Source organism: Clostridium budayi, from assembly GCF_055396605.1.
Map to the genome: position 1 here is coordinate 412,672 of NZ_AP042456.1, position 57,671 is coordinate 470,342.

Annotated in this window: 55 protein-coding genes and 1 tRNA gene (2 of these 56 only partly in view); 52 read left to right on the forward strand and 4 right to left on the reverse strand. The window is 29.2% G+C overall.

The window, feature by feature from the left end:
- The 12 genes from cutD to eutM form a co-directional block, all read left to right on the forward strand.
- Positions 1-79, forward strand: partial view of a choline TMA-lyase-activating enzyme gene (gene cutD / locus ACZ5TJ_RS01945; protein ID WP_464200933.1) — the final stretch only. It extends 875 nt beyond the left edge of the window; only the last 79 of its 954 coding nucleotides appear in the window; its start codon lies off the left edge, out of view; the stop codon is at positions 77-79.
- A gap of 16 nt (positions 80-95) precedes the next feature.
- Positions 96-449, forward strand: coding sequence for an ethanolamine utilization microcompartment protein EutS (gene eutS / locus ACZ5TJ_RS01950; protein ID WP_464202255.1), 354 nt, complete (start codon positions 96-98; stop codon positions 447-449).
- A complete protein-coding gene (locus ACZ5TJ_RS01955; RefSeq protein WP_464200934.1) occupies positions 446-880 on the forward strand; it encodes a EutP/PduV family microcompartment system protein in 435 nt (144 codons plus the stop codon). Before eutS ends, ACZ5TJ_RS01955 begins: the two co-directional genes overlap by 4 nt.
- A gap of 14 nt (positions 881-894) precedes the next feature.
- Complete coding sequence (locus ACZ5TJ_RS01960; protein WP_464200936.1) at positions 895-1,509, forward strand: cobalamin adenosyltransferase; 615 nt, start codon at positions 895-897, stop codon at positions 1,507-1,509.
- 4 nt (positions 1,510-1,513) lie between these two features.
- Positions 1,514-2,359 carry an ethanolamine utilization protein EutJ gene (gene eutJ, locus ACZ5TJ_RS01965; protein ID WP_464200938.1) on the forward strand — a complete coding sequence of 282 codons (846 nt, stop codon included), beginning with the start codon at positions 1,514-1,516 and terminating at the stop codon, positions 2,357-2,359.
- 15 nt (positions 2,360-2,374) lie between these two features.
- On the forward strand, positions 2,375-2,677 hold the full coding sequence (locus tag ACZ5TJ_RS01970; RefSeq protein WP_464200940.1) for a BMC domain-containing protein: 303 nt from the start codon (positions 2,375-2,377) through the stop codon (positions 2,675-2,677).
- Positions 2,674-2,940 carry a EutN/CcmL family microcompartment protein gene (locus tag ACZ5TJ_RS01975; RefSeq protein WP_464200941.1) on the forward strand — a complete coding sequence of 89 codons (267 nt, stop codon included), beginning with the start codon at positions 2,674-2,676 and terminating at the stop codon, positions 2,938-2,940. The genes ACZ5TJ_RS01970 and ACZ5TJ_RS01975 overlap by 4 nt, the downstream gene beginning before the upstream one ends.
- Before the next feature lie 125 nt (positions 2,941-3,065).
- Positions 3,066-3,740, forward strand: a complete 675-nt coding sequence (locus tag ACZ5TJ_RS01980) for a cupin domain-containing protein (RefSeq protein ID WP_464200943.1) — start codon at positions 3,066-3,068, stop codon at positions 3,738-3,740.
- A gap of 23 nt (positions 3,741-3,763) precedes the next feature.
- The gene (locus ACZ5TJ_RS01985; RefSeq protein WP_464200945.1) at positions 3,764-4,414 is read left to right on the forward strand and encodes a BMC domain-containing protein; all 651 of its coding nucleotides are present in this window, start codon (positions 3,764-3,766) and stop codon (positions 4,412-4,414) included.
- Positions 4,415-4,440: 26 nt separating this feature from the next.
- Positions 4,441-6,036, forward strand: a complete 1,596-nt coding sequence (locus ACZ5TJ_RS01990) for an acetaldehyde dehydrogenase (acetylating) (RefSeq protein WP_464200947.1) — start codon at positions 4,441-4,443, stop codon at positions 6,034-6,036.
- Between the two features lie 25 nt (positions 6,037-6,061).
- The gene (locus ACZ5TJ_RS01995; RefSeq protein ID WP_464200949.1) at positions 6,062-6,721 is read left to right on the forward strand and encodes a phosphate propanoyltransferase; all 660 of its coding nucleotides are present in this window, start codon (positions 6,062-6,064) and stop codon (positions 6,719-6,721) included.
- A 66-nt stretch (positions 6,722-6,787) separates the two neighbouring features.
- Entirely contained in the window at positions 6,788-7,075 is a 288-nt protein-coding gene (gene eutM, locus ACZ5TJ_RS02000; protein WP_039311881.1) for an ethanolamine utilization microcompartment protein EutM, read from the forward strand.
- Positions 7,076-7,263: 188 nt separating this feature from the next.
- Here the strand turns inward: eutM and ACZ5TJ_RS02005 are convergent.
- Positions 7,264-7,339 (reverse strand) — tRNA-Pro (locus tag ACZ5TJ_RS02005).
- A gap of 460 nt (positions 7,340-7,799) precedes the next feature.
- Here ACZ5TJ_RS02005 and ACZ5TJ_RS02010 point away from each other — a divergent pair.
- The 3 genes from ACZ5TJ_RS02010 (at position 7,800) to rsmI (ending at position 10,827) form a co-directional block, all read left to right on the forward strand.
- On the forward strand, positions 7,800-9,083 hold the full coding sequence (locus ACZ5TJ_RS02010; RefSeq protein ID WP_464200951.1) for a C40 family peptidase: 1,284 nt from the start codon (positions 7,800-7,802) through the stop codon (positions 9,081-9,083).
- A gap of 135 nt (positions 9,084-9,218) precedes the next feature.
- A complete protein-coding gene (locus ACZ5TJ_RS02015) occupies positions 9,219-9,989 on the forward strand; it encodes a tRNA1(Val) (adenine(37)-N6)-methyltransferase (RefSeq protein ID WP_464200952.1) in 771 nt (256 codons plus the stop codon).
- Entirely contained in the window at positions 9,982-10,827 is an 846-nt protein-coding gene (gene rsmI, locus ACZ5TJ_RS02020) for a 16S rRNA (cytidine(1402)-2'-O)-methyltransferase (protein ID WP_464200954.1), read from the forward strand. Before ACZ5TJ_RS02015 ends, rsmI begins: the two co-directional genes overlap by 8 nt.
- 110 nt (positions 10,828-10,937) lie before the next feature.
- On the opposite strand, the gene ACZ5TJ_RS02025 is transcribed toward rsmI, so the two are convergent.
- Positions 10,938-11,177 (reverse strand): AbrB/MazE/SpoVT family DNA-binding domain-containing protein, encoded by a 240-nt coding sequence (locus tag ACZ5TJ_RS02025; RefSeq protein WP_039311870.1) that lies wholly within the window; start codon positions 11,175-11,177, stop codon positions 10,938-10,940.
- Positions 11,178-11,754: 577 nt separating this feature from the next.
- Between ACZ5TJ_RS02025 and ACZ5TJ_RS02030 the strand changes: the two genes are divergently transcribed.
- The 3 genes from ACZ5TJ_RS02030 (at position 11,755) to ACZ5TJ_RS02040 (ending at position 14,869) form a co-directional block, all read left to right on the forward strand.
- Positions 11,755-12,345 carry a DUF1836 domain-containing protein gene (locus tag ACZ5TJ_RS02030; RefSeq protein WP_464200957.1) on the forward strand — a complete coding sequence of 197 codons (591 nt, stop codon included), beginning with the start codon at positions 11,755-11,757 and terminating at the stop codon, positions 12,343-12,345.
- A gap of 73 nt (positions 12,346-12,418) precedes the next feature.
- Entirely contained in the window at positions 12,419-12,565 is a 147-nt protein-coding gene (locus ACZ5TJ_RS02035) for a YvrJ family protein (protein ID WP_464200959.1), read from the forward strand.
- A 39-nt stretch (positions 12,566-12,604) separates the two neighbouring features.
- Positions 12,605-14,869 (forward strand): ATP-dependent DNA helicase, encoded by a 2,265-nt coding sequence (locus ACZ5TJ_RS02040; protein ID WP_464200961.1) that lies wholly within the window; start codon positions 12,605-12,607, stop codon positions 14,867-14,869.
- Positions 14,870-14,904: 35 nt separating this feature from the next.
- Here ACZ5TJ_RS02040 and ACZ5TJ_RS02045 read toward each other — a convergent pair whose 3' ends face one another.
- Positions 14,905-15,783 (reverse strand): aldose 1-epimerase family protein, encoded by an 879-nt coding sequence (locus ACZ5TJ_RS02045; RefSeq protein ID WP_464200962.1) that lies wholly within the window; start codon positions 15,781-15,783, stop codon positions 14,905-14,907.
- Between the two features lie 248 nt (positions 15,784-16,031).
- Here ACZ5TJ_RS02045 and ACZ5TJ_RS02050 point away from each other — a divergent pair, with 248 nt between their 5' ends.
- Positions 16,032-16,874: a YihY/virulence factor BrkB family protein gene (locus ACZ5TJ_RS02050; protein WP_464200963.1), complete on the forward strand. Its 843-nt coding sequence runs from the start codon at positions 16,032-16,034 to the stop codon at positions 16,872-16,874.
- Positions 16,875-16,904: 30 nt separating this feature from the next.
- Here ACZ5TJ_RS02050 and galE read toward each other — a convergent pair whose 3' ends face one another.
- Positions 16,905-17,891 (reverse strand): UDP-glucose 4-epimerase GalE, encoded by a 987-nt coding sequence (gene galE / locus ACZ5TJ_RS02055; RefSeq protein WP_464200964.1) that lies wholly within the window; start codon positions 17,889-17,891, stop codon positions 16,905-16,907.
- A 114-nt stretch (positions 17,892-18,005) separates the two neighbouring features.
- On the opposite strand from galE, the gene ACZ5TJ_RS02060 reads away from it, so the two are divergent.
- From ACZ5TJ_RS02060 to glpT, 33 genes are all read left to right on the forward strand, one after another.
- Complete coding sequence (locus ACZ5TJ_RS02060) at positions 18,006-18,353, forward strand: single-stranded DNA-binding protein (protein ID WP_045724965.1); 348 nt, start codon at positions 18,006-18,008, stop codon at positions 18,351-18,353.
- A gap of 461 nt (positions 18,354-18,814) precedes the next feature.
- Positions 18,815-19,144, forward strand: coding sequence for a DUF6514 family protein (locus ACZ5TJ_RS02065; RefSeq protein WP_464200966.1), 330 nt, complete (start codon positions 18,815-18,817; stop codon positions 19,142-19,144).
- 62 nt (positions 19,145-19,206) lie between these two features.
- On the forward strand, positions 19,207-19,575 hold the full coding sequence (acpS, locus tag ACZ5TJ_RS02070; RefSeq protein WP_464200968.1) for a holo-ACP synthase: 369 nt from the start codon (positions 19,207-19,209) through the stop codon (positions 19,573-19,575).
- Between the two features lie 3 nt (positions 19,576-19,578).
- Positions 19,579-21,075, forward strand: coding sequence for an NAD(P)H-hydrate dehydratase (locus ACZ5TJ_RS02075; protein WP_464200970.1), 1,497 nt, complete (start codon positions 19,579-19,581; stop codon positions 21,073-21,075).
- A 64-nt stretch (positions 21,076-21,139) separates the two neighbouring features.
- A complete protein-coding gene (locus tag ACZ5TJ_RS02080) occupies positions 21,140-21,835 on the forward strand; it encodes a germination lipoprotein GerS-related protein (protein WP_464200971.1) in 696 nt (231 codons plus the stop codon).
- 566 nt (positions 21,836-22,401) lie between these two features.
- A complete protein-coding gene (locus tag ACZ5TJ_RS02085) occupies positions 22,402-22,629 on the forward strand; it encodes a hypothetical protein (protein WP_039311849.1) in 228 nt (75 codons plus the stop codon).
- 8 nt (positions 22,630-22,637) lie between these two features.
- Positions 22,638-22,991, forward strand: coding sequence for a type II toxin-antitoxin system PemK/MazF family toxin (locus tag ACZ5TJ_RS02090; RefSeq protein WP_039311848.1), 354 nt, complete (start codon positions 22,638-22,640; stop codon positions 22,989-22,991).
- 270 nt (positions 22,992-23,261) lie between these two features.
- On the forward strand, positions 23,262-24,086 hold the full coding sequence (locus ACZ5TJ_RS02095; RefSeq protein ID WP_045724961.1) for a transketolase: 825 nt from the start codon (positions 23,262-23,264) through the stop codon (positions 24,084-24,086).
- Between the two features lies 1 nt (position 24,087).
- Positions 24,088-25,032: a transketolase family protein gene (locus ACZ5TJ_RS02100; RefSeq protein ID WP_464200974.1), complete on the forward strand. Its 945-nt coding sequence runs from the start codon at positions 24,088-24,090 to the stop codon at positions 25,030-25,032.
- 117 nt (positions 25,033-25,149) lie between these two features.
- A complete protein-coding gene (locus ACZ5TJ_RS02105; protein ID WP_464200976.1) occupies positions 25,150-25,995 on the forward strand; it encodes a YitT family protein in 846 nt (281 codons plus the stop codon).
- A 59-nt stretch (positions 25,996-26,054) separates the two neighbouring features.
- The gene (locus ACZ5TJ_RS02110; RefSeq protein WP_464200978.1) at positions 26,055-26,909 is read left to right on the forward strand and encodes a YitT family protein; all 855 of its coding nucleotides are present in this window, start codon (positions 26,055-26,057) and stop codon (positions 26,907-26,909) included.
- A 158-nt stretch (positions 26,910-27,067) separates the two neighbouring features.
- Positions 27,068-27,754 carry a cell division ATP-binding protein FtsE gene (ftsE, locus tag ACZ5TJ_RS02115; RefSeq protein ID WP_054198917.1) on the forward strand — a complete coding sequence of 229 codons (687 nt, stop codon included), beginning with the start codon at positions 27,068-27,070 and terminating at the stop codon, positions 27,752-27,754.
- Positions 27,744-28,634, forward strand: a complete 891-nt coding sequence (ftsX, locus tag ACZ5TJ_RS02120; protein ID WP_039316655.1) for a permease-like cell division protein FtsX — start codon at positions 27,744-27,746, stop codon at positions 28,632-28,634. Before ftsE ends, ftsX begins: the two co-directional genes overlap by 11 nt.
- Positions 28,635-28,797: 163 nt before the next feature.
- Positions 28,798-30,030: a S41 family peptidase gene (locus ACZ5TJ_RS02125; protein ID WP_464202257.1), complete on the forward strand. Its 1,233-nt coding sequence runs from the start codon at positions 28,798-28,800 to the stop codon at positions 30,028-30,030.
- A 108-nt stretch (positions 30,031-30,138) separates the two neighbouring features.
- Positions 30,139-32,118 (forward strand): excinuclease ABC subunit UvrB, encoded by a 1,980-nt coding sequence (uvrB, locus tag ACZ5TJ_RS02130; RefSeq protein ID WP_464200980.1) that lies wholly within the window; start codon positions 30,139-30,141, stop codon positions 32,116-32,118.
- Positions 32,119-32,302: 184 nt separating this feature from the next.
- Positions 32,303-32,998 carry an MgtC/SapB family protein gene (locus ACZ5TJ_RS02135; protein WP_464200982.1) on the forward strand — a complete coding sequence of 232 codons (696 nt, stop codon included), beginning with the start codon at positions 32,303-32,305 and terminating at the stop codon, positions 32,996-32,998.
- A 237-nt stretch (positions 32,999-33,235) separates the two neighbouring features.
- Entirely contained in the window at positions 33,236-34,615 is a 1,380-nt protein-coding gene (locus ACZ5TJ_RS02140; protein WP_464200983.1) for a WG repeat-containing protein, read from the forward strand.
- 252 nt (positions 34,616-34,867) lie between these two features.
- On the forward strand, positions 34,868-37,693 hold the full coding sequence (gene uvrA / locus ACZ5TJ_RS02145; protein ID WP_464200984.1) for an excinuclease ABC subunit UvrA: 2,826 nt from the start codon (positions 34,868-34,870) through the stop codon (positions 37,691-37,693).
- A gap of 164 nt (positions 37,694-37,857) precedes the next feature.
- Positions 37,858-38,316 (forward strand): FHA domain-containing protein, encoded by a 459-nt coding sequence (locus tag ACZ5TJ_RS02150; RefSeq protein WP_039311819.1) that lies wholly within the window; start codon positions 37,858-37,860, stop codon positions 38,314-38,316.
- A 19-nt stretch (positions 38,317-38,335) separates the two neighbouring features.
- Positions 38,336-39,556: an FtsW/RodA/SpoVE family cell cycle protein gene (locus tag ACZ5TJ_RS02155; RefSeq protein WP_464200986.1), complete on the forward strand. Its 1,221-nt coding sequence runs from the start codon at positions 38,336-38,338 to the stop codon at positions 39,554-39,556.
- Position 39,557: 1 nt separating this feature from the next.
- Positions 39,558-41,039 carry a peptidoglycan D,D-transpeptidase FtsI family protein gene (locus tag ACZ5TJ_RS02160; protein ID WP_464200988.1) on the forward strand — a complete coding sequence of 494 codons (1,482 nt, stop codon included), beginning with the start codon at positions 39,558-39,560 and terminating at the stop codon, positions 41,037-41,039.
- A gap of 216 nt (positions 41,040-41,255) precedes the next feature.
- Complete coding sequence (gene uvrC, locus ACZ5TJ_RS02165) at positions 41,256-43,127, forward strand: excinuclease ABC subunit UvrC (protein ID WP_464200989.1); 1,872 nt, start codon at positions 41,256-41,258, stop codon at positions 43,125-43,127.
- Positions 43,128-43,225: 98 nt separating this feature from the next.
- Positions 43,226-44,137 carry a UDP-N-acetylmuramate dehydrogenase gene (murB, locus tag ACZ5TJ_RS02170; protein WP_464200990.1) on the forward strand — a complete coding sequence of 304 codons (912 nt, stop codon included), beginning with the start codon at positions 43,226-43,228 and terminating at the stop codon, positions 44,135-44,137.
- A 135-nt stretch (positions 44,138-44,272) separates the two neighbouring features.
- Positions 44,273-44,593 (forward strand): hypothetical protein, encoded by a 321-nt coding sequence (locus ACZ5TJ_RS02175; protein WP_464200991.1) that lies wholly within the window; start codon positions 44,273-44,275, stop codon positions 44,591-44,593.
- Between the two features lie 39 nt (positions 44,594-44,632).
- Entirely contained in the window at positions 44,633-45,736 is a 1,104-nt protein-coding gene (gene hisC / locus ACZ5TJ_RS02180; protein ID WP_464200993.1) for a histidinol-phosphate transaminase, read from the forward strand.
- 163 nt (positions 45,737-45,899) lie between these two features.
- Positions 45,900-46,778 (forward strand): RNase adapter RapZ, encoded by an 879-nt coding sequence (gene rapZ, locus ACZ5TJ_RS02185; RefSeq protein ID WP_464200995.1) that lies wholly within the window; start codon positions 45,900-45,902, stop codon positions 46,776-46,778.
- Positions 46,775-48,145 carry a gluconeogenesis factor YvcK family protein gene (locus tag ACZ5TJ_RS02190; RefSeq protein WP_464200997.1) on the forward strand — a complete coding sequence of 457 codons (1,371 nt, stop codon included), beginning with the start codon at positions 46,775-46,777 and terminating at the stop codon, positions 48,143-48,145. The genes rapZ and ACZ5TJ_RS02190 overlap by 4 nt, the downstream gene beginning before the upstream one ends.
- Positions 48,146-48,275: 130 nt before the next feature.
- Positions 48,276-49,325 (forward strand): hypothetical protein, encoded by a 1,050-nt coding sequence (locus tag ACZ5TJ_RS02195; RefSeq protein WP_464200999.1) that lies wholly within the window; start codon positions 48,276-48,278, stop codon positions 49,323-49,325.
- Between the two features lie 232 nt (positions 49,326-49,557).
- Entirely contained in the window at positions 49,558-50,508 is a 951-nt protein-coding gene (gene whiA, locus ACZ5TJ_RS02200) for a DNA-binding protein WhiA (RefSeq protein ID WP_039311785.1), read from the forward strand.
- Positions 50,509-50,543: 35 nt separating this feature from the next.
- Positions 50,544-54,119, forward strand: a complete 3,576-nt coding sequence (locus ACZ5TJ_RS02205) for a DNA polymerase III subunit alpha (protein ID WP_464201000.1) — start codon at positions 50,544-50,546, stop codon at positions 54,117-54,119.
- A gap of 554 nt (positions 54,120-54,673) precedes the next feature.
- Positions 54,674-55,633 (forward strand): 6-phosphofructokinase, encoded by a 960-nt coding sequence (pfkA, locus tag ACZ5TJ_RS02210; protein WP_464201002.1) that lies wholly within the window; start codon positions 54,674-54,676, stop codon positions 55,631-55,633.
- 67 nt (positions 55,634-55,700) lie between these two features.
- Positions 55,701-57,128, forward strand: coding sequence for a pyruvate kinase (pyk, locus tag ACZ5TJ_RS02215; RefSeq protein ID WP_464201004.1), 1,428 nt, complete (start codon positions 55,701-55,703; stop codon positions 57,126-57,128).
- A gap of 459 nt (positions 57,129-57,587) precedes the next feature.
- A protein-coding gene (gene glpT / locus ACZ5TJ_RS02220; protein ID WP_464201005.1) for a glycerol-3-phosphate transporter crosses the window boundary here: on the forward strand, positions 57,588-57,671 show its 5' end (the start). The gene runs 1,230 nt beyond the window's last position; the window shows 84 of its 1,314 coding nt (coding positions 1-84); the start codon lies at positions 57,588-57,590; its stop codon lies off the right edge, out of view.

The following is a 57,671-nucleotide window of genomic DNA, read 5'->3' on the forward strand; positions in this document are numbered from 1 at the left end:
TTTAAGTGATGAAGATTTAAATAGAATTGAATCTTATATAAAAAGATATGATATGAATGCGAAGGTAGTTAGACATTAAAATGAATGTTGGAGAAATGGCTAATTTAAAAGAAAAGAGTATACAAAGGGTAATTCAAGAATCAGTACCAGGAAAGCAAATAACTTTATCACATATTATTGCATCTCCTATGAAAGATATATATGAAAGATTAGGAATAGATGAAAAAGGAGCTATAGGGATATTAACATTAACACCATATGAAACTGCAATTATAGCCGCTGATATAGCAACTAAAGTTGCGGATGTAGAAATTGGTTTCTTAGATAGGTTTACAGGATCAGTTCTAATAAGTGGTAATGTAGATAGTGTTTATGAAGCACTAAATTCAGTAAATGAAACTTTAAAAGATATGTTAGATTTTACAATATGCCCTATAACTAGAACATGAGAAAGAAGAGAATAATGGTTGTTGGACGAAGAAATTCAGGAAAAACAACTATTGTAAATTATTTAAATAATTATGATGGTCCTCTAAAACGGACAGCCGATGTTATTTATGGTGAAAATACTATGGATATTCCTAGTTCTTATTTAGAAAGTGCTTGGATGTATAAACATATTATAGCATTAGCACAAGATGCTAAAAAAATAGTATATGTTTTAGATTCTAAAAAGCCTAATGAAATAATTAGTGATGGTTTTGCAAATCTTTTCAATATAGAAGTTGTTGGAGTTATAAATAAGGTTAGTAGCAACTATGAAAATATAGAGAAATGCAAAGACAATCTAAAGAGAATAGGAATTATAGAGCCATATTTTTTAATTAGAGAAAATAGTGATGTAGATATGAAAAAGCTTAAAGAATATCTACTTAAATAGGTAGGTGAATAGATATGTTTAGATTTATTACTGAGGATTATTTAAAAGACTTATATAGAAAAGAATCCTTTAAGGAATTTAAGCTTAATGAAAATGAAAAGCTTACTCCAGGAGGTAGACAATACTTACTAGATAAAGGGATAAAGATTAATAGTAATTTACCTACAGATAGCAAAAAAGAAGAAAAAAGAAATCAGGCTTTAATAGAAGAACCTAAAAAAGACAGTTATAAAATTATTACATATAAATGTAAGGCTATTGAAGCAGCATTTTTAGAGTCAGCAAGCAAGATAATTAATGAGGACTTAAGTTTAGCTCAGAAGCTTATTGATTTAGGAAGAGAAATAAAGAATATAAGACAGTTTACAGAAGGAAAAATTAAATTAGAATCAAATCCTAAAAATTGTGATTTTTGTAATGAAGAAATAGAAATTACAGACGTTTATATATACCTAAAAAATAGCAAACAAATATTAAATCTTTATATCCTCCTTTGTAAACTAAATGAATTCAAATATGATCTTCTAGAAAAATATGAAAGTGATGAGTTAGTAAAAGATATTTTAATTAATTTAGAAAATATTATAAATATATTATCTATTACTATATCTAAGGAAATTGGAGGATAAAAAATTGAGTGATAAAAGTAAAACTTTTGAGTACTGTGATGATTTAGTAAGTCAATTTGAGAAAGTTATAGAAAAGCCTATCTTAGAAAAATCATCTGTTTATTATACAGGAGTTGATCTTGGAACTGCATGTGTAGTTTTAGCAGTATTAGATGAAAATTATAGACCAGTTGCAGGAGCATATAGATATGCTGATGTAGTAAGAGATGGTATGGTAGTTGACTATATAGGAGCAGTAAAGATAGTTAGAGAGTTAAAAGAGCAGATAGAAGAAAAGCTAAATACTGAACTAATTTATGCTGCAGCAGCTATTCCACCAGGAACAGATTCTTTAGACGGTGGTGCTATAAAAAATGTTGTACAAGCTGCTGGATTTGAATTAACAAATCTATTAGATGAGCCTACAGCCGCAAATGAAGTTTTGAAAATTCAAAATGGTGCAGTTGTAGATATAGGAGGAGGAACTACAGGTACTTCTATTATTAAGGATGGAAAAGTAGTCTATGTAGCAGATGAGCCTACAGGGGGAACACACTTCTCTTTAGTTATATCAGGTGCATACGGAATGGATTTTGATGAAGCAGATAAATTTAAAAGAGATAATATTAATCATTCAGAGTTATTACCAGTTTTAAAACCTGTAATTGAAAAAGTTGGTTCAATAATCAATGATCATATAAAAAATCATGATGTTAGGGAGATATCATTAGTTGGTGGTACTGCTTGCCTTACAGGAATAGAAGAAGTAATAGAAAATAAAATAAAAGTATATACACATAAACCAAAAAATCCAATGTTTGTTACGCCACTTGGAATAGCACTTAGTTGCACAAGTGAGATTATAGATTAGATGGAGTTTGAGATTATGGATTTTAGACTTATAAAATCACCAACAGAAGGAACAAAACGTGCTCTTATAAAGAGAATGGGGATAGAAGGTAAAGAAGCAATAAAAAATGTGGATGCTATTGGACTTGCTCAAGGCAAACTAATTGAAATGATTTATGCGATAGATATTGCAGAAAAAGCAGCAGGAGTAATAGTTGAAGATATAAAAGGAATTTGTCCTCAGCACATGACTTCCATCGCTATACTTGGAGATACTTCATCAGTAGAGTCTGCAATAGAAGAAATTAAATTAAAGTTGAAAGAAGGAAGAGACTTATGATAACAGCAAAATTAATAGACAATATCTGGGCAACTAGAAAAGCTGATAATCTTTACGGATTAAAGTTTATGTTAGCTGAAGAAATTGGTGGAACCTTTAACGGTAGAAGATTTATAGTAGTAGATAATATTGGAGCCGGAATTGGGGACAGAGTTATTGTAAGTACAGGATCATCTGCAAGAAGAATGCTTAAAGATGATGAAATTCCAGTTGATGCAGCAGTAATAGGAATTATAGATGAAGATTGTAAATTTGGTGAGTAAACAAAATATATATTTTTTTATGTATTTCAATTAATTAAATATGAATTATAAGAATTTATCAATATGCTAGATAAAAGGTAAAAGATATAAATAGAATTATAAATCTTTTGAAAGGATGTGAGAAAGTGAAGAAGTTAATTTGTGCAAAAGATATGGAAGAATTTTTAGATACTGGAGAAAATGTTTTCTATATAGACAAAGACGTAATCTTAACTCCATCAGCTAAAGATATAGCTAAAAATAATGGAATTTCAATTACTACAGAAAAAATTAGTGAGAAAGAAATATGTAGTAAAAGTGCTAAATGTTTAGAAAATATAGAAACTAAAAGCCTAGATTCTATGAAATTATTAGAAATGTTTAAGCAAATAGTTAATGAAGGTTTACTTCAGGAAATGTTAAAAATATTAGCTACTGGTGAATCTTCAAAGTTTGTATCATCAATAGATGAAAGTGGGCTTAAGGTTGTAAGAGGAAGTTCAGTTAAAATGGATGTATTTGATACTGGAAATCCAAGCAATAAAGTATTTTTTCAAGAGTTAATAAGCAAAGATGAATCTAAAATGAGTGCTGGATTCTTAATTATTGAAGATTCAAAATTCGAATGGGAATTAACTTATGAAGAGATAGATTATGTTATTGAAGGAACTGTAACTGTAGAAATAAACGGTAAAACTTATGAAGCAAATGCTGGAGATGTGTTATTTGTTCCTAAGGGATCTAAGGTAGTTTGGGGATCACCTAATAAAGCTAAGCTATTTTATGCAACATATCCAGCTAATTGGGCAGATTTACTTTAATTACTTAAGGAGGATAGATAATCATGCAAGCAATAGGAATGATAGAAACTAAAGGATTATTAGCCACTATTGAAGCAGCTGATGCAATGGTAAAGTCAGCAAACGTTAATATCCTTGAAAAAGTATATATTGGTGGAGGATATGTTTCAGTTACTGTAACAGGAGATGTTGGAGCTGTTAAGTCAGCAGTTGATGCTGGAGTTTCAGCAGTAAACAGGCTAGGGGATAATATTTTAGTTTCACACCATGTGATTGCAAGACCACACTATGAATTAGAAAGCATAATAGAAACTAAACCTGCTATAGAAAGGTTAGAAGAAGCTATAGAAGAAGAAGCTATAGAAGAAGTTTCAAATGAAATGGTAGATGAAGTTGTTGAAGAAGCAATTAATGAAAATATAGAAGAAGAAGTAATAAATGAAGCCTTAGAGGAAGTTGAAACTTTAGAAGTTATAGATAATGTTATGAATTTAGAAATAACTAAAGAAGAATTAGACAAGCTTGTAGAGGAAAAGGGATTAGATAAGGCTTTTGAGGTTTTAGATAATTTAAAAGTATCTAAAATAAGAAAATTAGCAAAAGAATTTAAAAATATTGATATAACAAGTAAGGCTATTTCAAAAGAAGATAAAGATTCTCTTCTAATTAGACTTAGAAATTATTATATAAAATAGTCTTTTAAAGAAGGAGGAAAATTAATTTGGAAAATTTCGATAAAGATTTGAGATCAATACAACAAGCTAGAAACTTAGCAAGAAAAGGTAAAGTAGCAGCAAATAAAATTGCTGATTTTAATGAAGAGCAAATAGATAAAATAATTAGAAATATGGTTAAAGTTGCAAAGGAACATGAAGTTTGCTTAGCACAGATGGCTGTTGAAGAAACTGGATTTGGTAAAGTTTTAGATAAGGCTACTAAAAATAACTTAGCATCAACAGTTTTATATGATTCAATAAAGGATATGAAAACTATAGGTGTTATTAAAGAAGATACTGAAAAGAAATTAATTGATATAGCTGAACCAGTTGGATTAGTTATGGGGATAGTTCCTTCAACTAACCCAACATCAACAGCAATTTTTAAATCAATTATAGCTATAAAATCAAGAAATGCTATAGTGTTTTCACCACATCCATCAGCAGTAAAATGTACAAGCACAGCAGCAAAACTTATGCATGATGCAGCAGTAGCTGCTGGAGCACCAGAAGATATTATAACTTGTGTAGAATTAACTTCACTTGGAGCTACTAATGAACTTATGAAGTCAAAGGAAGTAAGTTTAATTATAGCAACTGGTGGACCTGGTATGGTTAAGGCAGCTTATTCTTCAGGTAAACCAGCACTTGGAGTTGGTGCTGGAAACTCACCAGCATATATCGAAAAAACTGCAAATGTTGAAAAAGCTATAAGAAACATTATAGCTAGTAAAACATTTGATAATGGAACAATATGTGCATCAGAGCAATCAATAATTTGTGAATATTGTAATGAAGCTAAAGTAGTAGAAGAACTTAAAAAACAAGGTGGATACTTCATGACAGAAGAGGAAACTAATAAGGTTTGCAATATTTTATTTAAGCAAGGAAATGCTATGAATGCTGCCTTTGTTGGAAGATCTGCTGATGTAATAGCAAAAGCTGCAGGATTTTATGTTCCAGAAGGAACTAAGGTCCTTATAGGAAGACAAGGCGGAGTTGGACCTAAATATCCACTTTCATATGAAAAGCTTACTACAGTACTTGGATTTTATGTAGTAAATGACTGGATGGAAGCTTGTGAATTAAGTATAGAACTTCTTCAAAATGGAATAGGTCATACAATGAGTATTCATACAGAAGATGTTGAAATAGTTAAGAAGTTTGCTAAAAAGCCAGCATCAAGAATATTAGTCAATACAGGTGGATCTTTTGGAGGAACAGGAGCTTCAACAGGACTTATGCCATCATTCACTTTAGGATGTGGAACATGGGGAGGAAGTTCAGTATCTGAAAATGTAACTCCAATGCATCTTGTAAATATAAAGAGAGTAGCTTATGGATTAATAGACTGTGAAAAGATAGTTAGGGATAGAGAATTACAAGAAAAAACTTTCAAAACTGAAGACTATAAGCCAAGTTGTTGTGTAGAATCAAGCAGAAGAAGTTATTCAGAAATGAATTTAAGCCCTGCTGAAATTCAAAGAAAAGCAGAAGTGCCAGAAGCTACTACTAATACAATAATAGAAAAAGTTAGTAATTTAGATAATGAGGAAGTAATGGACTTAGTAAATAAGATCATAGCGACTATGAAAAAATAGAGACTATGAAGAGGTAGATTTGAACATGGAAAATTTAGAAGAAGTATTAAAGCTTTTACTTACAGCAGTTAAGGAAAGTGAAGAAAAGAAAAAAGAAATTAAGGAATCATTTGAGATACCAGTAGGGATTTCTAATAAACATATACATCTTTCAAAAAAGCATGTAGAAGCACTTTTTGGGCAGGGCTATGAATTAACAAAGTTAAAAGATTTATCTCAAAAAGGACAATATGCTTGTAAAGAAACTATAACAATATGTGGCCCTAGAGGTTCTATAGAAAAAGTAAGAGTACTTGGACCTGTTAGAAGTAAAACACAAGTTGAACTATCTATAGGAGATTGTAGAAAAACTGGAGTTTCACCAAGCGTTAGACTTTCAGGAGATTTAAAAAATACTTCAGGTATTACGTTAATAGGACCTAAAGGAAGTGTCCAATTAGAAGAAGGAGTTATAGTAGCTCAAAGGCATATTCATATGAATAATAAACATGCAGAACATTTTGGAGTCACTGATGGGGAAATCGTAAAGATTGAAGTAGATGGACTTAGAGGTGGAATATTAAATAATGTAAGTATTAGAACAAATGATTCATTTAGCCTTGAATGTCACTTAGATGTTGAAGAGGCAAATTCATTTGGGATAACACCAAAATCAAAAATTAAAATTGTTAGGGAGAGTGCCTAGCATAAAAAATAGTTTATAAAAAATAATTTAAATAAAAAATAATGGGATTTTTAGGAGGATTTTAATATGAAATATGATGCTTTAGGAATGATTGAAACAAAAGGATTAGTAGGATCAATAGAGGCTGCTGATGCAATGGTTAAGGCTGCTAATGTTTACTTAATAGGAAAAGAATATGTTGGAGGCGGACTTGTAACTGTAATGGTTAGAGGAGATGTTGGAGCTGTTAAAGCTGCTACAGATGCTGGAGCTGCTGCTGCACAAAGAGTTGGAGAATTAGTTTCAGTGCATGTTATTCCAAGACCACATTCAGAAGTTGAAGTTATATTACCAGCTTCAAAAGAAGAAAAATAATTGAAAAATAGCTAAAAAGCTACCTTATTATAAGGTAGCTTTTTTATTTGTATTTAGAAAACTATGTATTAGCTGTAGTATGGATTATGCTCTTAAGGGACTAGAACATAATATTTTGTTTACTATTGGTTATAATTATACAAAAAAACTGTCGCACTAATAATTTAATGCGACAGCCTCTTTTATTATGGTCGGGGTGACAGGTCTCGAACCTGCGACCTCATGGTCCCAAACCATGCGCGCTACCATCTGCGCCACACCCCGTAAGTACTGTTTAATTATAGGACAATTTTTATAATAAGTCAAGAAGTTTAAAAAATATTAAAAAAACTATTACAATTTTGTAATAGTTGTGATATTATATTAATATAATATGTATATCAATGGGATTAAAAGGTAGTATTTTAATGTAAGACAAGCATTTCGTTTAAATATCTTTTATTGATATGCATAATTTTATTGTTAATAAATAAAAGGTATAAAATAGTATTGATGACTTATTATTAGAAAAAATCTTAAGTTCCAAATTTTAACTACACCTACTGTAAACAATTTCAAAAAATAAGCTCAATTTTAAAAAAATTTTTAAAAAATACTTGACTGTAAGGAATTTGTAATATTTACGGTTGTACCATAAAAGAGGAAATGATATAATAGATGATGTATTTCTGATAGAGGTCACACAAATTGAAAGGGGGGAGGTTCCAAAGGAACCGATAAACTCATGAGAAAAAAAATAGTTGCTGCACTTATTGCAGGTATATTAGTTGTAACTTCAGCTGTTCCAGCATATGCAACACCAAGTAACCAAGAGGTAAATAAGGTAAGAAGTCAATATGCTGAATTAGGAAAGAAAATCGCAGAAACTCAAAATAAAGTAGACGAATTAAATCTTAAAATAGAACCATTAGCACAAAAAGTAGAAAGTAATAAAACTGAAATTTCAAATACTAAAAAAGAAATGGACAACACTCAAAAAGAAATAGAACAAACTAAGGAAAAGATGAGTAAGCAAGAAGAGGTTCTAGGCGGAAGACTTAGAGAACTTTACAAAACTGGTGGACAAACTAGCTACTTATCATTAATCTTTAGTGCTGATAGTTTATCAGATTTTATTGGTAAATTAGATTCAGCTAATAGATTAGTAGATTTAGATAAAGGTGTTGTTGATGAGCTTATAAATAATCAAAATAGCTTAAATGAAAAAATGACATCACTTCAAGATAAAACTAAGAAACTTGAAGAATTAAATGCGGAAACACAAAAAGAATTAGGTAAGTTTGAAGAATTAAAGAAAGAACAAGAAAAGTATGTAGAAGATGCAAAGAAAGCTCAAAAAGAGTTTGATGAAAAATATCTTTCACAAGTAGAAAAAGAAATAATATCAGGACAAATAGCTACTATAAATAATAGTAATAGTTCTTTAGATTCATTAAAGAGCGCAGTTTCACAATTAGTAAGCTTAAAGAATAATCAACTTAAGAGTCCAACAGTTATATCTGAAGCAGAAGCTGCTATATCAAAAGGAAAAGATGCTATATCTAGAAAAGAAGCAGAAGCAAGAGCTGCTGCAAACAACACTCCAAACAGAGGTGGATCAGTTAATAATTCTGGATCATCAAATAATGGTGGTGGATCATCAAATAATGGTGGCGGACAAGCTTCTTCAGCATCAGCACAAGCAATACTAAATGAAGCATATAATCATTTAGGAAAGCCATACGTATGGGGAGCAACAGGTCCAAATTCATTTGACTGTTCAGGATTTACTAGTTATGTATACAGCAAAGTTACAGGCAGATACATTGGTAGAACAACTTATGATCAAATTGGAGCAGGAAGAGCTGTATCAAGATCAGAACTTCAACCAGGAGATTTAGTATTCCCTCATGCAGGTCACGTAGGAATATATGTTGGAAATGGACAAATTATTCATGCACCTAGAACAGGAGACGTAGTTAAAGTTTCACCAATATGGAGCTTCTACGCAGCAAGAAGAATATTATAATTTAGTTTAAATACATGAAAAAAGACTTTAGAGTAATCTAAAGTCTTTTTATTTTATGTTTAATGAAGAAAGTTGTTAAGGATTTTTTTATAATGTATAATTAAGAAAGAAATTTTAATGTAGAGGAAAGAACGTATGACTATAAATAAAAATATTGAAATAAAATCTAATGAAAATGTAGATGACTTACAATTAAACGGTTTAATGTTAATACAAAAAAAGGACGGCTTTAAATTTGGAGTAGATGCTGTATTACTTTCAGATTTTGCAAATGTAAAAAATAAGCATACAGTAATAGACTTATGTACAGGTACTGGTATAATTCCTTTTTTAGTTCTTGGTAAATATAATCCAAAGAAAATCTTTGGAATAGAAATTCAAGAAGATATGGTTGAGATGGCAAATAGAAGTGTACTACTTAATGAAGTTTCTAATATAGAATTTATAAATAGAGATCTAAAAGATTCAAAGTTTTTAAAGACTTTAGAAAAGGCAGATGTAGTAACAGTTAATCCACCATATAAGTTAAATAATTCAGGAATATTAAATCCATCAGATAAACTTTCAATAGCTAGACATGAAATAATGTGTAACTTAGAAGATGTTATTTCAGCAGCAAGAATATTACTTAAAGATAACGGAAGACTATTTATGGTACATAGACCAGAGAGATTGGCTGACATAATTACTCTTATGAGAAAATATAAAATTGAACCAAAAAGAATAAGAATGGTTCATCCAAACAAGAATAAAGCTCCTAATATAGTATTAGTTGAAGGTCAAAGAGATGGTGGCGCTTTCTTAAAATGGGATGCACCAATTTATGTATATAATGAAGACGGAAGCTATTCAGATCAAATAGAAGAAATTTATGGAAGAGATAGGAGTGCTAAAAATAATGAGTAACGGTAAACTATACTTAGTTCCAACACCAATAGGAAATTTAAAAGATATAACATTAAGAGCTTTAGAAGTTTTAGAAAAAGCAGATGTTGTAGCAGCAGAAGATACAAGACAAACAATAAAATTATTAAATCATTTTAATTTAAAGAAAACATTAATAAGTTATCATATGCACAATGAGCAAGGAAAGAGCGGAGAAATATTAGAAAGATTAAGAAATGGCGAAAATATTGCATTAGTTAGTGATGCAGGAATGCCCGGTATATCAGATCCTGGTAGTGTAATAGTTAAAAAATGCATAGAAGAAGGGTTAAGTTTTGAAGTTTTACCTGGTGCAACTGCTTTTGCAACTGCACTTATATATTCAGGACTAGATAGCGGTGCATTTACTTTTAGAGGATTCCTTCCAAAAGATAATAAATCAAGAAAAGCTGTAATAGACGAAATAAAAAATCATAAAGAGACAATAATACTTTATGAAGCTCCACATAGATTATTAAATACATTAGATTTTCTACTAAATAATCTAGGGGATAGAGATATGTCAGCTTGTAGAGAGCTTACAAAACTTCATGAAGATATAGTTAGAGGAAAAATTTCAGAAGTAATAGAGTATTTTAAAAATAAAGCTCCAAGAGGAGAGTTTGTATTAGTAATAGAAGGATTAAGCGAAGAAGAAATTGAAAAAGAAATGAAATCAGAATGGGAAGACCTTTCTATTGAAGAACATATAATTAAATATATAGAAGAAGGAATGACAAAAAAAGATGCTATAAAAAAAGTAGCTAAAGATAGAAAAGTTCCTAAAAATGAAATATATAAATATTCAACTGAAATATAAAATTAATTAAAGCAAAAAGCACTGAGATTATAAATAATATCTCAGTGCTTTTTCTATAGCAAACATATAAGCATATTTTAGGGGAATATACTTATAAAACTTTCATTTAACTATCTTTTTAATTCAGCTAAACAGTTTTTGCAGATGTTCTTTCCTTTGTAGTTAACAACATCTCTAGCATCTCCACAGAAGATACAAGCTGGCTCGTATTTCTTAAGGATGATTTGCTCACCGTCTACATATATTTCTAAAGCATCTTTTTCTGCTATGTCTAGAGTTCTTCTTAACTCTATTGGAATAACAATTCTTCCTAATTCGTCTACTCTTCTAACTACACCTGTTGATTTCATAAAAGTTTCCTCCTTAATTATACATTAATTGCATTTCATCAATATTTTGCAATATTCGACATAATACTATGTTATCTTACCAAAATTGTAATTTAAAGTCAACAATAAAAATATTAAGTTTTATTAAATTACAAATTATACTATTAAGTACCACATTTATAAATATACTACCAAAAATTTGAAATGTCAATACTTTACAAATTAAAATTTAATACTTATCTATTATAAAACTATTAATGGCTTGTTTACAAGGATTAATACAACTTTTTTTGAAAAAATATTTATTTAAGACAAAAATAATATAAAATTTTTCAAAATAAATAATAAAAATATAGCGAAGAAAAGTCGAAAAATAGTATAGAAAAAAATGGAATATGCATTAAAAAAAATATTACTTTATTAAATAAAAACTAAAAAATAATGAAATAAGTAAGATATATATTTTTTTTAGATATATTGATTAAAATATAGTAAATAGGGAAAGAATAAAAGATAATAATGGTAAAAGTAACTTGTAATAAGTTTATCTATACTATATAATATTATTAAGATTGAGATGGAGGTAAGGCGAATAACGATGAGTAATAAGATTAATTCAGATTATATTAATGAGCTTGCCGAAGAAATGTCTAAAAATAGTATGATTTCATATGATGATTTACCAAAATACGATTTATTTTTATCACAAGTTATCGACTATTTAAATGACAAATTTGAAGACGACAAATATACAAATAATATAGTCCAAAACTATATAAAAAGTGAAGTTATAACTAAACCAGAAGATGGAAAGAAAAGAGGTTATACAAAACTTCATTTGGCTCAATTAGTTCTTTTAAGTTACATGAGACCAATTCTTACAACTGATGAGATTAAAAAGGTTTTTAGTTTAGCATTTAATGAGATAAATGATAGAACAGATGATATTATATCTTGGGAAGATGCATATAAATTATTTGCAGAAATGCAAAAAGATAGTTTGGACGCATTTTTAGCAACTTCTGCTGAAAATGAAGAAAAATTAGATGCTATAGTTGATGAATTAGACTTAGAGGATAATGAAGAGAAGAGAATTAGAACATTCTTATTAGTAGTATCCTTAATAGCTCAAGCTAGCGTAATAAAAAAATTAGTACAAAAAATAGTAAAAGAATATCACCAAGAATAGATTATAAAAATGATACTAAAATTTAGTGTCATTTTTTTTTACTGCATATATTTAAAGAAAAGGAGGGATTATAATGGATAACTTTATTCAAATTGTAGGCAATGTTGGATTTCCTATTGCAATTTCATTATATCTTTTAATGAGAATTGAGGGGAAGCTTGAAGTTTTATCAAACAGTATAAATAATTTATCTAATGTAATGAGTAAGATTGAAAAATAGTATATAATTAAAACTAAAGATAAACATGTGAGGGTTATTATGAGTAAATATATTGTAAAAGAATCTGTAAGAGGTCTTGTAGAATTTGTACTAAAAAGTGGAAGTATAGATAACAGATTTTCTACTTCAAAAAGAGCAATTGAAGGAATAAGAGCCCATCAAAAGCTTCAAAAAAGCAATGAAGAGATATTTCATAAATATGAAAAGGAAGTCTATTTAAGTGAAGAGATCGAGCTTGAAGACTTCCTTTTAAAAATAGAAGGAAGAGCAGATGGAATAATATATGAAGATGATATAGTCTTAATTGAAGAGATAAAATCTACATATAGACCCCTTTTAGAAATTGATGATAAAAATGAATTACATTGGGCTCAAGCAAAGGTTTATGCCTACATATATGCATTTCAAAATAATAAAGATAAAATGAGTATTCAACTTAGTTATTATCAATTAGAAAGTGATGAAGTAAAAAGTTTTAGGAGGGAGTATACCTTTATAGAATTAAAAGAGTTTTTATTTGATGTAATTAATAAGTACGAAAAGTATGTAACTATGCTAGCTAAACATAAAGATGCTAGAAATAGATCAATAAAAAAATTAGAGTTCCCATTTCCTAAATATAGGGAGGGTCAATTAAAATTTGCAAGGGCTGTTTATGGTACTTTAAGAGATGAAAAAATACTTTTTGCTGAAGCTCCAACTGGCATTGGAAAAACAGTTTCTACATTATTTCCTTCAATAAAAGCTGTGGGTGAAGGAATTAAAGAAAAAATATTTTATTTAACTGCAAAAACAGTTAATAGTACAGTTGCAGAAAATACATTTGATATCCTTAGGGAGAAGGGGTTAGTCTTTAGGACACTAACATTAACGGCTAAGCAGAAGGTATGCTTAAATGATAAAGTGAGTTGTAATCCTGATGAATGTATATATGCTAAAGATTATTATGATAAAAGTAAAAATGCTATTTTTGACTTATTAAAGCTAGAAGGAAATATTAATAGAGAAATAATAATAGAGAAAGCTAAGTTAGAAAAGATATGTCCTTTTGAATTATCATTAGATATGATAAATTGGTGCGATGGAATTGTATGTGATTATAATTATATATTCGACAAAAGAGTTGGACTAAAAGGAATAGTTGAAGATATGGGTGACGAATTAGCATTATTAATTGATGAAGGACATAACTTAGTTGACCGTGGAAGAAATATGTATTCAGCAAGTTTAAATAAATCAGTATTTTTAGAACTTAGAAGAGAACTTAAAGGAAAGGTACCTAATTTATATAAAATAGTAAATAGTATAAATTCTTACTTTGTTAAGCTTAGAAGAGAATGTGAAAGTAGGGAAGCAGATAATTATTATGAAAAGGAGCCTCCTAGAGAGTTATATAAGTATCTTAGAAGGTTTATTGCAGAGAGTGAGGAACTTTTAGTTAAATTTAAAAATGAAAGTTTCTATGAATTACTGTTAGAAACATATTTTGATATAAATAAGTTTATAGGTGTTAGCGAATATTATGGAGATGAATATGTAACATATGTTTATACAAATAAAAATGAAGTTAATATAACTTTATTTTGCATTGATCCATCAGATAAAATAAAAAGCGTAACAGATAGAGTTAAAGGAACTATTATTTTTTCTGCTACTATATCACCATTAGATTATTATATGGAGCTTTTGGGTGGAAATGAAAATTCCTATAGATTAAGATTAGATACACCATTTGATAAAGAAAAGCTTAAAAAAGAAATTTATCCTGCAAATACTAGATTTAAAGCAAGAAAAAGAACAATACATGATATAGAAGAAAAAATAAGGGCATTTATAAAAGAAAAAGTAGGCAATTATTTAATATTCTTTCCGTCTTATGAGTATTTAGAATTATTTAAAGATAATTTAAAAGATGATTTAAAGGAATATGAGTTAATTATTCAAAATAAAGAGATGACGGAAGAGGATAGAGAAGAATTTATAAATAATTTTAGAAAAAAGAGAAATGTAATTGGTATATGCGTACTTGGAGGAGTATTTTCAGAAGGGATTGACCTTCCTGGAGATATGTTAATAGGGGCTGTTATAGTTGGAGTTGGATACCCTAAAATTTCAATTGAAAGAGAAATTATAAAAGATTATTTCAATGAAAAAGGATATGATTATTCATATATATATCCAGGGATAAATAAAGTACTTCAAGCAGCGGGAAGAGTTATAAGGACGGAATTAGACGAAGGAAGAGTATTATTTATAGATGATAGATATTTATTAGGTAAATATAAAATAGTAGTAGATAATTAAAAAGTAGAAGCTATTAGTTTAGCTTCTACTTTTTATTATTCACCTATTGTTAATGTATAACTACAAGTGAAAGTATAATTAACATCTAATGATTGAATTCCTTCTTTTTCTTTAAATTCTCCAGAGAAATCACAGTAATCAGCATGTCCAAACCAAGGCTCGATACAAACAAATGGTGCGCCAGTAGCCTTTGACCATAATCCCATATAAGGGAATCCTGTAAAGTCCATAGTTAATGATTTATTATGATTTTTAGATTTTAGGGATATTTTATTTGATTTTAAATTCTCAAAAACTAAAGCATCATTTTTAAATACTTCTTTACTTAAAGGTATTATATTTGAATTATTTAAATAAGGTTCTTTTTCATGCTTAAAGTATCCATCAGAATTAAGAGGCATAATAGGAGCATTTTCTACTTCATTAAATTCAAAATAGTAATCATTCATAGTTTCATTTTTTTCAATTGGGCACATAAATGCAGGATGAGCTCCAATTGAGAAGTAGATTGTTTTATCATCTAAGTTTTCAACTGAATAAGTTACTTTAACTCCATTACTAACTAAAGTATAGTTGATTTTTAGTGAAAATTTATATGGATAAACCTTTAATGTATCTTCAGAATATTTTAATTCAAAAGTTATTGAGTCATCAGTTTTATCAATCATATTAAATTCAGAGACTCTTGCAAGTCCGTGTTGAGGTAATTTATAAGTTTGTCCACAAACTCTATATTCACCATCTTTAACTTTACCTACTATTGGGAATAGTATTGGAGCATGATACTTCCAATATGTGCTGTCTCCATTCCATAAATATTCAGTATTTGTTTTTTCGGAAGTTAAATTATGAAGTTCCCCACCGTAAGTACTTGCTGTTATTTTAATTGTTGAATTTTTTAGTGTATATAACAAGGTAAAACACTTCCTTTCATATTGCTATAAATAATTTAATAAAAAATATTAAAGATGTAAAAATTAAAAATAACAAAGTAAAATTTATATTATAAATTATACTATAGATAAAAAAGTTATTAAATACATAATTTGGGGATTCATAAAGTAAATATAATAGACTGTATTAAGTATATTTTGCTACAATATAGAATAAATGGTATTATAAAATGAAATCTTTAAAAATAATTATAATAGGTGGAAATAATATGAGTAAAAGAATGAAAGGAAATAATAAGTCAGTATTAGATACGTTCTTGTACTTATTTATTAAGGTAAAAAGAGATGATATATTTGCGCTGGCATCTCAGCTTGCGTACTACTTAATATTATCATTTTTCCCATTTTTAATATTTCTTATAACGCTGATAGGTTTTAGTAATCTAAATAATGCAGAAGTGTTAGAAGGATTACAAAGTATACTACCAACAGCAGTATTTGAATTGACAGCAAGTACAATATCGGAAGTAATTAATTCGCAGAATACAGGGATTCTTGGAATTTCGGGGATTTTAGCCATATGGGCAGCTTCATCAGCTTTTAGAGCAATTATAAAGGGCGTCAATAAAGCTTATGATGTAGATGAGGATAGATCTTTTATAAAGAGGTCAATAATTGGAATAATAAGTGTAATTGCACTAGCTCTTACTATAATATGTACACTTGCAATGCTTGTATTTGGAGATTTAATAGGAGAATTTTTAAATAGATTTCTTCCTTTTGAGCATCTTATAAACTTTATTTGGAATATTTTAAGATATGTAATAATTATAGCAATGATGATAGTTGTATTTGCTATGATATATAAAGTTGCACCAGCTAAAAGAATAAAATTTAGAAGTGTTTTACCTGGAGCAATAGTAACAACGGTAGGATGGTTAATAGCATCGTTAGCCTTTTCTTACTATGTAAATAATTTTAGTAATTATTCACGGTTATATGGAAGTCTTTGGGCTGTATTTGTACTTATGACATGGCTTTTTATGACATCTATCGTATTTATATTAGGAGTAGAAATTAATTCGGTTTTAGAAAAAAGAAAACTAATGTGATAGCAAAATAATTGCTACCACATTAGTTTTTTATTTTTCGTATCCGTTTGGATGGTTTTTATGCCAGTTCCAAGCAGTTTCTATTATAGTTTCAACTGAATTGAATTTAGGTTTCCAATTAAGTTCCCTCATTGCTTTTTCACTTGATGCAATTAAAATTGCAGGATCACCAGCTCTACGAGGAGCTACTTTTGCAGGAATTTCATGACCTGTAACTTTTCTTGCAATATCAATCATTTCTTTTACTGAGAATCCAGTTCCATTACCTAGATTATAAATTCTACTTTCTCCACCATTCATTAATCTCTTAAGTGCAAGTGAGTGAGCAGAAGCTAAGTCAGACACATGGATGTAATCTCTAATACAACTTCCGTCTTTAGTATCATAATCATCACCAAAGATAAGTATTTCATCACGTTTTCCTAAAGCAACGTTAAGGATAAGTGGTATTAAATGTGTTTCAGGAGAATGATCTTCACCTATTTTACCGTTTATATGAGCACCGGCTGCATTAAAGTATCTTAAAGTAGTATATTTTATACCATAAGCTTTATCACACCAGTTAAGTATTTTTTCAACTAATAATTTGGATTCTCCATATGCATTAGTTGGAATAGTTTTACTATCTTCTAATATAGGAACACATTCAGGTTCTCCATAAGTTGCAGCTGTTGAAGAGAATACTATGTATTTTACATTATGTTCTTTCATAGCTTCTAAAAGGCTTATAGTACCATAAACGTTATTATTGAAATATTTTAATGGTTCAGTCATACTTTCACCAACTAATGAGTAAGCAGCAAAGTCTATTACGGCTTCAATATCATTTTCAGTGAAGATTTTATTTAAAATTTCTTTATCTCTTAAATCACCTATATATAACTTTCCACCAAGTAAAGCATCTCTATGACCTTTTTCTAAGTTATCTAATATTACTACATCTTGTCCATTTTCTAAGAGCTCAGCTACCATATGGCTACCTATATAACCTGCTCCTCCGCAAACTAATATTGACATATATATACCCCCTAAATGGTTATAAAATATTTTACAAAATTATTATACCATAAAATGAATAATTTAATTTATTAGGGAGATAATTGAAATATAAATATTCAGGAGGGATAAAAAATGAATAAAATAGTATTAGTAGGAAAATTAATTAGGGACCCTGAACTTAAATATCTAGAGTGTAATGATAAAGTGAATACTAAATTCATTATTGCAGTAGAGAGAAGCTTTAAGTCAGCAGATGGAACAAGACAATCAGATCTTATTCCTGTAACTGTATGGGGTAAGAAAGCAGAAGTTATATGTAAGTATCTTACAAAGGGTGATTACATAAGCTTAAGTGGAAGACTTAGAACAGGAAGCTATGAAGATAAGGATGGTAATAAGAGATATATAGCAGAGGTTGTTGCAGAAGATTTCAAATTCATAAATAACAGAAGACATGATGAAAATAAAGCTATTGAATAGATACAAGAAAATAAGAGTATTGTAATTATAAGGTTAAATGTGATATAATTTACACATGGGAGTGATAACGTATTCACGTTTTCAATTATGGTTGTTTAGGGAAATGAGAAAAAGAGAGCCGCTGGGCTCTTTTTTTTATATTCAATAAAATTTTATAGTAAACAACACAGATATTTTGAAATAAAATTCAATGTAGTAAATCAAAAATTGTATTGTATTAAAAATAAGACAAAAAATAATTTTTTATTGAAAAAACTATTATACGACAAAAATTTTCACTTAAAAATTCTAAATGATGGAATAAAGGTAGTAAGATTAGGAAATATATTCGGATTTATACGAAAGATGTCAATAAAAAAAAATTTGCTAGAACACCCTTTGACATATTTCACATTATAGTTGTGATATATTTTTAGAAGTAGGGAGGATATAATACTAAAACTAAAGGGGAGAGGATTTAAATGTTAAAGGAAAAGTTTGTCTTTTCAAGAATTACAAATGGCATTGAAAGAAAATATCAGTACAAGCTTATTAAAACATTAATAGGTAAAGATGAGGTTTTTGGAATTGAGATAGAAAGAACTGATTATAAAGGAGATTTAGAAATTGATTCATATAAAGATTCAGTAGAGCTTATTTCACCAATAGAGTCTAAAGTTAAAGGTTTACTTAAAATGCTTTATGAAAATCAAGTTTCACCAGTTCATTTAATTGACATAATAGGAGAATATGTTGATGAATATGTTAATGATTTTAAAAATATTGATTTAAACGCTATAAAGACTGTTTAGATTTATTTAAAAATAAACATCCTTAAGTTATAGTAAAATATAAGTAAGAAAGGATGATGAAAATGATATTTGGAATAGGTACAGATATAATTGAGATCGGAAGAATAGAAACAGCAATTAAAAGAAATACTAAATTTTTAGAAAAAATGTTTACAAAAAGAGAGATGGAACTTTTTAAAGAGAGGAACTTTAAAAGCGAAACTATTGCTGGATCTTTTTGCGTAAAAGAAGCTGTAAGTAAAGCGTTAGGGACAGGTATAAGAGGATTTGCTTTTAAAGATATTGAAGTTTTAAGAGATTCACTTGGTAAGCCAGAGGTTATTTTAGGAGATAAAATAACTAACATTATAAATAAGAATTTAAAAGTCCATGCAAGTATATCTCATAATAATGATACTGCTATAGCCTTTGTTGTAATTGAGGAGGAATAATTTATGGAGATTTTAAGTGTAGAAGGTTGCAGAAATATAGATAATTTTACAATTAAAAATATAGGAATTCCTTCAATAGTTTTAATGGAGAATGCAGCAAGTAAAATTTCAAATGAAATAAAAAGTATGGGAGATACTGTAACTATATTTTGTGGAATAGGCAATAATGGGGGCGATGGCTTAGCAGTTGCTAGAAAGTTATATTTATCTGGGAAAAATGTGGAAATAATATTAATTGGCAATGAAGATAAAGCAAGTGAAGAAGTAAAAGTAAACTTAAATATAGTTAGAAATTTAAATATTAAGCTTACTAAAATAGTAGACAGTAATAAAAAAGATTATTTAAAACAAAGAATACTAAATTCTGATTATGTAGTGGATGCATTATTTGGAGTAGGATTAAATAGAAACATAGAAGGCTTATTTAAAGAAGTAATAGAAATAATAAATAAGTATGCTAAATATATAGTTTCTATTGATATACCATCTGGATTACATGGAAATAGTGGTAAAATTTTAAATGTAGCAATAAATTCAGACATAGTATATACAATTGAAGTATTAAAAAAAGGATTTTTCATAAATGATGGGATTAATATAGTTAAAGATATAAAAATAGTAAATATAGATATTCCAGATTTCTTAAAGAAGGAAAACAGTGAAAAAACTTACATATTATCAGAAAGTGATTATAAAAACTTTATACCAAAAAGAAAAAGGAGTGGTCATAAAGGCAATTATGGAAAAGTATTAGTTATAGCTGGGAGCGAAAAGTATTCAGGTGCAGCTTATATTGTAACTGAAAGTTCTGTTAGGACAGGCAGTGGACTAGTAACTTTATTAACTCATAATAGCATATCAAGTTCAATTAGAAGTAAACTTATAGAAAGTATGGTAATGGATTACTCAAGCTATAAAGATATAAAGAGTTTTGATGGCTTTGATATTATAGTATGTGGACCTGGACTTGATGTAACAGAAAATAGCAGAGAACTATTAAAGAGAGTTATTAAAGAGACTAAGTGCAATTTAGTTTTAGATGCAGATGCACTAAATATAATAAGTGAAAATAAGGATCTTTTAAAAGAAGTAAGTGGTAGAGCCATACTTACTCCACATCCAGGTGAAATGGCTAGACTTTTAGATAAAACAATAAAAGAGATAGAAGAAGATAGAATAAATATAGCAAAGGCGTTTGCTAAAGAAAATAATGTAATACTTCTTTTAAAGGGGTACAACACAATAATAACAGATGGAGAAGAAGTATTTATAAATCCAACTGGCAACAGTAAAATGGCTTCAGGTGGGATGGGAGACTGCTTAGCAGGAATAATAACATCTTTTTGTGGTCAAAAGTTGACTCTTTTAGAAGGAGCATTACTTGGAGCATACATTCATGGATTGATAGGTGATAAGTTATCAGATAAAAACTTCATAGTAAATGCCAGAGATATAATAGAAAATTTACCTAAAACAATACAAGAATTATGTGAAAAATAGAATAATTTCCTAATGGTTTTAATATTACTATTATGAGTAATAAAACTATGGGGGGATTAGGAAATTGTTTAGTAAAGCTAAAAAAGATAATAAAGTTAAAAGCAGTAATAATAAAAATGGTATAAAACATAAATTGATTATGGTTCTTATTATGACAATGCCATTCATATTATTAATAATAGTTATATTATTAAGACATAATGTATCACCAACTAATGAAGATGTTCTAGAAAACTTAAAAAATAAAGGGAAATATGAGTCTATTGTAGAATATACAATTACAAATGATAGAGGAGAATATACTGATAAAACTAAAGTTTATTATTGTGATGGACATGGGATAAGGATAGATTTTGGAGAGGATCTTACTAAAATCTACAAAGAAGATAGCATAATTATGAATTATAACAAAAAAAATAAAGTGTACGAAGTCAAAAGAGACTTAGATACTTTATATCCGCTAGCTGCAATGAGTGAACTCTTAAAAAATCCTATTCTAAGCGTAGAAGAGGGCAATAGTGAATGGGGAGATTTAACATATTTAAAAGTTGATATTGATTTAATTTCAAATAATAGTCACCTAGATAAGGCAACTTTATATGTAAATAAGACAAAAAAGGAACCAATGTTAATAAAAATTTACGATAATAAAGGTGTGGAAAGAGTTAAAATGGATTATAGGGAGTTTACTGAGTTAAAAAAGTGTGATGAAGATAAATTTACAAATCAAAATGTAGATAAGGGGGGAGAAAATAAATAAATATTTGTAAGTTGATTATTATAAAAGATAAATAATAAGTACTAAAGATGAATACATTAAAAACTTAAAAATATAGTTTAATAGTAACTAAAAAATACATATTGCTTTAATAAGATAAATTATGAAATTAAAATTTCATTACACAAAATACTAAAAGCTTAGAAAATAATGAACTATAAAGATGCAGCATGTTAGTTAATGCACAAAAATTATAAAAATAAAATAAAGCCAACATAAATTAACATTATAAAGTAATGTGAGTTCATCTTAAAAGAAGTAAAAGGGTAACGTACATAAAGTTATGGAATAGGTTATGTAGATGTGGCTAACATTCATAATAATAAAATTAATTAAGGAATTAATGCGATAATATTTAGGACAAGATAATATTTTAATTAATAAGTTATAAAAAAGTAATACTATTAGTTATAAAACGCAAGATATGATAATAATAGAGTAATATTTATAATTTGGAAACAAATTTGACAAATCCTTTGACATAATGACACAAATATAGATATAATTTAAATATATATAAACTCTTTGTTAAGCTAGGAGGGATTATTTTGTTATATCTAGAGGATTTAGAAAAAATGTATTTAGATAAAAATAATTGTAAATATAATGAGGATAATTTAATAGTATATATAGATAGACAAATTAGTAGTGAGACAGAAAAGCAGATGAAAGAAGGTTATAAGGAAATGGCACTTCTTAATTTGCAACTAGCTTCTATGACAGAACATGAACTAATTGATGTTAATGATTATGAGATATGGCTTCGCGGAGAGTGATAAATCTTATGACTACTATGGTTGTAAAAAGAGGAGATATATTTTATGCTGATTTAAGTCCTGTTATAGGGTCAGAACAAGGCGGAATCAGACCAGTAATAATAATACAAAATGATATAGGTAACAGATATAGCCCAACAGTTATAGTTGCAGCTATAACATCTCAAATAAATAAAGCAAAGTTACCTACTCATGTGGAGATTTCTTCAGAGGAATATGGGTTAAATAGAGACTCTGTTGTACTTCTAGAACAAGTTAGAACTTTAGATAAGAAAAGATTAAAAGAAAAAATAGGACATATGACAGAGGAAGATATGAGAAAAGTAAACAAGGCCCTACTAATAAGTTTAAATTTAATTTAAAAATAAGCTACGCAAATGATTACATTTGCGTAGCTTTTATCGTTTTATAATATTTATTATTCCGCATGTAAACAAGTCAATATGTCGAAAAATAGATGTAAAGGATATCTTGTGTTATATAGTATATACTATAAGATTAAATATACACTACTATTAGTAATAGTGTATACAATAGTGTATACAAACGCTAAGAAATATGATAAAATAAAACATGTGAAAAGCGGAAAACTAAATCTATAAAGGTTAAATTAAATACTGGGAGGATATAAAATGAAAAAGAATAAACAAGAGCTAATGGATATGGCTAAAATTATAAGAAAAGATATAGTATCAATGCTTACTGAATCAGCTTCAGGACATCCAGGTGGATCATTATCAGCGGCAGATGTAGTAACAACACTATTCTTTAACGAAATGAATATAGATCCAAAGAACCCTAAAATGGCAGACAGAGATAGATTTGTTTTATCAAAAGGTCATGCAGCACCAGTTTTATATAGTGCTTTAGCAAGAAGAGGATTTTTCGATCCTAAAGAATTATTAACTTTAAGAAAGTTTGGATCAAACTTACAAGGACATCCTAATATGAATGATTTACCAGGAATTGATATGTCAACTGGTTCATTAGGTCAAGGTATTTCAGCAGCAGTTGGAATGGCACTTGCAGGAAAAACTGATAAAAAAGATTACAGAGTTTATGCACTATTAGGAGATGGAGAATTAGAAGAAGGTCAAGTATGGGAAGCAGCAATGTGTGCAGCTCACTACAAATTAGATAATTTAACTATATTTATAGATTTCAATGGATTACAAATTGATGGAGATATAACAAAAGTTATGAATCCTTCACCAATAGACAAAAAATTTGAAGCATTCGGATGGAATGTATTAGTTATAGACGGACATAATTACGATGAAATATTAGAAGCTATTGAAAAAGCTAAGAATCATAAAGGACAGCCAACAGCAATAGTTTGTAAGACTGTAAAAGGAAAGGGCGTTTCATTCATGGAAAATGAAGCAAGCTGGCATGGAACTGCTCCAAGCAAAGAACAATGTGAAAAAGCAATAGCTGAAATTGGAGGGGAAAATTAATATGAGTAATAAAATGGCTACAAGAGAAGCATACGGAAAAGCGTTAAAAGATTTAGCATCAACTAACGAAAAGATAGTTGTTTTAGATGCTGACCTTTCAAAATCAACAAAAACTGCTGATTTTAAATCAGTTGCACCAGAAAGATTTTTCAATATGGGTATAGCAGAAGGAAACATGATGGGAGTTGCAGCGGGACTTTCAACTTGTGGAAAAATTCCTTTTGTAAGTACATTTGCAATGTTTGCAGCAGGTAGAGCTTTTGAACAAATAAGAAACTCAATTTGTTATCCAAAACTAAATGTTAAAGTATGTGCTACACATGCTGGATTAACAGTTGGAGAAGATGGAGCATCTCACCAAGCAATTGAAGATATATCATTAATGAGAAGTATTCCAAATATGACAGTAATAAACCCAGCTGATGCTATTGAAACTGATGCAGTCATTAAAGCAATTGCAGAAATAGATGGTCCTTGCTATGTAAGACTTGGAAGACTTGCAGTTAATAATGTAAATGATGCAGCTACATATAAGTTCGAACTTGGAAAAGGTATTACATTAAAAGAAGGAAATGATGTTACATTAGTAGCTACAGGAATAATGGTAGAAATAGCTTTAGAAGCAGCTGAAATGTTAGCTAAAGAAGGTATAAATGCTAGAGTAATAAACATTCATACTATTAAGCCAATAGATAGAGAAATATTAGTAAAGGCTGCAAAGGAAACTGGAGCTATAGTTACAGCAGAAGAACATAACGTTATTGGTGGACTTGGTTCAGCAGTTGCAGAAGTTTTAACTGAAGAATGTCCAGTACCAGTATTAAAAGTTGGAGTACAAGATACTTTTGGCGAAAGTGGAAAACCAAATGAATTATTAGAGGCATATGGTTTAACTGCTAAGAATATTGTTGAAAAAGCTAAAAAGGCTATAAATTGTAAAAAATAATAGCAAAAATTGTTATTAATATGTTATAACAGTATAGTAGGGGTACTATACTGTTATTTTTTTATAAGATTTAAAAAATTAATAATAATATCTAATGAAAAATAAATAGGAGGGGTTATGAAAGGGAAAATTAAAGAGTATGGGATAATTACAATAGGGATATTGTTAGTTGCAGTAGCTATACAATATTTTTATGTGCCTAATAATATAACTGGTGGAGGCGTTACAGGAATAGCATTAGTAGTTAATCATTACATACCTTATGCCAATCTTGGAGTGTTAATGGCAATAATGAATGTATTTCTTTTTATAATAGCATTTATTGTAATTGGTAGAAATTTTGGAGGGAAAACTATATATGCAGCAATGGGACTTTCATTAATGAATTGGTTCTCAGAAGAATTTATTAAGCCTGTTGGGATACCAAATAATCCAATGCTTGCTACAATAGCAGGAAGCATACTTTTAGGATTAGGACTTGGAATTGTATTTACTCAAAATGCATCAACAGGAGGAACTGATATAATTGCTAAAATATTAAATAAGTTTTTCCATATAGATATGGGTAAGGGTATGCAGATGGTTGATATCTTAGTTGTTATATTTAGTGGACTTACATTTGGTATCGAAAAAGGTATATATGCATGTATATGTGTACTTTTAAATGGAATTGTAATAGATAAAGTTATATCTGGATTCAATACATGTCATCAAGTAATTATATTTACTGAAAAAATCGAAGAACTAAAAAAATACATAATAGAAGATATTGATAGAGGATGTACTATTTTTAAAGGTGAAGGTGGATATACAGGTGAGAAAAAGAGTGCAATTTATTGTGTACTTGGAAGATCACAACTTATGCAAGTTAGAAAGTTTATAAAAGATAATGAACCTCAAGCCTTTGTTATTGTTAATAATGCACATGATGTACTTGGAAAAGGATTCGGAGATATAGAATAGTATAATAATAAATAGGAAAGCTATTATTATAATAACTAATAATAAGAAGAGGTGGTTATATGAGTAAGAAAATTTTAAGAGAGTATTCCATTATAACATTTGGGATTATTTTAGTTGCTATATCGGTAGAATACTTCTTTGCCCCAAATGAATTAGCAGCTGGAGGGGTTACTGGACTTGCAATTGTTGTTAATGATTTTTTCCCAAGTCTAGGTGTTGGTATTATAACATTAATAATAAATATAATTTTATTTATAGCAGCATTTATATTTGTTGATGGGAACTTTGGAGGAAGAACTATATATGCAAGCTTAATGCTTTCAGTAATTATGTGGTTTATTGAAAAATTCTTAAATCCTTTTGCTATAACTACAGACTTAATGATAGCTACTATTTTTGGTACGTTAATTTCAGCCTTTGGAATGGCGTTAGTTTTTAATTATAATTCATCAACAGGAGGCACAGATATTTTAGCTAAAATATTAAATAAGTTCGTACACGTTGATATTGGTAAAGCACTTTTAATAGTAGACTTTATAATAACTCTTGCAGGTGCATATGTATTTGGAATTGATTTAGGATTTTATGCAATGCTTAGTGTAATTATTTTAGGAGTTACAGTAGATAAGTTTATTGAAGGGTTCAATATTAGAATGCAAATTATAATAATAAGCAAAAATACAAAGCCAATTATAGATTATATATTAAATGATTTAGAAAGAGGATGCACTTGCCTTGAAGGTATTGGTGGATTTTCTAATTCTAAAAACTTTGTTGTATACACTGTACTAAATAGAAATGAATTTATAAAATTAAAAAATCGTATAAAAGATCTTGATAGTAATGCATTTATTACAGTAGGTGAAGTTCATGAAGTATTAGGAGAAGGTTTTGAGGAGATTAAAACTTCATAATACTACAGCAAATTTAGATATCTATGAATAATTGGTAATAAATTTAAAAACTTAATAAAATCTTATATTATATGGTCGAATACATATGATATAATGATAGTGTACGATGGACAAGGGGTTTATGGAGTTAGTCCAAATCTATAAGGAGTGTTTAAATTATGATAGAATTTAAGAATGTATCTAAGATTTATGATAATAATGTAAAAGCTCTGTCAGATGTAAGTGTAAATATAGAGGCAGGAGAATTCGTGTTTCTAGTTGGTGCATCAGGAGCTGGTAAATCAACATTTATAAAAATGTTATTAAAAGAAGTAGAACCTACTTCAGGAGAAATTATTGTTGCTGATAAGAATTTAGCAGATATAAAAAGAAAGCAAGTACCTTACTATAGAAGAAAGATAGGAATGGTATATCAAGACTTTAGATTAATACCAAATTTAAATGTATATGAAAATGTAGCTTTTGCTATGAAAGTAGTTGAGGCGTCACCAAAAGATATAAGAAGAAGAGTTCCAATGGTATTATCATTAGTTGGACTATCACATAAGTATAAAATGTTCCCACATGAATTATCAGGTGGAGAACAACAAAGAGTATCACTTGCAAGAGCTATTGTTAATAATCCATCAGTTTTAATTGCCGATGAGCCTACAGGAAACTTAGACCCAGATACAGCAAGTGAAATAATGGAATTATTAGATGATATAAATAAGTCAGGAACAACAATACTTATGGCAACTCACGCTCAAGATATAGTTAATGACATGAAGAAGAGAGTTATAGCTATGGAAAGAGGAGAAATTGTAAGAGACGAAAAGAAAGGTAGGTACAATGATGAAGATTAATACAGTAAATCATTTTATATCTGATGCCTTTAAAAGTTTAAGAAGAAATAAAACTATTTGTTTTGCTTCAATAATTACAGTTATAATTACATTTTTTGTATTAGGTATATTTGTACTTATAACTAAGAATGTAGGATTAGCATTAAATGATGTTCAATCAAAAGTAGAACTTAAAGTTTTCTTAAAAGACGACATCAAATTAATAGAGCAAAGAGAAGTTGAGATAAAACTACATGAGCTTCCAGGTGTTAAGGATGTTCAGTATGAATCAAAAGAACAAGCATTTACAAGCTTCCAAGAAAGCACAAAAGACAATAAAGGATTATTAGAAGGATATAGCTTAGAAAAGAATCCATTCCCAGCATCATTTATTGTAAAATTAGCAGATCCAAGTGATGCAGAAGCAGTTACAAATGCAGTTAAAGATTTACCTGGAGTTGAAAGTATAGGAAATCAACAAGATTTAATAAATACAATTACAAAGGTTGTAAATGGTATTAAAGTAGTTGGAGCAGTGCTATTTATAATACTAGTTGGAGTAGCAATATTCTTAATAATGAATACAACAAAGTTAACAGTTTACTCAAGAAGAAGAGAAGTTGGAATCATGAAGTTCGTTGGAGCAACAGACTGGTTCATCAGATGGCCTTTCATAATTGAAGGTATGATAATAGGTCTTATAGGATCTGTTATATCAACATTCTTTGTATTCTTAGTATATAAAGGATTTGTTAGCTGGATATCAAGTAAAGTATTATACGTATCATTAATAAACGTAAGTTATATAGGTACTGCACTATTATGGGAATTCGCTTTAGGTGGATTAATTGTTGGTGGAGTTGCAAGTTACGCTGCACTAAGAAAGTTCTTAATAGTATAAAATTATGAAAAAGTGTATATAATATAAGTATAAAATCAGTAGGAATTTAATTCCTACTGATTTTGGTTTAATATGGATATTTATAAATCTATAATATATACTATGTATATACACTTTACATATGAGATTAGAGAGGATGGTGTGGTAATTGAGCAAAAATAGAATGAATAACTCAAGTAGCAAGAGATTTATATATATAATTGCTGGTGTATTAATTGTTATTTGTTTATGTATGGGAAGTTTTGTTGTAGGAAATGTCTTAGCAACAAAAGGATTAATTTTTACTAAAGCTAATTCAAAAGTTGAGAACACTTTTAAAGAGATAAATGATATAGGTAAGTATAAAGAACTATTTGAAGTAAGAGATGCTTTAATAAAAAATTATGATGGAGAAGTAGATGATAATGTGCTGTTAGAAGGTGCTATTAAAGGAATGACTGATTCTTTAAAAGATCCATATACAGTATATATGAATAAGAAAGAATATGAGAAATTTAATGAACAAAATTCAGGGGAGTATATGGGAATTGGTGTATATGTAGGTGTTAAAAATGATAAGGTTACAGTAATTTCACCAGTTGATGGATCTCCAGCTCAAAAGGCAGGATTAAAGAGTGATGATGTAATTATTGCAGTTAATGGTCAAAAGGTTGGTTCAGATGTAGAAAAGACAACAACACTTATAGGTGGTAAGAAAAAAGAAGAAGTAACATTAACTATTGAAAGAAATGGCGGAAAGCCTTTTGATGTTAAAGTAATGAGAGATGTCATTAAAACACAGTCAGTAAAAGGTAAAATGCTTGATGGTAATACAGGATATATTCAAATAACATCTTTTAATGCAGGTGTTACAGATGATCTTAAGAAAGAAATTGAAACATTAAAATCAAAAGGAATGAAAGGTTTAATAATTGATTTAAGAGGAAACCCAGGCGGATATCTTAAAGAAGCTGTCGGTGTTGCTTCACAATTTATTCCTAAAGGAAAGCTTATAACATATACTGTTGATAAGTATGATAATAAAGCTGAAGAAGTATCAGTTGGAGGTATAGCAGAAGGAATGCCTTTAGTTGTACTTGTGGATAATGGAAGTGCAAGTGCATCAGAAGTTGTAACAGGGGCTTTAAGAGATTATAAAGCTGCAACAATAGTTGGAACTAATACATTTGGAAAAGGTATAGTTCAAGCACCAGTTGAATTTAAAGATGGTGGTGCTTTAAAAGTTACAATTTCAAAATACTATACTCCAAATGGTGAAAATATTCATCATAAAGGAATCAAACCAGATTATGAAGTTGAACCATCAAAAGAAGCAATGTCTAAGCCTTACAATGAAAAGAATGATAATCAATTAAAAAAGGCAATAGAAGTACTAAATAGTAAGATAAATAAATAGATAAAAGGGATTACTAAAGTAATCCCTTTTCTTAATAGTTGCAAATTTAAATAAATTAGACTAATGTATAAATAATAAGCATTAGAACAACTGAATTGAGGTGAATTTATGAGAGAATTTAAAATAAAGTCAAATTTTAAGCCGATGGGAGATCAGCCAGAGGCTATAGATAAATTAGTTAAATCAATAAATGATGGTAATGAATTTCAAACACTTCTTGGAGTAACAGGGTCTGGTAAAACTTTTACTATGGCAAACATAATAGAAAGAACTCAAAAACCTACAATAGTATTAGCTCATAATAAAACTTTAGCAGCGCAGCTTTGTGCAGAGTTTAAAGAGTTTTTCCCAGATAGTATAGTAGAATATTTTGTTTCATATTATGATTATTATCAACCAGAAGCATATGTACCACAAACTGATACGTTTATTGAAAAGGATGCATCAATAAATGATGAAATTGATAAATTACGTCACTCTGCTACATCAGCATTATTTGAAAGAAGAGATGTAATAATAGTTGCATCAGTATCATGTATATATGGGCTTGGTAATCCAGATGAATATAAGAAACTTACAATAAGTCTTAGAACTGGAATGCAAAAAGATAGAGATGAGATAATTAGAAAACTTATAGAAATACAATACGAAAGAAATGATATTGATTTTACTAGAGGAACATTTAGGGTAAGAGGAGATTCATTAGATATAATTCCAGCATCGTCATCAAGTCAAGGAATAAGAGTAGAATTCTTCGGAGATGAAATTGATAGAATAAGAGAATTTGATGTGTTAACAGGAAAAATATTAGGTGAAAGAAATCATGCTCAAATTTATCCTGCATCTCACTTTGCTGCGTCAAAAGAAGTATTAGAAAAATCTATAACAGTAATAGAAGAAGAGTTAGAAGAAAGACTTAGAGAACTTAATGCTCAAGATAAATTATTAGAGGCTCAAAGATTAAGACAAAGAACTAACTTTGATATAGAAATGATTAGAGAAATGGGATACTGTAGTGGAATTGAAAATTATTCAAGAATACTAGATGGTAGAGCACCAGGAACTCCACCAAAGACACTTCTTGACTACTTCCCAAAAGATGATTACTTAATGTTTATTGATGAAAGTCATGTAACACTTCCTCAAGTTAGAGCAATGTATGCAGGTGATAGATCAAGAAAAGATTCATTAGTTGAATATGGTTTTAGACTTCCTTGTGCTTATGATAATAGACCATTAAAATTCGAAGAGTTTGAAAAGAAAATAAATCAAGTCGTATTTGTAAGTGCAACTCCAGCAAAATATGAAGTTGAACATTCTAAAGTTACAGCAGAACAAATAATTAGACCAACAGGACTTTTAGATCCACAAATAATTATAAAGCCAGTTAATGGTCAAATTGATGATTTATATGGAGAAATTATAGAAACTACAAAGAGAGGATTTAGAACTCTTATTACAACATTAACTAAGAAAATGGCAGAGGATTTAACTAAGTATTTAACTGACCTTGGAGTAAAGGCAACATATATGCACTCTGATATAGATACTATTGAAAGAATGAAGATAATAAGAGATTTAAGACTTGGTAAATTTGATGTTTTAGTAGGAATTAACCTTTTAAGAGAAGGTCTTGATATTCCAGAAGTTGCTCTTGTTGCAATTTTAGATGCAGATAAGGAAGGTTTTTTAAGATCTGAAACTTCATTAGTTCAAACAATAGGTAGAGCTGCGAGAAACTCGGAAAGTAAAGTTATAATGTATGCAGATACTATAACAGGTTCAATGGATAGAGCTATAAGTGAAACTGAGAGAAGAAGAAGTATTCAAGAAAAGTATAATGAAGAACATAATATAGTTCCTAAGACAATTATTAAAGATGTAAGAGAAGTAATTGAAGCAACTAAGGTTGCCGAAGAAGAAACTAAGTATGAAATAGAGTCACAACCTAAGAAGATGACTAAGAAAGAGAGAGAAAAATTAATTAAAGAATACACAGATGAAATGTTAGATGCAGCTAAAAATCTTCAATTTGAAAGAGCAGCAGAACTTAGAGATATAATAGAAAATTTAAAAGGCAAAAAATAAATTTATAAAAGAAGTTTACTCACAGAAGAAGTAGGGTGAGCTTCTTTTTATTGTGGATAATTAATTTAAATAGCACTTATATATGTTAAATAAGTTATATATTTATTAAAAAATCATCTATTATATAATAGGTGATTTTTTAATATAATCATATTAGAAGTAATGGAGAGGACAGGAGAGTAATATGAATATATATGAAGTTGCTTTAAGGATAGTATTAGCAATAATAATAGGTGGAGTAGTTGGTTTTAATAGAGAGTATGAAAATAGACCGGCAGGATTTAGAACTCATGTATTAGTATGTTTAGGTGCAACTGTTGCAGCACTTATACAGGTACAACTTGGATATTATGTTATTGATGAGATCACAAAAACCCCCAATTTATCAGGAGTTTTAAGTGTTGATACAGGAAGGGTTATCTGTCAAGTTATATCAGGAGTAGGGTTTCTAGGGGCTGGTACAATAATTAGAACTAAGGCATCTGTAAAGGGACTTACTACAGCAGCTTCAATATGGGCTGTAGCATGTGTTGGAATAGCAGTTGGAATGGGCTTTTATACAATTAGTATATTAAGTGGAATTGGAATAGTAATTGCACTTGTACTTTTAAAAAGATTTGAATATAGATTCATAATAAACAAATTATATATTATTAAGTTTAAAATAGAATATACAGATAAGTCTAAAGTTATAAAAGAGATAAATGATACTCTTGAAGCTGATGAAATTACAATTAAAAATATAGAATTTATTAATGGTGATGATAGAAAAGAGTGTGTATATACTTTACTTTTACCTCAAACAATAAAACAAAATGAACTTATTAGTATAATTGCAATGAATGATGGAGTAATAAAAGTAGAGAAAATTTCTAGCTAAATTATAATTGTATTTATAGGACTAGCATTAATTATTGTTACAATAGACAAGCTATTATACAAGTTTGGAATTTTAAGAAATAGTAAAACAGAAATTAAATGCAATTAATAAGGTTGTATAAATAAGGGCTATTAAAGTAGCTCTTTATTTTTTTTGAAAATATATAGATATATTAGTAAAAAATAAAAATAATTGTATAATTAATATATAGGGTAATATAAATTTGGGGGATTAATTTTGAAAAATAAAAAAGCAGTAGGGATTTTGCTAATAATTATTATATTAATTATTAGTCTTATAATAATGTTAATGCTACTTATAGGAAATGTCATAAAATTTGATGGTCTTTTTGATACAGACGAAGATAAGAAATCAGTTCAAGTAGTTAAACCAGATGAATTTAAACCGCTAAAGCCTAAAGGAAAGAATTTATATAAATTTGAGGATGGTTTCTATAAGGGATATTATGATGAAAATTTAAATGTAAAAATCAAACCAAAATTTAAAGTAGCTTCAGAATTTACAGACGGTGTTGCTGTAGTATCAGAAGGAGATAAGTATGGTGTAATAGATAGTAATGGAGAGACTGTATTTGATTTTAAGTATGATAGTATAAATGATTTTAATGAAGGATATGCAATAGCAAAGCGTGATGGTAGTTATTATGTTTTAGATATAAACGGCAACGAAAATAAAATAGATACTGGTATTGATTATTGCGAAGGATTCAGTGAAGGAAGAGCTATATTTACAAAAGATAATAAAAAAGGTGTAATAGATAATGAGGGTAATGTTATAGTTAAGCCTAAGTATAATGAACTATCAAGGTATAGTGATGGAATTGCTATAGGTAATAAGTTTTTGTCTGGAGATGTACCAATAGATAGAAATGGAAATATATTAGATAAAGATATATTAGAAAGACAATATAAAAACGGTATATTCATAGATAAAGATGGAATATTAAATGACTACTATGAAAATGAGCTACAAGATATAAATTATAAATATAATTGTGCTTATATGGCAGATGATAAAATAGTAGTTAGTGATAAGGAACATCTTAAATTTGGTGTAATTGATAAAGATGGAAACTTGTTATTAAAAGTAAAATATGACGAAATATATTCATATAGTAATTTTGGATATTTCTTTGTATGTTACAATGGTGAAAAGTGTATTATAAATTTAAAAGGTGAAAAAATAGTAGCTTTAAAAGAAGATGTAATAAATGCATATTTTGAAAGTGATGATTTAATTAGAGTTATATATGCTGATGATTCTAATGAGATAATTAATAAAGATGGTAAGGTACTAATTAATAAAAATGATGGAGATAAATATAGGATATATGGTGATTTTATAATTAAAGATGAAGAGCTAGAGAGCTATAATGAAGGTGAATCTATTAGTGATAAAAAAATAGATGTATATAATAAAAGAATGAAATTAATTTATAGTGATAAAGTTAAATACTATGATTATGACAATCGTTATTATTATGAAGGTAATCTTAATCTTAAAGAAAACGTTCTTCAAATTAAATCACAAAATGCCAATGAGTATTATTTAAATACTGAGGGTAAATTAGTAAACAGAGTTATATATGAAAAATAATTTTAATATATTTAAGGCCTATTTTATTTGAAATAGGTCTTTAAATTATGAGTAAATTTATTAGAATCTTAACAATTCTTAAAAATTAATAAGGAATTTCTATGCTTACTTAATGATAATAAAGACAAGTGATATAATTGACAATAGGATAATATAAATTTAAAATTATTGTACGGGAACTTATGTTCGAGGATTAATTAGCAAATATAAGTCTAAAATAAAGATATATGTTAAAAGAGAGGTAACAATAATATGAAGGATAAAATCATTATAAAAGGTGCTAAAGTACATAATTTAAAAAATGTTAGTTTAGAAATACCTAGAGATAAGTTAGTTGTATTTACAGGACTTTCAGGTTCAGGAAAATCATCATTAGCATTTGATACAATTTATGCAGAAGGACAAAGAAGGTATGTAGAATCACTATCAGCTTATGCTAGACAATTTCTTGGTCAAATGAACAAGCCTGATGTTGAGTATATAGAAGGATTATCACCTGCAATTTCAATAGATCAAAAAACAACAAGTAAAAATCCAAGATCAACTGTTGGTACAATAACTGAAATATATGACTATTTAAGACTTCTTTATGCAAGAGTTGGTGTTCCACATTGTCCAAAGTGTGGTAAAGAAATCACTCAGCAGTCTGTAGACCAAATAATAGATAGGGTAATGGAACTTGAAGAGAGAGCGAAGATACAAGTTTTAGCTCCAGTTGTAAGAGGAAGAAAAGGGACTCATGAGAAAGTATTAGAAAATATAAAAAAGAACGGATTTATTAGAGCTAGAATAGATGGCGAAATATATGACTTAACAGAAGATGAATTAAAACTTGAAAAAAATAAAAAGCATAGTATAGAGGCAGTTGTAGATAGATTAGTAATAAAAGAAGGAATAGAAGGAAGACTTAGTGATTCTGTAGAAACTGCTTTAAAGCTTGGTGAGGGATTAGTAATTATAAATGAAATAGGAGGAGAAGATACATTATATAGTGAAAAATTATCATGTCCAGACTGTGGTATAAGTATAGAAGAATTAGCGCCAAGAATGTTTTCATTTAACTCACCATTTGGTAAATGTGATTATTGTGACGGATTAGGGTCATTAATAGAAATAGATGAAAATTTAGTAATACCAAATAAAGATTTAAGCATTATGGAAGGTGCAATAGCTTGTTGGGGAGAAGGAAGACTTAAAGATGATTCATGGACTTTTGCATTTTTAAAAGCATTAAGTAAAGAATATGATTTTGATTTAAATACTCCAATTAGAGATCTTCCAAAGAAAATAGTAAATATATTACTTTATGGAACAGATGGTAAGAGACTTAAGGTTGATTATGTAAAAGATGGAGTAAAAGCAACTTATAATTCAGCTTGGGAAGGTGAAATAAATTCACTTCAAAGAAGATATAGAGAAACTAACTCAGATATTATAAAAGGTGACATTGAACAATATATGAGTGACAATCATTGTCCTAAGTGTAAAGGAGCAAGACTTAATAAAGAAGCTCTTGCAGTAACAGTTGGAGATAAAAATATATATGAATTTACAGAGCTTTCAATAAAAGAAGAGTTAGATTTTATAAAAGGAGTAAATTTCTCTGAAAAAGATAAAATTATAAGTGAGCAAATAATTAAAGAAATAGTAAGTAGATTAGAATTCTTAGTTAATGTTGGTCTTGATTATTTAAATCTTTCAAGAAGTTCAGGAACATTATCAGGTGGAGAGGCGCAAAGAATAAGACTTGCAACTCAAATAGGGTCTGCGCTTATGGGTGTTTTATATATACTAGATGAGCCTAGTATAGGACTTCACCAAAGAGATAATGATAAGTTAATTCAAACTTTAAAACATCTTAGAGATGTTGGAAATACAGTTATAGTTGTAGAACATGATGAAGATACTATAAGAGAAGCAGATTATGTTGTTGATATTGGACCTGGCGCTGGAGAACACGGTGGTGAAATTGTAGCTGCAGGTACAGTAGAAGAAATTAAAAAATGCGATAATTCATTAACTGCAAAATATTTAACTGGAGAAAAGAAAATAGAAACTCCTACTGAAAGAAGAAAAGGAAATGGTAATAAAATTACTGTTTCAAAAGCAAAGGAAAATAATTTAAAGAATGTAACTGTAGACTTCCCGCTTGGAGTATTAACTATGGTTACTGGAGTTTCAGGTTCAGGTAAAAGTACTCTTGTAAATGAAATACTTTATAAAGGATTAAATAAATTAATTAATAAAAGTAAAAATCCTGTTGGGGCACATAAAGAAATAAAAGGATATGAAAATATAGATAAAATAATAGATATAGACCAAAGCCCAATAGGAAGAACACCACGTTCAAACCCTGCAACATATACAGGAACATTTGATATAATAAGAGAATTATTCTCTCAAACACCAGAAGCTAAAATGAGAGGTTATAAGCCAGGAAGATTTAGCTTTAATGTAAAGGGTGGAAGATGTGAAGCTTGTTCAGGTGATGGTATTATAAAAATTGAAATGCAATTTTTATCAGATGTTTATGTTCCATGTGAAGTATGTAAAGGAAAAAGATATAATAGAGAAACTTTAGAAGTTAAATATAAAGGTAAGAGTATAGATGACATACTAAATATGACAGTTGAAGAGGGGCTAGAATTCTTTGATCATATTCCAAGAATTAAAAACAAACTTCAAACATTATATGATGTAGGACTTGGATATATAAGACTTGGTCAGCCATCAACTCAATTGTCAGGTGGAGAAGCACAAAGAATAAAACTTGCTTATGAATTATCAAAAAGAAGTACGGGCAAAACATTATATATACTAGATGAGCCAACAACAGGACTTCATATTGATGATGTTAATAGACTTGTACAGATATTACAAAGACTTGTGGATGCAGGTAATAGTGTAGTAGTTATAGAACATAATTTAGATATGATAAAATGTGCAGATTATATAATTGACTTAGGGCCAGAAGGTGGAGATAAAGGTGGTACTATAGTTGCTAAAGGAACACCTGAAGAAATATGCAAAATTAAAAAGTCATATACAGGACAATATTTGAGTAAAATACTAAAGTAAACAAAGAACTAAGAAATTTATAAATAAATTAACTAGCTTATATAAAAATTAACTATATAAGTTAGTTAATGTTATGTTGTTTAATAATTGTAAGATAAATGTGTGAATTAAATATTATTTTGGTGTATAATCAAAAAGATAAAGTAATTTTTTGAGGTGGAAAGATGGATTTTTCAAAATTTATGGCAGGCGTATTTGGAATAATTTTTATCATATTATTATACGTTATAATCGTATATGCCTTAAAGATAATGGCAAAAGATGTTAAATCCGGAGGAAACGTTAAAGGCAGTGTGCCAAGAAAAGCAAATCCTTCTAGAAGACATCACGGGATAGAAATAATAGAAAATGGGGACAATACGTCATTAAAGGTTGGGTCGGTAATACCGATTAAGGATGAAACTACTATAGGTAGACGTGGAAGTAATTCAATAGTATTAAATGATCAATATGTATCAGGAAGTCATGCTAGAATTATGGTTAAAAATAATGCGTTAATATTAGAAGATTTAGGAAGTACTAATGGAACATTCCTAAATGGTCAAAAAATAAGTGGCAGAGTAAAGTTATTTGCAAAAGATCAAATAGCTATAGGTACTGCAGTATTTAAGGTATTGTCTTAAATTGCAATGAGGTGATTAAATGAGAAAGAGAAAAAAAGAGAGCATAATGCTTCTACTTACATACATATTATGTATTGCTCTGTTCACTAATTTAGCTATTCTAAAGACACCAATTGATAAAAATGCCCTATATTTTGGGGTAATATTATGTGTAGTTATAGGAATTGCACATTTTGTTGTAAGAAAGTTTTATCCTGATGGAGATAAATTTATACTTACCTTTTCTTGTTTATTGGTAGTTATAGGTATAGCTATGCTATATAGAATAGATCCAAAGGTGGCAGAAAAGCAACTTATATGGTTCTTAGGTAGTATAGTTGTGTTTATGGTTGTACTTAAGGTGTTCCCTGATTTTAGGAACTTTGCTAAGTATAAATATGTATATATGGCATGTGTATTAGTATTTATGCCTATGGCTCTTTTAATAGGTACAGAGCTTAATGGTGCAAAAAACTGGGTTATACTAGGACCAGTAAGTTTCCAGCCCTCTGAGTTTGGAAAAATAGCACTAGTATTGTATTTAGCAGCATCATTAAAAGAATATACTACTGCGCTTAATCCAAAAGGAAGCTTTAAAAAGCTTATAAAGCCAGGATTAGTTGTAATGTATAGTTTAGGATGTATGGTTTTACAAAAAGATTTAGGATCAGCACTTATATTCTTCGGAATATCAGTAACTATGCTTTATATAGCAACTACAAAGGCTAGATATGTGTTAGTATGTTTAGGATTATCAGCGGTTGGATCTGTTGCAGCTTACAATTTGTTTAGCCATGTAAGAGAGAGAGTGCTTATATGGAGACATCCTTGGGAATATACTCAAAACCAAAGTTATCAATTAGTACAAGGTTTATATGCAATTTCATCAGGTGGAATGATGGGCTCAGGACTTGGGCAAGGGTATCCTGGATTTGTTCCTATAAATACATCTGACTTTATATTTGCAATAATTTGTGAAGAGTTTGGGATGGTATTTGGAATAGGTATAATGATAATATACTTCCTTTTATTTTATAGATGTATAAGAACTGCATTTGTTACAGATGATGAATTCTCACAACTTACAGCAGTTGGATTTAGTGCCATGATAGTTTGTCAGGTTCTAGTTATAATAGGAGGAATATTTGCTGTAATTCCTTTAACAGGTATAACATTACCTCTTATAAGTTATGGTGGTTCATCAATGCTTACAATGTTCTTTGCGTTAGGAATACTGCAAAAAGTATCAGAGGAGGGCTAATATGAAGGACGATATAAAAAAGAGTGTAACAAAAGTAATGATGGTCTTCTTATTTTGTTTAATAGCCCTAATCACATATATAGCTTATTTCCAAGCTTTTAAAGCACCAGATATAGCAGCTAAGCCTGGAAATCAAAGAGCTTGGGCAGTGAGAAACAAAGTTTTAAGAGGAACAATATACGATAGAAATAATGATGTTATAGCAAAAAGTGTTAGAGAAAAAAATAATGTTCAAAAGAGAGTATATCCAGAGGGAGCGATTTTTGCAGCCCCTATAGGATTTATGGATAGTAGATTTGGTGGAACTGGACTTGAAGCAGCTTATGATAAGCAGCTTACAACAACATCAAATATGACAGCTAGTTTTAAAAAGTTAATTGATGATCCAAGTATTGATAACTTAAAAGCAGCTTTCTTTGATAGAAAAGATGATAAAGATAAACAAGGTAATAGTGTAGTTACTACTTTAGATAATAAACTTCAAAAAGTAGCTTATAATGCATTAGGAGATGATAGAGGAGCTGTTGTTGCATTAGATCCTAAAACAGGAAATGTATTAGCAATGGTTTCAAAACCAAGTTTTAATCCTAATAATTTAGCTGAAGAAATGAAGAAAGCTCATGCTGGAGATGCTGAGCATAGTCCGCTTTTAAATAGAGCAATCCAAGGACAATATCCGCCAGGATCAACATTTAAAGTTGTAACAACTGCAAGTGCACTTGATAATATTCCAGGAGTTCAAAATAAAACTTTCACTGATAATGGTGTATTAAAATTTGAAGGTGGAGGAAAAGAACTTCATAATTCAGGTGATGCATCATATGGTAGTTTAGATTTAAAGAAAGCCTTTGTTGTTTCAAGTAACGTAGTGTACGGAACACTTGCAATGGACCTTGGAAATGATAAGCTAATGAAAACAGCAGAAGGATTTGGATTTAATGAACAAGTTCCAGCAAACGGCTTTATAATAGATAAAAGTACATTCCCTAAATTAACATATAGTGGAGATATAGCAAGATCAGGTATAGGTCAAAGTACAGTAAGTGTAACACCTATGCAAATGGCACTAGTTGCAAGTGCAGTTGCAAATAACGGAGTTATTATGCAACCAAATCTTGTTAGCAAAGTTATAGATAAAGATGGAAATACTATAGAAGTTGAAAAGCCAAAAGAATATCAAAGAGCAATGTCAGAAGATGATGCGGCGACAATCAAATCATATATGAAGGCATTAGTTGATAAAAATATAAGAAGTGGTACTTGGAGTTACCTACAAGGAACAGGAACAGCAGGTAAAACAGGAACTGCCGATCATAATCTTCCAAACGGACAGCCAGCACCACCACATTCATGGTTCATATGCTTTGCACCAGCGGATAATCCAAAGATTGCAGTAGCAGTAGTTGTAGAAAACGGTGGGTATGGAGCTAAGAAAGCAGCATCAGTTGCTGGTAAAGTCATAAATGCAGAACTTAATAAATAATGCAAAAAGAAGTATCTAATTTTAGATGCTTCTTTTTTAAAATTAATAAATGAAAATAATAGAGTAAATACTAAGTCTAGCTAGTATTTGTAATTTAAATAAATGGTATATAGATATATAATTATAATATTTATAGGTATAATAATTTACATAATAAATAAATTATATAATAATAAAGAAGAGGGTATAAACAAAAGACTAGGAGGGGGTTTTTGAATGTTTGATTTTGAATATCAATTAAAAATATTACCGGAGAAGCCAGGCGTATATTTAATGAAGAACTATTTAGGAGAAATAATATATGTAGGTAAAGCAAAAATATTAAAAAATAGGGTAAGGCAATATTTTAGAAATTCTAAAAACCATTCAGAAAAAGTAAAAGCTATGGTTAAAAATATTGCTGAATTTGAATATATAGTTACAGATTCAGAGATGGAAGCTTTAATTTTAGAATGTAACTTAATAAAGAAATATAGCCCTAAATACAATATTTCATTAAAGGATGATAAATTTTATCCTTTTATAAAAATAACAACAAACGAAGATTTCCCTAGAGTATTCGTAACAAGAAACTTTGCAAGGGATGGAAATAAATATTTTGGACCATATACAAATGGGGCGGCAGTATATGAGACTATAAACTTAATTAGAAAGGTTTTCCCAATAAGAACTTGCAAGAAAGCAATTGTTGAAGGGGGAGAGCCAACTAGAACATGTCTTAATTTTCATATAGGTAAGTGTAATGGACCTTGTGGAGGATATGTTTCTAAAGGAGATTATTCAAAGATTATAAATTCAGTTATAGATATATTAAACGGTAAAGATAAAGAGATTACTAAAGAATTAAAAAGGAAAATGGAAGAAGCATCAATGAAATTGGAATTTGAAAAAGCAGCTTCATATAGAGATAAAATTTTAGCAATAGAAGCTCTAGTTCAAAAACAGAAGATGTTTAAAGTAACAGATGAGGATGAAGATTTCATAAATATATATAGTGATGAAAAAGATAGCTGTATACAAATTTTCTTTTTAAGAGGTGGAAAAATAACTGGTAGAGAGCACTTTATGATAGAAAATACTGCACTTGAAAATCCAGCTGACGTAATATCTCAATTTATAGTAAACTTCTATAGTGGTGCAACTAAGATCGGAAAAACTATATATGTACCAGAGGTCTCTGATAAAGAAGTACTTGAAGAGTTCTTATCTGTAAAGAGGGAATCAAAAGTTATATTAAAGGTGCCTCAAAAAGGTGATAAAAAGAGCATGTTAGATATGGTTCGTGAAAATGCTAAAATAACATTAGAACAATTTAAAGAAAAAATTGTTATGGAGAAAGAAATAAACAACATAGCATTAAATGAACTTAGAAATGTTTTATCACTTGACGAATTGCCACATAGAATAGAAGCATATGATATTTCTAATATACAAGGTGTAGATTCAGTTGGAAGTATGATTGTATTTGAAGATGGAAAAGCAAAAAACAGTAATTATAGAAGATTTAGAATAAAAACTGTAAAAGGTGCCAATGATTATGATAGTATGAGAGAAATTTTAGAAAGAAGATTTTCTCATGGACTTAGAGAAATAAAAGAGATACAGGAGAGAGAGTTAATATTCTCAAATGGTAAGTTTTCTAACTTCCCAGATTTAATAATGATGGATGGTGGAAAAGGTCAAGTAAATATTGCATTAGATGTTTTAAAGAAGCTAGATATAGATATACCAGTTTGTGGACTTGTTAAAGATGATAAGCATCAAACAAGAGGTATCATATATAACAATGAAGAGATAATTATAAATAGAAGCTCTAATTTAATGCAATTAATAAGAAGAATTCAAGATGAAGTCCATAGATTTGCAATAACTTATCATAGATCACTTAGAGATAAGAGAACATTACATTCTATATTAGATGATATACCTTATATTGGTGCAAAGAGACGAAAAGAACTTTTAATGAAGTTTGGAAGCGTTGAAAAAGTAAAGAAAGCAACACTAGAGGAATTACTAGAAACACCAAGCATTGACAGGAAATCAGCAGAAAGTATACTTGATTATTTCAATAATAGGGAAAGTAAGTAAAAAGTTAATGGAAATGTAAACTTATAAGGCTTGTTTTAATTTCCAATTTAGAATATACTAAATAATTGTAATAAATATATTTTGAGGAGTTTTCATGAATGAATAAATATAGCGAATTATTCAAAGACATATATTCAAAAAATCAAATAGAATTAAACGCAAAAATGAGCGAACATATATATTTTAAAGTTGGTGGTCCAGTAGACGTACTACTTATACCAGAAACAAAGGAACAAGTAGTTAAAACATTAAAAGTCTGCAAGGAAAATGAAATACCATATTTCATAATAGGAAATGGTTCAAACCTTCTTGTTAAAGATGGTGGAATTAGGGGAGCAGTTATTAAGCTTACAGAGCTTAAAGATATAAAAGTAGAAGGAAATAAAGTAATAGCTGATACAGGAGTATTATTAAAAGACGCTTCAAAGGCAGCATTAGACAATGACTTAACAGGATTAGAATTTGCATGTGGAATACCAGGTTCAATAGGTGGAGCAGTATTTATGAACGCTGGAGCATATAATGGAGAAATTGCAGATGTTATAGAAAGTGCAGAAGTTTTAACTGAAGATGGAGAAATAGTTGTTTATACAAAAGATGAACTAGAACTAGGATATAGAACATCAAGAGTTATGACTGAAAAAGCTATAGTATTATCTGCAACATTTGCTTTAAATAGTGGAGAACATGAAAAAATAAAAGCTAGAGTTGATGATTTAACATTTAAGAGAGAATCAAAGCAACCTTTAGAATATCCATCAGCAGGAAGTACATTTAAAAGACCAGAAGGATACTTTGCAGGAAAGTTAATTCAAGATGCTGGACTTAAAGGATTTTCAATTGGAGGAGCTGCTGTATCTAACAAACATTCAGGATTTGTTATAAATAAAGGTGGAGCAACAGCTAAAGATGTTTTAGATGTTATACATCATGTACAAGAAGAAGTTAAGAGACAATTTGGTGTAGAACTTCATACTGAAGTTAGAATAATTGGAGAAGATTTAGAATAACTTAATAGAATAACTTAAGCAATGTAAGAAAGACTGTTTTTATAGCAGTCTTTTTTTATTTAATATTAAATAGTGTTACATACACTATATAAAGGTGTTATAATTATTTATAAAAAAAGGGAATGGAGGAAGGGTATGTTATATATGGTAACTATAATAGGTGGAATAATATTTTTAGTATTAGCATTTCTAGTTGGGGTAAATAAAAATATTTCGCTTATATCAGTGATGACAGAAGCTAAGCTTAAACAGATAAAAAAGAAAGATAGAGTTGCTATAGACTTTGGGGTACATTATTTCTTTATATCATTAGCTTGTTTCCTTACTAGTGGACTTACTGCACTTTTTGGAAAAATGGGTATGTACATAGGACTTGTTCTTGTTGTAGTTTCAGCTTTTGCATATTCATCACTTAGTAGTAGTGTTGATGACAAAATAAGAAGAAATAAATATTAATATATAAAGGGGGGAACTTCTAATATAGAAGTAGAATTTATGGAGAGAGCAATAAGAAAAGAAATAAAAAACCTTGCACCTTATATAGCAGGCAAGCCAATAGATGAGGTAAAGAGAGAATTTTCAATAGAGAAAGTAGTAAAGCTTGCATCTAATGAAAATCCTTATGGAGCTTCACCTAAAGCTTTAAATGCTATAAAAGAAATACTAAATGATACAGGATTATATCCTGATGCATCATCTTATGATTTAAAAAAGGAAATAGCAAAGAAATTTAATGTAAGTGAAGAAATGATATTCTGTGGGGCAGGATCAGATTCTTTAATTAAAGATATTTGCTTAATGCTTTTAGATAAAGGTGATGAAAGTATAATGGGAGAGATAACTTTTCCAAGATACGAATCAAACACTCTTTTAATGGGAGCTGTTCCAATAAAGGTACCATTAATTGATGGTAAACTTGATATAGAAGAGATGGTAAATAGAATTACAGATAAAACAAAAATTATATGGTTTTGTAATCCTAATAATCCAACAGGAACTATATTTACAGAGAAGGAATTTTTAAATATTATAAGTAAGATACCAAGCAATATAACTATAGTAATGGACGAAGCTTATGAGGAATTTGTAACAGCTAAAGAATTCCCAAATACTTTAGAACTTATGAAGAAGTATGATAATATAGTGCTTTTAAAAACATTTTCTAAAGTATATGGATTAGCATCTTTAAGACTTGGATATGGAATAGCAAACAAAGAATTTGTATCATATATAAATAGGGTTATAAATGCTTTTGATTGCAATCTATATGCTCAAAAAGCTTGCATTCAAGCACTTAAAGATATAGATCATACTGAATTTGTTATAAATCAAAATAAGATTCAAAGAGAATACTTAGAAAATGAATTTAATAAAATGGGATTAAAGTTTTTAGACTCACATGCTAATTTTATTATGGTTAATGTTAATGGTAATGATAAGATAATTCATGAATATTTACTTAAAAAAGGTTTTATAATAAGACCAGGATTCTTACTTAAAATGCCAGGATGGATTAGAGTATCCATAGGAAAAGATGAGGACAATAAAGAATTCATTAGACTATTAAAAGAAGCAATTAAATATAGAGATAATAATTAGAAAAGATTATGGCGGTATGTTTAAATCATAGCGCCATTTAAATTTAAAAATAAACTGTAATTAAAATTTTTAAGTTAACTTACAATTAATAATTCACCATTTAGAATTTACTTTATTATGATATAATAATATAAATCAAGAGCTTTAAAAGGAGGCGTAAATTATGAGATTTGTTATAGTTACAGGATTATCAGGAGCAGGAAAAACAGAAGCAACTAGAAGCTTAGAAGATTTAGGATATTTTTGTGTTGATAACTTACCACCACAACTAATACCTAAGTTTGCAGAAGCATGCAACAATGGAAGTATAGAAAAAGTAGCAATAGTTATAGATATAAGAGGCGGAGTGTTCTTTGATGATTTATTTGAGAGTTTAGTTTACTTAAAGAATAATGATTTTAAATACGAAATACTATTCTTAGAAGCTTCAAATGAAGTATTAGTTAAGAGATTTAAGGAAGCTAGAAGAAGTCACCCATTAGCGCCAAAGGCACGTGTACTTACTGGAATAACTGAAGAAAGAAATAAACTAAGAGAAGTTAAAGATAGAGCAGATGTAATAATAGATACATCAAAATATGCAATTAGAGACTTAAGAGAAAAGATGAACAGTTACTATGGTTCAAGTGAAGAACCAGATAAGGAATTATCAATAACAGTACTAAGCTTTGGGTTTAAATATGGAATACCTGTTGATTCAGATTTAGTATTTGATGTTAGATTTATTCCAAATCCTTTCTATATTCCAGAACTTAAGCAATATTCAGGTGCTGATGAGCCAGTTAAAAAGTACGTTTTAGAACAAACTGAAACAGTTGGTTTCTTAGATAGATTAATGGATATGCTTAAATTCTTAATACCAAACTACAGTAAAGAAGGTAAGAGACAACTTATCATATCAATAGGATGTACAGGGGGAAGACATAGATCTGTTGCAATAGCAAATAGAGTTTATGAATTATTATCAGAAGAAGGATATAAAGCTGGAATAGAGCATAGAGACATATCAGAAGATGTCAACAAGGGAGAAAAGAAGCTATGAGGCTATCTGATTGGTTAAAACCGGGTATAAAAGTTAAGAGATGGATTGCATTTGGACTTTTTGGAGTTTTATTAATTGCATTTGGATTTACTGAACTTGTTACTCACAGAGTATATGATATTTATTATAAATTATTTTATATATGTTTAAATGTAACTGGAGTTTTTGTAATATATATTTCAATAACTGAAGGTATAAAATCAGTTATTGCACTTATAAATAAGGGGTATTTAAAAATGTCCCTTGATAGTAGGAAGATAGAAACACTTATAACAGAAAAAAGACTTTTAGTTAAAGGTCCTAAAATAGTTGTTATTGGTGGAGGTACAGGTCTTTCAACAATGCTTAGAGGTCTTAAATATTACACATCAAACATCACTGCAATTGTTACAGTTGGTGATGATGGTGGTGGTTCTGGTGCATTAAGAGAAGATCTTGGAATGTTACCACCAGGTGATATAAGAAACTGTATTTTAGCTTTAGCAGATACAGAACCTTTAATGGAAGATTTACTTCAATATAGATTTACAGAAGGAAGACTTAAAGGGCAAAGCTTTGGTAATCTATTTTTAGCTGCAATGGATGGTGTTTCAGATAATTTTGTTGGCGCTGTTCAAAAGATGAGTTCAGTTCTTGCAGTAACAGGTAAGGTTCTTCCTGTTACATTAGATGATATGAAGCTTATGGCACAACTTGATAATGGAAATGTAGTTGAAGGTGAATCAGATATACCAGAAGAAGCATTTAAGCAAAAATCAAAAATAAATAGACTTATGATTGTTCCAGAAGATGCAAAGCCTTTAGAGGAAGCACTTCAAGCTATAAAAGATGCTGATGCAATAGTAATGGGACCTGGAAGTTTATACACTAGTGTTATTCCAAATCTTTTAGTTAAAGGAATAGTTAGTGAAATAAAGAAAAGTAGTGCTTATAAAATATATATTTCAAATGTAATGACTCAACCTGGGGAAACCGATGGATTTAAAGTTTATGACCATATTAAAGTGCTTAAGAAATATGGTGGTAAAGATATAGTTGATTGTGTTATTGCTAATAATGGAAGTATTAGTGATGATATGAAAAAGAAATATAAGGATAAAAATTCTGATATTGTTACAATTGACAGGGACAAACTTAAAGACTTTGGAATTGAGATTGTTGAAAAGAATCTTATTAAAGTTAGTAAGGGAACAATTAAACATGACTCAGATTATTTAGCACAAGTATTAGTTGAGACGATAATGGAAAAGAAACTTCTTTATGATAGAAGAAAGATAATTGAATACATGTATCTTTCTCAACGTATTAAAGAAAGAGATAAAACTGAGAAGAAGCAAAAAAGGGAAAGGCATAAGGAAAATAAGTAGAGTTAATATAGAAAGAAGCTATATATAAGAGAGTTATATATATAGCTTCTTTTAGCTTATGTAGGACAATAGTAGAAAAAAATGATATAATTTCCTCTGATAAAAATATAAAAATATAGGGGGACTAGATTTGTCAAATATAAACAAAAGATTATTAACAACAGTAGTATCAATAGGATTAGCTTCTAGTATATTATTTGGTTGTAACAGTAAAAAAATAAAAGAAAAGATGGAAGAGGGAATTAATAATTTAAACAATGGTAAATATGAAGAAGCTGAAGGTGATTTTAATAATGTTTTAGAATTAAATAAGGAAAATAAGGAAGCAGAAAACTTAGTTAATATAATAGAAAATTATTTTGAGGCTAAAAAAAGTTTCGATAATAATGATATAAATTCAGCTAAGGCATTTATAGAAAAAATACCATCAAATTATACTGATTATAAAATTAAAGATGATATAGATAAACTAAAGGGCGAAATAAAAACAAAGCTTGATAATATAAAAAGGATAGATAATGATTTAAATAAGCTTAATACTTTAATAGCAGAAGGAAAAGCAGATGAAGCAAGAAATAGAATTGTTAATGTAAGTATGAAAGATGCAACAAAAGAACAAAAAGAAAAGGCTGAAAAAATAGTTGAAAAGCTTAATAAGGACCTAGAAGAAAAAAGAAAGCAAGAAGAAAAGCAAAAAGAAGAACAAAGAAAAAAAGAAGAAATAAAAAAGATAGAAGCACAAAAAAGAAAAAGAGAAGAACAAATTGAGGAAGAGAAATCTAAAAAAGAAAGAGAGAGTCAAAGACAAGTTAATAAGATAAATAATGATAAAGGTAAACTATCTCAAGGTATACATTATGAAAATAAACAATTAGGATTACAAATGGAATTACCAGCAAGCTGGAAGGGTAACTATGATGTATGTGGTGGACCTGATTATATATTATTTAAATTTGCTCCACATGGAAAAACTTATAGTCAGCCTTTATATTGCATAGAGAAGCGTTTGAAAAATAATACATTAGATAGTATTCGTTATAAAACAATAAATGGAGTTGATTATGCATTTGGATATGCTCCTATTATGTTTATTGATTATGCAGATAAGAATTATAATTTATATGAAAAGTTAAGTAATGATGCACATAGTATCTTGGATACGGTTAGAGCATTAAACTAATGAACTATATGATATAAATTTAATAACTCTTAAATTAAATAGATTATTCTTTGTAAATCAGTAAATTTTCTTTTGTATTATAATTTGAGAATATATTTCCTAAAATTCTATTTATATTATATATTATATACATGTAGAAATGTGATTATTTAAGAGGATTTATGATATAATTTTATAATGTATATAGTGAGATATATTTTTTATTAATTGTATATAAAAAGGAGAGCAATAAATGTCATTTTCATCAAAAGTTAAAGGAGAAATTTGTAGATATAGTGATATTAGCAAAGAGGAAGCATTAGCAGAAATTTCAGGAATAATGAAAGTTAGTGGAACTATTGCTTTTACTGGAAAAGGATTAGCTTTTAGAATAACAACTGAAAATCCTGCAAGTGCGAGGCTTATATTTACATTACTAAAAGAACACTTTAATATTCATTCTAAGTTAATGGTTAAGAAGAGCAATTCATTAAAGAAAAATAATATTTATATGGTTGCTATAGATGAAGAAATGGGTGTTAGAGGACTTCTTGAAGAAACAGGAATACTTAGAGAAGTTGATGGGGTTATGAGTTTAAATTACTCAATAGATCCTGAAAGCGTAAGCAATGATGAAACAAAGAGAGCTTATATAAGAGGAGCTTTCTTAGGTGGCGGGAGCATAAGTAACCCAGAAAAAACTTACCATCTTGAATTTGTTACTCATAGTGAAGAATATGCTAATGATTTATGTGACCTTATAAATAGTTGTGGTCTTAACTCTAAAGTTATTCAAAGAAAAAATAGCTTTATAATTTATATAAAAGAAGGAGAACAAATAGTTGATTTACTTAATATATTAGGTGCTCACACTTGTCTTCTTGAGTTAGAAAATATAAGAATTAAAAAAGAGATGAGAAACAACGTTAATAGACTTGTTAACTGCGAAACAGCAAATCTTTCTAAGACAGTTAATGCGGCTGTAAGACAGGTTGAAAGCATAAATCTTATAAAATCAAGCATTGGTCTTCAAAGATTACCAAAGAATCTTCAAGAAATTGCTGAATTAAGATTACAATATCCTGAGGAATCATTAAAAGAACTTGGAGAAATATTAGATCCTCCAGTTGGAAAATCAGGTGTTAATCATAGATTAAGAAAAATTGAAAAAATAGCAGAAGAGATAAGGTCAGGTACATACTAATGGCCTTTCTCTTTTAATAGAAGGGATGTGGTTTATTGAAGGAGAAGAAATTTTGTCACTTACACTTACATACAGAGTATAGTTTGCTAGATGGATCAGGTAAGATAAAAAAACTTGTTAAAAAAGCAAAAGAACTTGGTATGGAGAGTATGGCTATAACAGACCACGGAGTTATGTATGGATGTGTTGATTTTTATAAAGCAGCTAAAGAAGAAGGCATTAAACCTATTCTTGGATGTGAAGTATATGTTGCTTCAAAATCAATGCATATAAAAAATGTTGATAAAGATAATACAACGAATCACTTAGTTTTATTAGTAAAAAATGAAGTAGGATATGAGAACTTAATGAAAATTGTATCTGAAGCATCTATTGAAGGTTTTTATTACAAGCCTAGAGTTGACCATGATTACTTAAGAAAGCATAGTGAAGGTATTATTGCATTAAGTGCTTGCCTTGGAGGTGAAGTTCAAAGAGCTTTACTTAATGAAGACTATGAAAAGGCAAAAGAAGTTGCTTTAGCTTATAAAGATATATTTAAAGAAGGCTTTTATTTAGAACTTCAAAATCATGGGATGGATGAACAAAGAAGAGTTAATGAATTAAATATAAAGCTATCTAAAGAAACTGGAATACCTTTAGTTGCTACAAATGATGTTCATTATATAGAACAGAAAGATTCAAAATCACATGATATTTTAATGTGTATTCAAACAGGAAAAACAGTTGAAGATACTGATAGAAGAAGGTATCCATCAGATCAATTCTATCTAAAATCAGCTGAAGAAATGTATGATATGTTTGCATATGTAAAAGAAGCTTTAGAGAACACTGTTAAAATTGCAGATGAATGTAATTTTGATTACGAGTTCCATGTATCTAAGCTTCCTAAATTCCCATTACCAGAGGGGGCAGACCCTTTCACATACCTAAGAGATACATGCTTTATGGGACTTATTGAAAGATATGATGTATTTAAAGAATTCGTAGATAAGCCTTATGATTATGAGAAAGTTATAGCCTTAGGAGAGGAGAATGAGGAAGCAAAAGAATTAATTGATAGACTTCAATATGAGCTTGGAGTAATAAATCAGATGGGATACGTTGATTACTTCCTAATTGTGTGGGACTTTATAAAGTATTCTATAGATAATGGAATACCTACAGGTCCAGGTAGAGGATCAGCAGCAGGTTCAATAGTTGCGTATACTCTTGGAATAACAAAAATAGATCCAATAAAATATAGCTTACTTTTTGAAAGATTCTTAAATCCTGAAAGAGTAAGTATGCCCGATATCGATTCAGATTTTTGTTATGAAAGAAGACAAGAAGTAATTGATTATGTAGTTGAAAAGTATGGGGAAGATAATGTATCTCAAATAATTACTTTTGGAACAATGGCAGCAAGGGCTTGTATAAGAGACGTGGGAAGAGCTATGAATTATTCTTATGCAGAAGTTGATAGAATAGCTAAGATGATTCCTACAATGCTTGGAATAACTATAGAAAAGGCATTAGACCTTAATCCAGAACTTAAAGCGGCTTATGATAGTGAGGAAAGAGTTAAAAATCTTATTGATGTAAGTAGGGATTTAGAAGGACTTCCAAGACACTCATCAACTCATGCAGCTGGAGTTGTTATTGCATCAAAACCTTTAGTTGAATATGTACCACTTCAAAAAAATGAAGAAATGATAGTAACTCAATTTGGTATGACAACACTTGAAGAACTTGGACTTTTAAAGATGGATTTCTTAGGTCTTAGAACTTTAACAGTTATGAATGATGCAGTAAAAATGATTAAATACAATAGAGGCGTAGATATTGATTTAGATAAAATAGATTTTAATGATAAAGAAGTTTATAAAATGATAGGTGAAGGAAAAACAGCTGGTGTATTCCAATTAGAATCAGCAGGAATGGTATCTTTCATGAAAGAACTTAAACCAGATTCATTAGAAGATATTATAGCCGGTATCTCACTTTATAGACCAGGTCCAATGGCTGAAATTCCAAGATATATAGAGAGAAAAAGAAACCCAGATAAGGTTGAATATTTAACACCAGAACTTGAAGATATACTAGATGTTACATACGGAGTTATGGTTTATCAAGAGCAGGTTATGGAGATAGTTAGAAAGCTTGCTGGATATTCAATGGGAAGAAGTGACCTTGTTAGAAGAGCCATGTCTAAGAAAAAACATAAGGTCATGGAAGAAGAAAGAAAGAACTTTATATATGGAATAGAAGACGAAAATGGAAATATAGAAGTTCCTGGTTGTTTAAGAAATGGTATTTCAGAAGAAGTAGCAAATAAAATATATGATATGATGATGGATTTCGCATCCTATGCATTTAACAAATCACATGCCGCAGCTTATGCAGTAGTTGGTTATCAAACAGCATATCTTATGAGATATTATCCAGTAGAAATGATTGCAGCTATGCTTAACTCCGTTATGGGAGTAAATGAAAAAGTTGCAGGATATATAAAATTTGCGGAAAGCCAAGGAATACAAGTAATACCGCCAGATATAAATAAGAGTTATTCAAAGTTTACTGTTGAAGGGGATAAAATCATATTTGGTCTTGCAGCAATAAGAAACGTTGGTATTAACGTTGTTGAAGCTATTGTAAAGGCTAGAGAAGATAAAGGGGAATTTACTTCAATAATGGACTTTATAAGTAAATTAGACTTAGGAGCTATAAATAAGAGAGCTGTTGAAAGTTTAATAAAAGCTGGAGCTTTAGATTCATTTAATGTATTTAGATCAAAATTACTTGCTGTTTATGAAAAATTGATGGATGGTGTTTCTGGTGAGAAGAAGAGAAACATAGATGGACAAATGAGCTTATTTGCCATAGATGATGAGGTATCAATGCCAGAGGTAACTTATCCTAACATAAAGGAATTTACAAAAAAACATTTATTATCAATGGAAAAAGAAATGACAGGGGTATACCTATCAGGTCATCCTTTAGATGAATATAAAAAGAGTTTAGAGATGCAAACAACAACATCAATAAGCACTATAAATAAGGTTCATAAAGCTCTAGAAGATAATATATCAAAAGGAATATCTATTGATGAAATTGTAAATCAAATGCCAATTAAAGATAACGAACAAGTAATATTAGGTGGAATACTTACAGAAGTAAAACAAAAAGTAACTAGAAATAATACTATAATGGCCTTCTTAAAGCTTGAAGACTTAGATGGCGAAATAGAAGTTATAGTATTTCCAAGAACTCTAGATAGGATTAGAGAATCAATAGCAGAAGATGCTTTAGTTACAATAAAGGGAAGAATAAATATTAAAGAAGATGAACCACCAAAGCTTATTTGCGAGAAGATTGATGGACTTGAAAAAGTTGATTCAAATAAAGTTTATATAAGAGTTAATGATAATGAAGAAGCAAAGAAAATAAATCATTATATTAAAACAGATCTTATAGAATATAAAGGTGATTCAGCAGTATATATATTTAACGCAAAAGATAAAAAAAGCTACAGATTAGCAAGAGAAACTTGGTTAAATTTAGATACAGATATAATAAGTGTTCTAAAGGAAATTTGTGGTGAAGAAAACGTAAAAGTAGTATCAAAATAATAAAGAAGATATTGGGAGCTTAGTATTCCAATATCTTCTTTTTAAAATGTAAATAAAAATTAATTTAAATTTGTTTGTACTATTGATATTTTGCTGAAATAAGGGGATAATTGTAATTAGAAAATTAGTAAATTGAAAATAAAGTTAATATAAATACGTAATAAATGAGCAATTTCTACAATGTTTAGTTATTAAAAAGTCAATAAATCGCTTATATATATAATAAAAAGTTAAAAATATTGATAAAAATTAAAAAATATATAAATGAAAATTTTTACAAAAATTAATTCGTGAAAAATCAGAAAATTGTATATAATTTTAAAACTGATGGGTTATAATAAGTGATGTAAGAATATTACGACAAAAAAATATAATAATATATTTAAGTAAAGATAATAATTATAATATAATAACGATACATTCAAAAAAGTTACTCAAATTACATTGATAAATTCCAACAATTTATGTACAATTATAATCGGTCATATAAACGTGGGAAGTTTTGTTACTGGTGGGACTAGCAGTGTCCCTAAGGTAGAAAAGGAGGAGTAAACATGAAAAAGATAGCTATTTTAACTAGTGGTGGAGATGCACCAGGAATGAATGCTGCAATAAGAGCGGTAACTAGAACTGCATTAGCAGCAGGATTAGAAGTAATGGGAGTTCAAAGAGGATATAGTGGATTAATAAACGGAGAATTATTCACTATGGATAGAAAATCTGTTTCAGATATAATACAAAGAGGTGGAACAGTACTTAGAACAGCTAGATGTCCAGAGTTTAAACAAGAAGAAACAAGAAAGAAAGCAGTTAAGATATTAAAGGCTTACGGTGTAGATGCTTTAGTAGTAATCGGTGGGGACGGATCATTCACAGGAGCTAAGCTTCTTTCAAAATTAGGAGTTAAGACTGTAGGATTACCAGGAACTATAGATAACGACTTATCATACACAGACTACACTATAGGATTTGATACAGCTCTAAACACAGTTTTAGATGCAATAAATAAAATAAGAGATACTTCAACATCACACGAAAGAGTATCAATAGTTGAAGTTATGGGAAGAAATTGTGGAGATATAGCTTTATATGCAGGTTTAGCTGGTGGAGCAGAAGCAATAATTACTCCTGAAAAAGGATTCGACAAAAACGAATTATGCAAAACTATTCTAGAAGGAAAGCAAAATGGAAAGATGCACAATCTTGTTCTTTTAGCTGAAGGAATAGGTGGAGCATTTGAATTAGCTAAAGAAGTAGAAGAAGTTACAGGAATTGAAACTAGAGCTACTATTTTAGGACATATTCAAAGAGGAGGAAGCCCAAGTGCTTTCGATACAATCTTAGCTTCAAAAATGGGAGCAAAAGCAGTAGATGTATTACTTGAAGGAAAAACTTCAAGAGTTATAGGTACAGTTGATAATAAGATAGTAGATATGGATATCGATGAAGCTTTAGCAATCGAAAGAAAATTCGATGAAGAAACTTACAAGATAGCAGAAATACTATCAAAATAATATAGCTATAAATAAATTTTATATATAGATTTTGGCTCAATCAAAAACAAGAGGGAGTGTTATTTACATGAAAAAGACTAAAATGATTTGTACAATCGGTCCAGCAAGTGAAAATGAAGAAATATTATCAAAGATAATAGAAGCAGGAATGAACGCTTCAAGACATAACTTTTCACATGGTGACCACGAAGAACATAAGGGAAGAATATTAAAGGTTAAAGAACTAGCTAAGAAATATAACAAAGAAATAGCTGTAGTTTTAGATACAAAGGGACCAGAAATAAGAACTGGTAAATTTGAACCAAGCAAAATAGAATTACAAAAAGGTTCAGAATTCACTATATACGTAGGACCTGAAGCACAAGATTTAGTAGGAGATGCTACTAAGTGTTCAGTAACTTACGATGGATTAGCTAACGATGTTAAACCAGGAAACACTATCTTAATAGATGACGGTTTAGTAGGATTAGAAGTTAAAGCAGTAGAAGGAAACGCTGTTAAGTGTGAAGTTAAAAACACTGGATTAGTTGGAACTCACAAAGGAGTTAACGTTCCTGGAGTATCAATCCAATTACCAGCTTTAACTAAGAAAGATGAAGCTGACTTAATATTCGGTTGTGAAATCGGAGTTAACATGATCGCTGCTTCATTCGTAAGAAAAGCTAAAGACGTTCAAGCAATAAGAAAAGTTTTAGATGATAACGGCGGAAAAGACATACTAATCTGCTCAAAGATCGAAAACCAAGAAGGTGTTGATAACATAGATTCAATCTTAGAAGAATCAGATGCAATCATGGTTGCTAGAGGAGACCTAGGAGTTGAAATTCCAATAGAAAACGTACCAGCAGTACAAAAAATGATCATCGAAAAATGTAACAAAGCTGGAAAACCAGTTGTTACTGCAACTCAAATGTTAGACTCAATGATCAGAAACCCAAGACCAACAAGAGCAGAAGTTTCAGACGTAGCTAACGCTATATTAGATGGAACAGACGCAATCATGTTATCAGGTGAAAGTGCAAACGGAAGCTACCCAGTAGAAGCTGTTCAAACTATGGCTAAGATAGCTAGAGAAACTGAAAAGCAATTAAGCTACAAAGTTGCTGTATCACACGCAACTAACCATGTACCAGCTATCGCTGGAGTTATAAGCAGAGCTGCTTGTAATGCTGCTAACGAATTACAAGCATCAGCAATAGTTTCATCAACTCAATCAGGAGCTACTGCTAAGAGATTATCACAATGCAGACCAGAATGCCCAATCATAGCTGTAACACCAAGTGAAACAGTTGCAAAACAATTAGCATTCTCATGGGGAGTATACCCAATCGTTGCTGATAAAGTAGAATCAACTGATGAAATGATGAATAAATCAGTAGAATCTGCTAAGAACAACGGATTCGTTAACGAAGGAGACACAGTAGTTATAGCTGCTGGAGTACCAGTTGATGAAATCGGAGCTACTAACTTAATGAAAGTAACTGTTGTAAAATAGTTTTAAACTTTAAATATAAATAACTCTTAGAGATTTCTCTAAGAGTTATTTTTTTCTTGATAAATAATAAAAAATAGTGTATATTTTTTATTATATGTGTTAAAATTATAAAATGTATGTTATAATTTAAGGATTATATTGGCAACTGATTCTATCTGCACCCTTTGTGGTGCTATTTTTTTTCATTAAAAAATTTCGTATGAATAAAGAGTTAACAAATAGTAAAACATGTTTAAAGTTTTGATAAAAAGCATTGTAAATGTTTACGTAAAAATGTATTATGAAAATGTAAATAGCGCTATTTTAAATATTTTTAAAAATTATAAACAATCGGTATAGAGATTTAGAGAAAGAACGCAATAAGACCATATTTATTTAAAAAATTAATATGTTTTTGTTGGGGTTTTCTTTTTATCTGAAATACAGAAGATGAAGAAGACGAGGGGATGAAAAACTACTATGCTAAACTTTTTAAAACCGGCTCAGCCGATACCGAGATTACCTAAAGAAAAAATTGATTCTACTTATAAGAGATATAGAATA

Excerpts from the sequence above, each read along its gene's own strand:
- ACZ5TJ_RS01955 (WP_464200934.1), top strand. The coding sequence starts at position 446 with ATGAGAAAGAAGAGAATAATGGTTGTTGGACGAAGAAATTCAGGAAAA.
- rapZ (WP_464200995.1), top strand. The coding sequence starts at position 45,900 with ATGAGATTTGTTATAGTTACAGGATTATCAGGAGCAGGAAAAACAGAA.
- ACZ5TJ_RS02010 (WP_464200951.1), top strand. The coding sequence starts at position 7,800 with ATGAGAAAAAAAATAGTTGCTGCACTTATTGCAGGTATATTAGTTGTA.
- ACZ5TJ_RS02025 (WP_039311870.1), bottom strand. The coding sequence starts at position 11,177 with ATGAAATCAACAGGTGTAGTTAGAAGAGTAGACGAATTAGGAAGAATT.
- ACZ5TJ_RS02190 (WP_464200997.1), top strand. The coding sequence starts at position 46,775 with ATGAGGCTATCTGATTGGTTAAAACCGGGTATAAAAGTTAAGAGATGG.
- eutM (WP_039311881.1), top strand. The coding sequence starts at position 6,788 with ATGAAATATGATGCTTTAGGAATGATTGAAACAAAAGGATTAGTAGGA.
- ACZ5TJ_RS02105 (WP_464200976.1), top strand. The coding sequence starts at position 25,150 with ATGAAAGGGAAAATTAAAGAGTATGGGATAATTACAATAGGGATATTG.
- uvrB (WP_464200980.1), top strand. The coding sequence starts at position 30,139 with ATGAGAGAATTTAAAATAAAGTCAAATTTTAAGCCGATGGGAGATCAG.
- ACZ5TJ_RS02095 (WP_045724961.1), top strand. The coding sequence starts at position 23,262 with ATGAAAAAGAATAAACAAGAGCTAATGGATATGGCTAAAATTATAAGA.
- ACZ5TJ_RS02035 (WP_464200959.1), top strand. The coding sequence starts at position 12,419 with ATGGATAACTTTATTCAAATTGTAGGCAATGTTGGATTTCCTATTGCA.
- ACZ5TJ_RS02040 (WP_464200961.1), top strand. The coding sequence starts at position 12,605 with ATGAGTAAATATATTGTAAAAGAATCTGTAAGAGGTCTTGTAGAATTT.
- ACZ5TJ_RS02135 (WP_464200982.1), top strand. The coding sequence starts at position 32,303 with ATGAATATATATGAAGTTGCTTTAAGGATAGTATTAGCAATAATAATA.
- galE (WP_464200964.1), bottom strand. The coding sequence starts at position 17,891 with ATGTCAATATTAGTTTGCGGAGGAGCAGGTTATATAGGTAGCCATATG.
- ACZ5TJ_RS02160 (WP_464200988.1), top strand. The coding sequence starts at position 39,558 with ATGAAGGACGATATAAAAAAGAGTGTAACAAAAGTAATGATGGTCTTC.
- ftsE (WP_054198917.1), top strand. The coding sequence starts at position 27,068 with ATGATAGAATTTAAGAATGTATCTAAGATTTATGATAATAATGTAAAA.
- whiA (WP_039311785.1), top strand. The coding sequence starts at position 49,558 with ATGTCATTTTCATCAAAAGTTAAAGGAGAAATTTGTAGATATAGTGAT.
- hisC (WP_464200993.1), top strand. The coding sequence starts at position 44,633 with ATGGAGAGAGCAATAAGAAAAGAAATAAAAAACCTTGCACCTTATATA.
- ACZ5TJ_RS01970 (WP_464200940.1), top strand. The coding sequence starts at position 2,375 with ATGGATTTTAGACTTATAAAATCACCAACAGAAGGAACAAAACGTGCT.
- ACZ5TJ_RS02050 (WP_464200963.1), top strand. The coding sequence starts at position 16,032 with ATGAGTAAAAGAATGAAAGGAAATAATAAGTCAGTATTAGATACGTTC.
- ACZ5TJ_RS02100 (WP_464200974.1), top strand. The coding sequence starts at position 24,088 with ATGAGTAATAAAATGGCTACAAGAGAAGCATACGGAAAAGCGTTAAAA.
- ACZ5TJ_RS02175 (WP_464200991.1), top strand. The coding sequence starts at position 44,273 with ATGTTATATATGGTAACTATAATAGGTGGAATAATATTTTTAGTATTA.
- uvrA (WP_464200984.1), top strand. The coding sequence starts at position 34,868 with ATGAAGGATAAAATCATTATAAAAGGTGCTAAAGTACATAATTTAAAA.
- ACZ5TJ_RS02155 (WP_464200986.1), top strand. The coding sequence starts at position 38,336 with ATGAGAAAGAGAAAAAAAGAGAGCATAATGCTTCTACTTACATACATA.
- pfkA (WP_464201002.1), top strand. The coding sequence starts at position 54,674 with ATGAAAAAGATAGCTATTTTAACTAGTGGTGGAGATGCACCAGGAATG.
- ACZ5TJ_RS01960 (WP_464200936.1), top strand. The coding sequence starts at position 895 with ATGTTTAGATTTATTACTGAGGATTATTTAAAAGACTTATATAGAAAA.
- ACZ5TJ_RS01995 (WP_464200949.1), top strand. The coding sequence starts at position 6,062 with ATGGAAAATTTAGAAGAAGTATTAAAGCTTTTACTTACAGCAGTTAAG.
- ACZ5TJ_RS02150 (WP_039311819.1), top strand. The coding sequence starts at position 37,858 with ATGGATTTTTCAAAATTTATGGCAGGCGTATTTGGAATAATTTTTATC.
- rsmI (WP_464200954.1), top strand. The coding sequence starts at position 9,982 with ATGAGTAACGGTAAACTATACTTAGTTCCAACACCAATAGGAAATTTA.
- pyk (WP_464201004.1), top strand. The coding sequence starts at position 55,701 with ATGAAAAAGACTAAAATGATTTGTACAATCGGTCCAGCAAGTGAAAAT.
- ACZ5TJ_RS02015 (WP_464200952.1), top strand. The coding sequence starts at position 9,219 with ATGACTATAAATAAAAATATTGAAATAAAATCTAATGAAAATGTAGAT.
- ACZ5TJ_RS01985 (WP_464200945.1), top strand. The coding sequence starts at position 3,764 with ATGCAAGCAATAGGAATGATAGAAACTAAAGGATTATTAGCCACTATT.
- eutS (WP_464202255.1), top strand. The coding sequence starts at position 96 with ATGGCTAATTTAAAAGAAAAGAGTATACAAAGGGTAATTCAAGAATCA.
- ACZ5TJ_RS02125 (WP_464202257.1), top strand. The coding sequence starts at position 28,798 with ATGAATAACTCAAGTAGCAAGAGATTTATATATATAATTGCTGGTGTA.
- ACZ5TJ_RS02065 (WP_464200966.1), top strand. The coding sequence starts at position 18,815 with ATGTTAAAGGAAAAGTTTGTCTTTTCAAGAATTACAAATGGCATTGAA.
- ACZ5TJ_RS02110 (WP_464200978.1), top strand. The coding sequence starts at position 26,055 with ATGAGTAAGAAAATTTTAAGAGAGTATTCCATTATAACATTTGGGATT.
- murB (WP_464200990.1), top strand. The coding sequence starts at position 43,226 with ATGAATAAATATAGCGAATTATTCAAAGACATATATTCAAAAAATCAA.
- ftsX (WP_039316655.1), top strand. The coding sequence starts at position 27,744 with ATGAAGATTAATACAGTAAATCATTTTATATCTGATGCCTTTAAAAGT.
- acpS (WP_464200968.1), top strand. The coding sequence starts at position 19,207 with ATGATATTTGGAATAGGTACAGATATAATTGAGATCGGAAGAATAGAA.
- ACZ5TJ_RS01975 (WP_464200941.1), top strand. The coding sequence starts at position 2,674 with ATGATAACAGCAAAATTAATAGACAATATCTGGGCAACTAGAAAAGCT.
- ACZ5TJ_RS02075 (WP_464200970.1), top strand. The coding sequence starts at position 19,579 with ATGGAGATTTTAAGTGTAGAAGGTTGCAGAAATATAGATAATTTTACA.
- uvrC (WP_464200989.1), top strand. The coding sequence starts at position 41,256 with ATGTTTGATTTTGAATATCAATTAAAAATATTACCGGAGAAGCCAGGC.
- ACZ5TJ_RS02090 (WP_039311848.1), top strand. The coding sequence starts at position 22,638 with ATGACTACTATGGTTGTAAAAAGAGGAGATATATTTTATGCTGATTTA.
- ACZ5TJ_RS02060 (WP_045724965.1), top strand. The coding sequence starts at position 18,006 with ATGAATAAAATAGTATTAGTAGGAAAATTAATTAGGGACCCTGAACTT.
- ACZ5TJ_RS02030 (WP_464200957.1), top strand. The coding sequence starts at position 11,755 with ATGAGTAATAAGATTAATTCAGATTATATTAATGAGCTTGCCGAAGAA.